Source organism: Promicromonospora alba (assembly GCF_042654905.1).
In the GTDB taxonomy this organism is placed as follows: Bacteria; Actinomycetota; Actinomycetes; order Actinomycetales; family Cellulomonadaceae; genus Promicromonospora; species Promicromonospora alba.
Genome location: NZ_JBHSFI010000005.1, coordinates 431,880 through 488,223, shown reverse-complemented (window position 1 = coordinate 488,223; position 56,344 = coordinate 431,880). Strand labels below are relative to the sequence as shown.

The following is a 56,344-nucleotide window of genomic DNA, read 5'->3' as shown; positions in this document are numbered from 1 at the left end:
TCGCTCCAGCACGCGATCGACGCGAGCCCGGTGCCGCGCATCCTCGACGGCGTCGAGCTGACGGTCGAGGCCGACGGCGACGACGTCGTCCTGACCACCGCCGAGCCGGACCCGCTCCTGTCGCACCGGCTCTCCAGCCCGCAGCTGGCGGTCCTCGACGCCGAGGCCTACACCGACAGCGGCGTCGACCCGACCGGCACGGGTACCGGGCCGTTCGAGCTGACGGCGATCGACGGCGTCGTCGGGGCGACGCTGGAGCGTTACGACGGCTACTGGGGCGAGCCCGCGCAGGCCGCGGGGATCGACGTGCGGTACGTGCCCGACGGCACGGCCCGCGCCGCTGCCCTGCGGACGGGCGAGGCGGACGTCGTCGAGGCGATCCCGGCCGGGCAGGCCGCGTCGATCGACGAGAACCTCATCACCGAGGTGCCCATGCCGCGGACCAACACGCTGTACCTGAACACCGAGTCCGGGCCGTTCGCGGACCCTGCCGTCCGCGCCGCCGCACGGGAGGCCGTCGACCGCGCTGCGATCATCGAGTCCGTCTACGAGGGCCGCGCCGACGTCGCGGAGGGCCTGCTCGGGCCGGCGCTGCCGTGGGCGGCCGCCTACCGTGCCGAGCCCGCCTACCAGGAGGCGCTCGAAGACCGTGCGACGCCGGCCGAGGTCGACGGCGTGAAGATCACGCTCGGCACCTTCACCGACCGGGCGGAGCTGCCCGAGGTCGCCGTCATCCTCGAGCAGCAGCTGGAGGCCGCGGGCTTCGAGGTCCAGCAGGACGTCCGCGAGTACCAGTTCATCGAGGCCGACGCGCTGGACGGCACGTTCGACGCGTTCATCCTCTCCCGCGCCACGGTGCTCGACTCCGGGGACCCCGTCGCCTACCTCGCCTCCGACTTCACCTGCGACGGCGGCTTCTCCATCGCCCAGCTGTGCAGCCCCGACGTCGACGAGGCCATCAGCCGCGCCGCGCAGACCGAGCCGGGCAAGGAGCGTCAGCGCGCGAGCATGGCCGCGGAGGCCCAGGTGCTCGCCGCCGACGCCGCGATCCCGCTCCTGCACGAGCGGGTCATCCAGGGCGAGTCGCAGCAGGTGGCGGACGCCGCCCGGGATCCCCGTGAGCGCATCCTCATCACCGCCGACACCCATCTCGATGCGGCACAGTAACGCCCTCGGGATCGCCTCCCGGCTGGTCAGCGGGGTCGCGCTGCTGCTCGTCGCCGGGGCGCTGCCCTGGCTCTCGCAGCGCGACCCCGCCGCCTCGGTGCTCCGCGCCCGCTACGCCGAGCTCGAGCCGACGCCGGAGGCACTCGCCGCCGTCCGTGCGGAGCTCGGGCTCGACGGCGGCCCGGTGGTCACCAGCATCCGCTGGTGGTCCGGCGTGCTCCGCGGCGACCTCGGCACCTCCTGGGTGAGCGGCGGCGAGATCGGGCCCGGGGTCTGGAACGCGCTCGGCGTCTCCATGACCCTCACCGCCTTCGCGGCGGTCGTCGCGCTCGTCATCGTGGCCGCCATCGTCACGCCCGCCGCGCTGCGGGTGCTCCGCGACCGCCCCCAGCGCGGCTCCGGACCCGTCGGGGTGGCGCTCACCGCGCTGCCCGAGTTCCTCCTCGCGAGCACCCTCCTCGTGGTGGTCGCCGTCCAGCTGCAGTGGCTGCCGCCCTACGGGTGGAGCGGGCTCGATACCGCGATCCTGCCCGCGCTCGCCCTGGGTATCCCAGCGGGCGGCCTTCTCGGCCGCCTGCTGGCCGACGCCGTCTCCGGCGTCACCGAGGAACGCTGGGTCGGCGTCTGGCTGCTCGCCGGCGCACGCCACCGTGTCATCCTCACGGGGGTCCTCCGCCGGGCCGCCGCCGCGGTCGTCGACCAGCTCGGGCTCGTGCTCATCGGCCTGCTCGGCGGCGCCGTCGCCGTCGAGCAGGTCTTCGCGATCCCAGGCCTCGGCCGCTACCTCCTCGGCGCCGCCAACGCGCAGGACCTGCCCGCCCTGCAGGCCGGCGTCCTGCTCATGGCGCTCGCGGCACTGGTCGTCGGCCTGCTCGCCGGCCTCGCCCGGCGCGCCCTGCGCGGCGGACCGCTGCCACCCGGCGCGCTCCCGCCGCCGCCCGAACGGCGGGGCGACGACCGGGCCGCGCGCTGGACCGTCGGCGTCGCACTCGGCCTCATGGGGCTCATGCTCGCCCTCGGCCTGCCCCGCGACCCGTACACGATCGCCCACCCGCGCCTCGCGCCGCCGAGCGCGGAGCTGCCGTTCGGGGCGGACGCCAGCGGGCGGGACCTCCTGGCGCGCGTCGCGCACGGGACGCTGGGCACCCTGCTGCCCTCGGTGGGGATCATCCTGGTCGCCATCGCCGTCGCGCTGCTCCTGGCCGTGCTCGGCGAGATCGCCCGCGGACCGGCCGAGATCGCCAACGCGACGCCACCGATCCTCGCCGGCGTCATCATCGCCGCGCTCCTCGGCCCCTCCGTCGGCGGCGCGGCGCTCGCCGTGCTGTGGGTCACCTGGCCACCGCTGACCGCCCACGCCACGGCGCTCATCGACGAGGCGAACGCCATGCCCCACATCAGATGGCTCCCGGTCGCGGGCGTCTCCCGCCCCGAGATCTGGGCGCGGCACGTGCTGCCCGCCACGGTAGGACCGCTGCTGCGGCACGGCATGCTCCGCCTGCCCGGGGTCGCGCTGGCGCTCGCGGCGCTGGGCTTCCTCGGCCTGGGCGCCCAGCCGCCGCTCCCCGAGTGGGGACTGCTGCTCGGCGAGGGCATCGACTATGTGGAACGCGCACCGTGGACCACGCTCGCGCCCGCCGCGGCGCTCGTCCTGACGTCGGTGTGCGCCGTCGCGCTCGCCGGACTCCGGAGCCGCCGGACAAAGCGCAGAAGTCGCTCCATGGCCCGGCAGGAACCCCTGGCCCGTGCAAATGTGGGTTGACGCCGGCGTAGGCGTCGAAGCCACTACGGAGGCCAGCACCATGAGCCAGACCGACATCCACGCAGAGCACACGACCACCGAGCACCAGCACGGCGAGAGCTGCGGTCACGCGACAGTGCAGCACGAGGGACACGTCGACTTCCTGCACGGCACGCACCGCCATGCGCTGCACGGCGACCACTACGACGAGCACGAGTCGGTCGCCGAGCACACCGCGACCGAGCACGCGCACGGTCCGGACTGCGGGCACGAGGCTGCTCCCCACGACGACCACACGGACTACGTCCACGACGGGCACAAGCACGCCGTCCACGGGGACCACTACGACGAGCACTGATCCGCGTCGGCGCGTCCTCCTGCGGCTTCAGCCGGTCATGCCGTAGGAGGACGTGATCACCCCCGCCACCTGAGATCCGTGTTCGGTCTTTCCTTGTCACCGTTGGTGCTGGAGGCGCACAGTGGGGCGCCGTCACCACAGCCGTGGGGCCGGCGTCAGCCCCCGGTGAGAACCAAGGTGACGGAGCGCGATGCGCGAGCTGGACACGTCGGACGCGGTGCGGGACTGCCTGGCCCCCCTCAGACCTGTGCACGCGGAGCTCTACGACCGTGCCGTGGGCTACGTGCTCGACGGCGCCGCACCGCACGTGCTGCATACCCTGGCCAACCAGCAGCCGCTTGACGTCGCTCTGGTCGCGCGGCCGGACGCCGTCGTCACCGGGGCGCGACTCGACGCGGTTGCCGCCGCGCACCCGGGCTGGACCCAGGACGGCGCACAGGCTGCCCGCCGCACGGTCTACCGGACGGCGCCGGCTCCGGTGCTCGCCCGGTTCGGACGGCTGCTGACGAGCGTGTCCCGGGACGACGGCGCTGACGTCACCGAACGGCTCGTCCGCCTTGTCGACGACGTCGGACGGCTCACCACGAGCGCCCGAGGGCGACAGGGGAGCGAAGGCGTCGAGGAGACGCTGGCCCGCTGGACGCCCGAGCTCATGTCCGAGGTGGTCCGCGAGTACGGGCTGCCCGACGATGCGGCGGTCGCCGTCGTGCTCCAGGTGCTGGTGCGCCGCGACCGGACGAGCGATCAGCGCCGCGCCCTGGTCCGGAACATGGCGGGTGACGCGTTCCTGGTGCGGCACGCGGGCATCCTGGCGCGTGTGGTGACCGCGCTCGACGCGGCGGGCAAACGGTCCTTCCTCGACCTCGCCGCGCGGAACCTGGAGGCGCACGCCGGGCTCGTCGCCACCCTGGTGGTCGACAAGGCCCCGGAGGTACGCGCGAGCGCGACAGCCCTGATCGCACGGCTGTCCGACGGCGCGCAGGTCCGTGCGCTGGCCCCGCACCTGACCGTCGCGGACCCGGACCGGCTCGATGCGGTCGTCGCCCACCTGGCTGCCGTCGACGGTGGCGTCGCGGCCCTGGGGGACGCGCTGGCTCGGCTGGCCTCGGGGAGGTTCGACGACGAGCGGGAGCAGGTGCTGAGGCGTGTGCTCGACGGTGAGCTGAACCCCTGACGTAGCCGCTGGTCGCCACCCACCCCGTTGGTCGGGCTTGTCGAGACCCGGCCGCCGAGGCGACAAGCCCGCAGGCCGTTCAGCCGATGCCGCCCAGCAGCGTGCCGGGCAGGCCGGGAACGGTGAACCCGCTCGCGTCCCGCTTGCCGTGATCCGAGCTCCGGCCGTTGCCCTTTCCGATGCCGCCGCGGTTCCCGTGGCCCTTGCCGTTCCCGCGGCCGTCGTCCTGACCGTCACCGCGCCCGTTGCCCTGCCCGTTCCCGTGACCGGCCCCGCGGCCGTTGCCGCGCCCGTTGCCGTTCCCTGGACCTTGGGTATCCCCGGGACCCTGGGCGTTGTACTTCGTGGGGCCTCGGCCGTTGGGATTGCCGGGATTTCCGGGCGGCCCGCCGGAATCGACAGCCGGCGGCGGGGTCGGCTTCGGCTCGGGTCTCGGCTCAGGGGCCGGTTCCGGAGCTGGTGCGGCGGGCTTGTCGGCGGGCGCCTGCGGCGCGGGCCGGTCCACGGCCGGCTCGATGTCCGGAGCGGACGGCGGGTCGTCCGCCGGCTCCGGCTCGGCCGCCTTCGGCTCGGGTGCCGGCGCCGGGACGGCGTCCTCCTTGGGCGTGGTCGCCGGGCGCGGCGCAGGGTCCGTGGGCGGGATGGTCGGGGGTAGCGCCTGCGCGGGTGGCTCCGGCAGACCCGGCAGGCTGGGTGGCTCACCCTCCTTGATGGCCTGGACCGGCAGCTCGTCGCCCTGGTTGGCGATCAGCGCCGCCGCACCCGCACCCACTGCCAGGACGGCGAGCACCCCGGCGGCCACGGCAGTCTCTTTCTTCCCGAACGAGCGCGGCTGCGCCTTGCTCGCACCACCTGCACCGATCGCGCCCACGCCGATCGCGCCGGTGCCGACCGCACCGGTGGCCCAGCCGCCGGTGAGAAGGTGCTGTCCGAGGTCGCGGAGCATCCAGGAGACTTCGCGGACGTCGACGAACGCCCTGGTGCACTCGGCGCACCCGTCCATGTGGACCTCGAGCCGCTGTTGGCGGCGGGGCAGGAGGCGTCCCTTGAGGTAGTCGTGCATGGCGGCGCGGGTAGTCCGGCACTCGGGTTCGTTGACGCCCTGGGCGTGGGCTGCGGCGAACGCACCGGCGAGGCGTTCCTCGGCCCGGCGCAACCGCATGGTCACGGCGTGGGGCCGCACCCCGAGGTTGGTGGCGATGTCGGCGACCGCACGGTCGTGGACGTGGCGTTCCAGGAGGATCTGGCGGTCGTCGTCGGCGAGGTCGGACAGCGCGGCCCGGAGCATGGTGACGTCGGCGTGGCGTTCGGCGTCGAGCTCTGCCCCGGCGACGGGTGGTGCGAGGCGGTCGAGGGTGTCGTCCTCGACCACGTGGGCGCGTCCCGCCTCGCGGGTCATCGAGATCGCTTCGTTGACCGCGGCGCGGCGCCAGTAGGGGGCTGGGTCCTCGATGGTCCTGCCCGTGGACACGATCCGGACCATTTTTTCGAGGGCGCGGCTGGCGGCTTCCTCGGCGTCGATGCCGGGTACGCGTGCGGCGACCGAGCGTACGACGTTGGGCCGGTGCACCACCCAGTCGACCCGGAGGTCACCAGTGGCGGTCACGCGACGCTCCCCACGTAAAGCTGCTCGTCATTGAAATGCCCGAATGGAAATGTCCGGAACAGGCAGGGTCGGCGGCGTCCGCCCAACACCACCGGCTCAAGCATACGGAAACGCCGTTCCGCGCTTGTGATCTCGAAGATTGGAAGGCGGCGGCAACCCGTGGTATCACCCACAGGGGCTTGCGGGTGGTGCTCGGCCTGTGAATCCATGGCGCCATGAAGTCACTTCCTGTTCCCGGAGATCAGTCCATCTGGTCAGTGGGCGACCTGGCCGTGCGGTTCGGCCTTGAGACACACGTGCTGCGCCACTGGGAGGCGATGGGTCTGCTGAGCCCGGCCCGCGACGGCGCCGGCCGACGCCGCTACGGCTCCGACGACGCCTTCCGCGTCGCCACGATCATCCGGAGCAAGGCGGCGGGCATGAGCCTGGAGCAGATCCGCGTGATGCTCGACGGCGGCGCCTACGACCGCCACGTGATCCTCGAGGAACACATCGCGGACCTCGAACGGCGGATGGCCGAGATGGAGCTGTCCCGCGAGATGACGCGTCACGCCCTCGAGTGCCGAGCACACGACATCACCTCGTGCCCGAACTTCCGTGCCCACGTCCGGGACATCGTCGACGGAAGGGTAGGTCACCGACAGTCCCTTGTCGGCCCCCTACGGCGAGCCCGCTGAGCGCATTCCGGTAAGGCCGCCGCTCCACCATGCGAAGAGAGCACTCTGCATTCCTCGTCCGTTCGTGGTGCACGGCGCGACTGGGCCCGGGGACCCAGTCGTTCTGGGCGCACAGTTGGGCCGCCGGGCCGTCGTGACCTGCGGGTCCGCTCTCTAGGTTGGGCGAGTGACCAGTGCCGAGCCCCCGAGCCGCCGCAGCACCGCGTCGCCGCGGGCCGGCCGGCCGCGCCGGGCCGGCAGCGCCCGCCCGCCGCACCCCGACCGCGAGGCCGGGCAGGCCATGCCCGAGTACATCGCGGTCGTCGGGTTCCTCCTCGTGCTCGTCGCGCTCCTGTTCGTCGCGGTGGCGCCCGTCGCGGCCGACGTCCGTGACCAGCTCGTGTGCGCGGTGAACTCGGTGGGCAAGGAACCGGGCACGGTCACCTGCACCAGCGCGACCGGTGACCCCGGGGGCGAGGAGTCGCCGGGAGACGGCTACGGCCCGCCGTCGGGCGACTGCCAGGACGACGTGACCTTCGACCTCGTGGACAACCCCGCAGCGGCGGAGGACACCGAGGTCGTGCAGATCAACTGTGTCTGGTATCCCAACCCGAAGAACTGCATGGAGGAGCACCAGCCCGCGGGACACCAGGACCGGCCGCGCGCGGACCGCGTCTACCTGGAGGAGGAGATCCAGGACTTCGCGGACTGCGTGATCAACGGCTGGGGGCCGCCGAAGGACGACCCGAACGACCCGAGCTGCGTCAACACGATGCCGACCAGCGGGGAGTTCGACGAGGACGCGCCGCCGAAGGTGCAGGTGGGCTGCCGCGAGCTGCCGGTGCCCAAGGGCTGCGAGAAGGAGTGGAAGGCCTACGAGGACGCGGCTCCCGGCAAGGACCGTGCGGCCCGCTCTGGCGAGCTGGCCAACTGCGTCACCACGAAGTACACCAGCATGGAGCCGCCGTGCGTGATCGAGGCCACGGGGCATGTCGAGAGCGAGAACGTCCAGTTCCTGTTCTTCCGCTGGGGCAACAGCAACGGCACGCTGATCGAGAAGCTGGGTGACGGCCGCATCCGCATCCACATCCTGACCGGCGTCGAGATGGGGGCCGGAGTCAGCGGGAGCGACGTGGGCGGCACGCCCGTGGCGTTCGACATCGCCGGTATCACGGGCTACTCGAAGGACAAGACCTACGAGTTCACCGACATGCGCAAGGCGCAGGACTGGATCGACTGGTACAAGAAGTACGACGAGGTCAACGGCAAGCAGGAGAGCTGCTCCGGCGCCATGCAGCAGTGGGCCGGCGGCTGCGGCAGGAACCCCTATGTCGAGCAGGCCGAGGAGCTGCGGGGTCAGGAGCCCGAGCACCACGAGCTGGCCGAGGCCGACAGCGACATCAAGAAGGTCAAGCTCAAGGGCGGCCTGAAGTGGGGCCCGCAGACCGGCGCGATCGCACTGAAGGGCACGGTCGAGGGCGGCTACGAGGGTGAGGTCCAGGTCGAGGACCGCCGGTGGTCCGACGGCAGCCGGCAGGCGACCTACACGTCGTCGGACATCGGCGGGTTCCTGATCGGTGCCGAGCTGTCGGGGAAGCAGCCGTTCACCAAGAACAGCAACGGCGCGGGCAAGGGCAAGGGGCAGCTCGGCGCCGAGTGGAAGGGCACCACCAGCACGTCGGTGGTGTGGAACAAGGACGGCAAGCTGTCCCGCCTCATCATCGCCATGGACGACCAGGTGCTGCGGACGCTCTACAAGGGGGGCATCGACGTCGACGTCGTGCTGCCGTACGGCTTCAAGGTCACCGGCGGATACAGCTCGCAAGGGGAGGAGGGCACGCTCTCCAAGCGCGAGCTGATCATCGACTTCGAGCAGTACCCGGAGCTGCGCGACACACTCGGCCCCAAGATCGACACGATCTTCCCCCGCGACCGCGAGGGCAACCTCATCAAGGGCGACGTCGAGATCAACGGGGAGGACGGGGAGGGCGGCGAGCTGTACGAGGCCGCCGAGGACTACGCCAACGTCCGCGAGCTGAAGTACGACATGGACCGGGTCACCGGGAGCGGCGGGTTCGGTCTCAAGTGGGAGGGCCTTGACCTGTTCAAGGTCGAGTTCACGACGGTCGACGACACCCGCACGCTGTCGGAGTCGTCGTTCGAGGTGACTGACGTGGACGGCAACCGGCAGACCACGTCCCCCGCGCCGCAGTGCCGGGCCAAGGACTTCAAGATGCCCGACGGCTACTACAGCAACGACTACTCCGACCCGCCCACCAGCCGCGTCGACTCCCGGCACGACCTCGGTGCGCAGTACGTGGACAACGAGTCGCCGATGTATACCGAGGGCACCTACCCCGGCACGAACTACGGCGGCGACGTGCCCGGCGACCGGGCCGACCGGGTCCGCTCCCTGGTGGACGAGTACTCCAAGGCCTTTCCCGACAAGAACATCCTGGTCGTCAAGGACTTCGAGAACTTCTCCTTCAGCAACCTGTTCGGGTTCGTGCACCTGGCCACCGTCGACGGCATGGACGTGATCGCCCTGAACTCCGGCACGGTCAAGAACAAGGGGGACGGCGGTTGGATCAACTGGGGCTTCACCGGTATCTACGACTACGACCCCGAGACCAAGGTCGTGAAGTTCAAGCAGCGGTGAGGTCGAGGGTCAGGCGGCTGTCCGGCCGCAGCCCCCAGCGGGCGAAGCTCCCGGCCGGGGCCTCGAGCACCTGGGTGACGCCGCGGCGCGGCCGGGTCATGCCCCAGGGGCGGAGCACCTGTGTGTGCAGCACCCGCAGATCGGCGGAGAGCAGTGCGACATCGAGCGGCACACGCATCCACGCGCCGTGCACCGAGGTGCACGGCCGCAACAGCAGCGCGTCGGGCAGCGCGCCGCGGAACAGCAGCCCGCGTGCCCTGGTCAGCACCGTGTCGGCGACCTCGACGTCGACGACGGTGTCGCCGTCCACCACGAGCCGGACCTGCTTCACCAGTGCGCTCCCGTCATCGAGCGTCGTGCTCCGTACCGCAGACCGCGCGACCTGCGCGGCACTGAGGAGAGGCTCGCGCATGTCGGTGAACACCCCACGAACTCTTGTCGAAATGGCAACCAATAAGGGGGATATGTCCCAATTGGATGTGAGGATGTCAATGTCTGCGGGGGCGGCACTGGTGGAGCACTTGACGAGGGGAAAGCCGTGCAGGTGATCGCGATCGGCGCGCCCGACGGCGTGCACCCGGCGGTCCATCGGGTCGGACGCACGCTGGGCGAGGTGCTCACCGCGGTGGCCGGCCTGCTCGCCGACGACGTGGTGGTCGCCACCCGCGACGACGACGCCCGCGACGTCGCCCGGTCGGCCCGGCTGGTCCTCGGCCCCGAGCGGATCGGCCTGCTGCACGTGGACGCCCCGGTCACCGCGTGGGCGGTGCTGCTGGCCGGGATCTCGACCGAAGGGCTCACGGCGTCGGCCGCGCAGGCGGTGGCCACCGAGGTGCTCTCCCGGACGGCCACCCGGGTACTCCTCTCCAGCGTCGCCGGCCTGGACCGGCCTGCGCCCACGTTCCGCCAGCACGCGGGCAGCTACCTGCCGCGGACGGCGTTCGTGGTCGACCCCGTCCGAGGCACCGTGGGCCGGTTCGGCGGACGTCTCGGGCTCCCGGACGGCGGCGACCTGCTCGTCGTGGCCCGCTCCGCCCGGCCCGTGGTGCCCGCCGACGGTGGCGACCTGCTCTCTCGAAGCCCTGACACAACGTTGAACGACGCACTGCCGGGCTGGCCCGCGGCGCGCTGGTTCGAGGCCTCGACCGTCGTCGGAGCCCTGAGCTCGGCGGTCGCCGCGGCCGTGTCCGCCTCGTACCGCTGGGGCGCCTGCGACGTCTGCGGGCGGGCCGTCGCAGGGGCCTGCATCTTCTGCGGCGTCACGGAGCGGCGTGCCCGGCTCCCGCGCGCGGATCTTCTCCGTCCCGACCAGCCCCGTCCGAACCTGCCCGACAACCTGGGAGCAATCAGTTGAACCCGCGCCAGCGCCGTGGAGTGTTCTTCCTCGTCGTCACCTCGATGCTCGCCGTCGCCGTGTTCGTCAGCGTCCTCTACTACGTGCGCACCGTGAGCACGCAGGTGGGACCCATGGTGACCGTGCTCCAGCTCAACCGGTCGGTGGATGCCCTGGAGCCCGTCGACGAGTCGATGCTGGACCTGGTCAGCGTCCCGGAGCGCTGGGCACCCGACACGGCGGTGCGGGACGTGGCGGACACCGCCGACCTCGTCGCGGCCACCGCCTACGAGGAGGGCTCGATGCTGCAGGCAGGGATGCTGGTCGAGCGGCCGGGCGTGCAGCCGGGGTTCCGCGAGGTCGCCATCCTCGTGGACGCCGAGACGGGCGTTGCGGGCAAGGTCGAGCCCGGTGACCACGTCGACATCATCGCCACCATGGGCGGCAGCGGGGACGTGCGGCCGGTCTCCCGGGTGTGGGTCTCGAACGTGCTGGTCCTCGAGGTCGGCCTCCCGCGGACCGTCGATGATCCTGACGACCTGTCCACCACGACCAGCGGCCTGCCGGTGACGTTCGCGCTGAGCACCCAGGACGCGCTGACGCTCGCCTACGTCGAGTCCTTCTCCGTCAAGCTGCGCCTCGCCCTGCGCGGCGCGGGCGACGAGGACCTGCTGCCGGCCGAGCAGCGGGTCTATGACGGCACGATCCCCGAGGGACGGGACTGACCATGGTGACCAAGGTGCTGCTGGCGACTCCGTCGCACGAGGTCCGGGACCATCTGGGCCACGTGTTCGCCGAGTCCGACGGTTTCGAGCTCGCTGCCGCGGTGTCCGACGGTGCCGGGGTGCTGACGGCGCTCGACCGGCAGCCGGACATCGGGATCGTCGTCGTCGACGAGGCGGCCGACGACGGGCACGGGCACGCGGTGGCCCGGACCGTCGGCCTGACCAGTCCGCTCACCGGCATCGTGATGGTCGTCGACGCCCACAGCCCGGCCGAGATGAGCCAGGCCATGGCCCTGGCGATGGAGGTCGGGGCACGGTCGGTGATCGCGCGGAACGCGGGCCTCGAGGAGGTGCTGACCCGGCTGGAGGCGGTGGCGTCGTGGTCGGCGACGGCCCGCGCCTCGATCGCCGCGGAACGCAACGGCGGCCGAAGCGGCCAGGTGGTGGCCGTGGCCGGGGCGAAGGGCGGCGTCGGGACGTCCGTGCTGGCGCTGCTGCTCGCCCGGGCGGGGCGGGCCAGGGACACCATCCTCGTCGACCTGGACCTCGGGGCGGGCGACCTGACCGCGTACACGGGAGTGCGCACCCGCCGGTCGGTGGTCGACCTCGCCGCCGTCGAGGGCGAGGTCACCGGGCGCATGCTCCGCGAGACCACGTACGAGGTGCCGGGCGGCGTCCGCCTGCTCCCGGCCCCGAGCGAGGGGGAGCGCGGCGAGGAGATGACGCCGGGCGCGGTCCGGTCGGTGGTGAACGCCCTCCGGTTCGAGTCCGGCCTGGCCGTGATCGACGTGGGCGCGCACCTCGACGAGCCGCGTGCCACGGCGCTGGAGTTCGCGGACCGCGTGCTCCTGGTCACCACCCCGGACCTCCCGGCCCTGCGCGCCGCTCGGCGCACCCTGGCGCAGTGGGACCGGCTGGCGGTCCGGCAGCCCGCGACGGTCGAGCTGGTGCTCAACCGTCGCACGTCACGCGACGAGGTGACGCCGGCGCTGGTGGAACGGATAGTGGAGCGCCCGGTCGCGTTCACGGTGCCGGACGGCGGGGCAGCGTTCTCCGGGGCCGTCAACACCGCCACGCTGCTGGAGACGCCCACCGCCGTGCACGCGGCCGTCGCCAAGGCCGGCGTCGCCGCGCTCCGGCGGGACGCCGGGGCCGCGCACGAGAGCACACCGGACGGGCCGACCGAGGTGGAGTCGCTGGTCGCCGGGTCGGTGCGGAGGGCAGGCGGGGCAGAAGGCGCCGGGCGGAGGCGAACGCGCCGCCGGCGGCCGGGCCGCTCGGACCCCGAGGCGGGCCAGTCCACGGTCGAGCTTCCCGTGGTCATCCTCATGGTGCTCATGGTGCTGGTGCTGTGCGTCCAGGGCATCGGGTGGGCCTCCGGCCTGCTGGCGGCGCGCGCCGCCGCGCAGGAGGGGGCACGCACGGTCGGCGTCCTCGGGTACTACGACGCGGGGGGCATACGCCGGGACGACGTGGTCGAGCAGGTCCGCGAGGACGTGCGGGAACGGCTGCCGGACGCGCTGCGGGCGACGGTCAGCGACTCGGACATCGAGGTCCTGGCCGACACGGTGAGCGTGCGGGTGACCGTCTCGACGCTCGTCCCGGGCGTGGACCTGTCCGCGTCGTCGTCGGCCGCCGTCTACCGGGAGGGCTGATGGGGCCCCGCCGCGAGCACGAACGGCGCCGCGAGCACGGATCGGCATGCGAACGTGGACAGGCGAGCGTCGAGCTCGTCGGCATCGTGTTCACGATCGTGCTCGTGGCGCTCCTGTCGATCCAGGGCATCACCGTGGCGCAGACGGCGTCGATCGCGCAGGAGGCAGCCCGCAACGGCGCCCGCGCCCTGAGCCTGGGCCAGGACTGGCAGGCGGTGGTGGAGCGCACCGTCCCCGAGGAGCTCGACCTGCGAGAGGTGAACCCAATCGTCGTCGACGGCGCCGCGCGCGTACGCGTGACCGTCGCGGCCCCGCTGGGGCTCGCCGGGATGGAGCTCGTCGACGTCTCGCTGACCAGGACCGCTGTGTTCCCGATCGAGGACTGAGGACCGACATGGCGCTACGTGACCGGCTCGCCGCCGACGAACGGCACGGCGAGGACCACGACCTCGCGAAGATGTACCGCGAGCGGCTGCTCGAGGAGATCGACGTCGACGAGCTCGCCCGGCTCTCGCCGTCCCAGCGGCGGGTGCGGCTCGAGCGGGTGCTGTCCCGGATCCTGTCCGTGGACGGGCCGGTGCTGTCGGCACGCGAGCGCAGCGCGCTGGTGCAGCGGATCACCGACGACGCTCTCGGGCTCGGCGTGCTGGAGCCGCTGCTGGCTGACGAGTCCATCACCGAGATCATGGTGAACGGCCCGCACGACGTGTTCATCGAGCGGTACGGGAAGGTGGAGCGGGTGCCCGCCCGATTCGCGTCGGTAGAGCAGCTCTACCAGACCATCGACCGGATCGTCTCGCAGGTGAACCGCCGCGTGGACGAGTCCTCGCCCATGGTGGACGCGCGCCTGCCCAGCGGCGAGCGCGTGAACGTGATCATCCCGCCGCTGGCGCTGGACGGGCCCACCCTGACGATCCGCCGGTTCCCGACGCCGTTCCGGATGGGCGAGCTCGTGGACCGCGGCACCCTGGACCTGAGCACGGCGAGCCTGCTGGGCGCGTGCGTGCGGGCGCGGCTGAACATCGTCGTCTCGGGTGGCACGGGCTCGGGAAAGACGACGTTCCTGAACGCGCTGTCCGGCCAGATCCCGGAGCACGAGCGGATCGTCACGATCGAGGACGCCGCCGAGCTGTCCCTGCAGCAGGGGCACGTGGTGCGGCTGGAGTCGCGTCCGGCGAACGTGGAGGGGCGAGGCGCCGTCGCCATCCGCGACCTGGTGCGCAACGCCCTGCGTATGCGGCCCGACCGGATCATCGTGGGCGAGGTCCGCGGCGGCGAGACCCTGGACATGCTGCAGGCGATGAACACCGGCCACGACGGCTCGGTGGCCACCGTGCACGCCAACACCGCGCGCGATGCGCTGGGCCGGCTGGAGACGCTCGCCTCGATGAGCGAGCTCGACCTGCCGGCCGCGACGCTGCGCGACCAGATCAACTCGGCGATCGACCTGGTGGTGCACCTGGAGCGGGCGCAGGACGGCTCCCGCCGCGTGATCGAGGTGCAGGCGGTCACCTCGCAGCGGCGCGAGGAGTACGCGCTGACGCCGCTGATGCGGTTCGTCGGGGACCCGATCGGTCCCGACCGCACGGTGAGCGGCGAGTTCGTCCGCTCCGCAGCTCCGTGGGAGCTGGTGGAGCGGCTGCAGCGCGCCGGCGAGACGCTGCCCCAGGTGGTGGAGCCCTCGGTGGCCGGGCCTGTCGAGGCCCCCGGCGGTGCCCGGTGACCGTCCTGTTCATCGCCCTGGGCCTGCTGGTCACGCTCCTGATGGCGGCCGCAACGGTGGCCACGCTCGTCAGCAACGCCGAGACCGAGCGGCGCATGGTCGAGACCGCCGACCTGGACCGGCTCGCCGGCGTCTCCGTGTTCGCCCGCCTCGACGAGCGGCTGACCCGGGCCCGGTGGGGCCAGCGCCTGGTGGCGCTGCTTGCCGGGGCGGGCCTGCCGACCTGGTCGCCGTCGCTGTTCCTCACCGCCGCGTGCACCGGGGCGGTCGTGGCGGGCCTGATCGTCCTGCCGCTGTTCGGCTGGGCGACGGCGGGGCTCGCGGTGGTGCTCGTCGCTGTCGGCGCCCGGCGCTGGCTGGACCGGCGGCGCGACCAGCGCGTGGACCGGTTCGTGGCGCAGCTCCCGGAGCTGGCCCGGCTGCTGGCGAACGGTGCGTCGGCCGGGCTGGCCGTACGCCGGTCGCTCGAGATGGCGGCGCAGGAGATGACCGAGCCCGCGGCGTCCGAGGTGGCGCAGGTCGGTGCCGAGATGGCGGTCGGCCGCTCGATGGGGGACGCCCTCGCGAGCCTGAGCGAGCGGCTGCCGTCCCGGGAGCTGTCGGTGCTCGTGCAGACGCTCACGATCCAGGGACGCTCGGGCGGCGAGCTGGTGACCGCCCTGGCGGGGATCGGGCAGACGCTGGAGGAGCGGCGGCGGCTGCGACGCGAGGTGGTGACCGCCACGATGGGCGCGCAGTTCTCCGGGTACACGGTGATCTTCCTGGCGTTCGGGGCAGTGGCGCTGATGAACGCGTTCAGCCCTGGCGTCGTGGACGTGATGATCACCAACCTGGCGGGCCAGGTGGTGCTGCTCGTGGCGACCGGGCTCTTCGTCGTCGGGTACCTGCTCGTCCGTCGTCTGGCGAAGGTGGAGGTGTGACGTGCCGGAGCTCCTGATCGCTGGGGCCGCCGCCCTGCTGGCGGTGTTCGGGATGGTCTCGGGCCGGCTGCTGACCAGCACCGGGCTGGAGGACGTCGAGGCCGAGTACGCGCCGGACGCGGAGCCGAGGCAGCGCGGTTTCGTCGCCGTGCTGGACCGTGTCGGAGCGCCCCTGCTCGCGCTGGCCGTGCGACTGCACGGGCGGCAGCGCCTGCAGCGGCTCGACACCGCGATCCGCCGGGCGGGCCGGCCGGAGGGCGTGACGCTGACCATGTTCGTGCGCCGCGAGGCGGCGCTCGTGCTGTTCGGCCTGCTGTTCGGGCTGTTCTTCACGCTCCAGGGGCTGTGGCTGGTCGGCGTGCCGCTGGTGGTGGCGCTGGGCGGCTGGATGAGGCTGTGGCTGGTCACGGAGGCGAACCGGCGCCGGCGGCAGATCGACGCCGAGCTGCCCGACTTCCTGGACGTGCTGAGCGTGACGGTGACCGCCGGCCTGGGCTTCCGGCAGGCCCTCGAGCGGGTGTGCGACCTGCACGGCGGCGCCCTGGCCGCCGAGATGCGCACCGCGCTGCAGGAGATGAACGTGGGCGCGTCCCGGCGGCAGACCTTCGTGGCCCTGCGGGAGCGCAACCGGTCCGCCACCGTCGGCACGTTCGTGACGGCGCTGCTGCAGGCCGAGGAGCTCGGGGTGCCGCTGGCGGACGCGCTCACGGACATCGCCTCCGACGTGCGCCGCGAGCACGCGGAGACCGTGCGCCAGCGCGCGGCCCGGGCCGCGCCGATGGTCTCGCTGGCCGTGACGATGACCATCCTGCCCGGGGCGCTGATCCTGATGGTGTCGGCCGTGCTCATCGCGAACGCGGGGGTCCTCGGTGACCTTTTCTGACCGGCTGAGCCCGCCGCACGCGATGGACGCGCTGACCCAGCGTGCCATCGGCCCCGCGGTGCGGCTGCTGTGCCAGATCCGGCTCGTGATCCTGGCGTTCGCCCTGGTGCTGGCCCTGCTCGACGGCGCGGGCTGGCTCGGTGTGTTCCTCGTGCTGCTCGCCGCCCCCTTCTCGTTCGTGCCCGCGCTGAACTGGGAGAGCCGCGGCCGCGTCTACGCCCGCAACGGGATCCTGCTGGCGGCGGACACCGCAGTTGCCGTCGTGGCCCTGCTGCCGCTGGCTGGTTCGCCGTTGATGGCGGTCTACGCCGCGGCGACCGCCGCGCTCTGGGGCCTCTTCGCCGGCCTGTCGCTGGCGCTGGTGATGGCCGCGCCCCTGTGCCTCTACCAGCTCACCGCGTACGACGACGGCTGGCGCGGGGTGGTCACCGGCGGCGCCGGTGCGGGCCTCACCATCATCATGGCCTGGACCGGGACCCAGCTCGGGCGGCGGATGCGACGTCAGGCGATCCTGTCCGCAGAGCTGGCGACATCGCGCGCGGACCAGGCGGCCCTGGCCGAACGGCTGCGCCTGGCCCGCGACCTGCACGACACGGTCGCGGGCGACCTCGCCGGGCTCGCCCTGACCGCGCACGGGCTGGCCGACCGGCTGGACCGGGAGGGCGCCGCGCCGGGCACCGTCGAGGTGGCGCGTGGGCTCAGCGGCGCCGTCCGGACCGTGCACGAGCACACCCGGCGGGCGCTCGGCGAGCTGCGTGACGACCACGACGGCGTGGCCGGGCTCCTGACCGAGATCGCCCGCCGCTGGACGGGACGGACCGGGATCCCGGCGGCGGTCGACGTCGGCCCCGGGGTGGACGGCGCGGCCGCCGAGCGCCGCGTGAGCCACGTCCGCGCGCTGGTGACCGAGCTGCTGGAGAACGTGCGCAAGCACGCGGACGCCTCGCGCGTCGAGATCGCCGTGACCGCGGCGGACGGCGTGGTGGAGCTCGTGGTCGCCGACGACGGGGTGGGGCTCGGCACCGGGGCGTCCGGCGACGGCCGGTACGGGATGCGCGGCGTCCGCGAACGGGCGGAGCTGTGCGGCGGCGACGCCACCTGGGCGCCTGGGCCGGACGGCGGGACCGTCGCCCGCGTCGTGCTGCCCAGGGAACCCGCCGGCGTGGGTCCCCGGCCCGTGGCGGAGGTGGCCTGATGCGCATCCTCGCCGTGGACGACAACCCGATCATCCGGATGGGCCTGCGGACGCTGCTGGACGGCGCGCCCGGGGTCACGTCGGTGCTCGACACGGGCGACCCCGACGAGGCAGTGGCGCACGTGCACGCCGGCCGGGTCGACGTCGTGCTGCTGGACGTGCGGATGCCCCGGACGAGCGGGCTGGAGCTGCTGCCCCGACTGACCGGCGCGACGGTCGTGATGCTGACGCACACCGACGACCCGGCGACGGTGTCCGAGGCGCTCGCCGCGGGGGCAGCCGGGTACCTGGTGCACGGCGCGCTGGAGCCCGAGGCGATGGTGGACGCGATCCGGCTGTGCCGGAACGGGAGCCAGGTGGTCTCCGGGGTGGCGCCCGCACCGGCCGCCCCCGCCCAGGGCCCGGCCGTGCGGGACCTGCTGTCCCGGCGGGAGGCCGAGGTGATGGACCTGGTCGCCGACGGCCTGTCGAACGGAGAGGTCGCGGCCCGCCTGTTCATCTCCCAGAAGACCGTGAAGAACCACGTGAACAGCCTGTTTGCCAAGCTCGGCGTGACCACGCGGAGCCAGGCCATCGTGCGGTGGCTCCAGCGGGACCCGGACCACGGTAGGGCCAAGGGCCCAGGCAGAACGGGCCCCCGGGTGGGGCCGCGCACCCTGGGCGCGCGACCCGCCGCTCCGTAACTTTGCTGGCATGGCCGCGGTCCCGGACCAGCGGTCGGCAACCGGAAGACCCTACGTGGAGGACACCATGAACACGCTGACCGAGAAGGCAGTCGCCGCACAGGTGACGCTCAAGGCCTACGCCGCGCGCGTGGCGCGGCAGGCCCGCGACGACGAGCGCGGACAGGGCTCCGTGGAGTACGTCGGCATCATCCTGGTCGTCGTGGCGATCGTCGGCGCCGTCGTGGCCGGCGCCACACCCGTCGGCACCGCGATCCTGACCCAGCTCACGACCGCCGTGAACAACATCGGTGGCGGCGCCCCCGCCCCCTGATCCACCCGAGACAACGGAGGTGTCGATGCGCCGGGCCCTGGTCACACTGCTCGCCGTCGGTCTGGTGAGCCTGTCGGCAGGTTGCGGGCTCCTCGGCACGGACAGGCCCGGCCCGGTCGTCGAGTCCTCGCCCGGCGCATCGGCGTCGCCCACCTCGCCCGGAGGCTCCCCGCCTCCGGGCGAGGTCGTGTCTGTCGACCGGGACTGGCACGGCGCACGCGTGCGCTTCGACGTGCGTCCCGTCGAGGCCGACGGCGAGCTGGCGGTCCTGCGGTACGCGTTCGGAGCGACGGCGGCCGACCCGTCGGACCCGCCCTCGTTCTCGACCGTCGTGCTCAACCTGGGCGGGCTCGGCAGCGCGGGCACCGACGGCAGGGGCGTCCGCCTCGTCGACACAGGTGCGGGCCTCGTCCACCCCGTGGCGTACGCACCCGGCGGGTCCCCGGCGGCCGCGATCGAGTGGGTCGAGGACGGCGCCCTGACGGGTACTGCCGTCGCCGTCTTCGCGGCTCCTGGGAGTGACGCGGTGGACGTGCTGCTTCCCGGCTTCGGCGCAGTGACGGTACCCGTCGTCCCCGCGGGAGACGGCTTCCAGGACGCCGTCGACCAGGTGGGCGGCGTCGGCGAGGCCGAGACCAAGAAGCTCCGCGCTTTCACCCGTGCCTACGACGCCGGGTCCGCGACGTCCGCCGAGGACGACGACGTCACCGTCACGCTGGCCTCGGACGTGCTCTTCGACTCCGACCAGCACGTGCTCTCGCGGCAGGCACGCGGCGTGGTGGATCGCGCCGCGACATCCATCCGGGAGCAGGCGGACGACGGCGACGTACACGTGGTGGGACACACCGACGACGTCGACACCGACGCCTACAACCAGACGCTGTCGGAACGGCGCGCCGAGTCCGTCGCTCAGCGGCTGCGCGCGAGGCTCGGCGACGGCTTCGTGGTGACCGAGGAGGGACGGGGCGAGGACGAGCCGGTCGCCGAGGGCACGAGCCCCGCCGCCCGCGCCACGAACCGCCGCGTCGAGATCGAGTTCCAGGGCCACCTCGTCGTTGAGGCGGGCCAGGGGACCGACGTGCCGGACGCCGACGTGCCGACGGCGGAGAACGGCGCCGTCACCATCGCCACGAGCGGCGGCGAGTACACGGTCGCGGTCGAGTCGATGGTGCGTCGGCCCGGCGCGATCGTCGGTACGCTCGTCGCCGAGCGCACCGAGGGCTCGACCATCGATGTCGCGTGGTTCCTGCCCTCCTACCTGGAGCAGATCGGCGACCGAAGGTTCGGGGTCCTGGGCGACCTCGCCGGCCCGCACAACCTCTCGCTGCTCGGCGCGCAGGAGCGGGTGCTGCCGTTCGACTACGTCGAGGAGGAGCGGTCCGGCGGGTTCGTGCTGCGCCGGCTGCTCGGCGACGAGGAGATCAAGCCGCTGGACCAGGGCGGGTCGACGACGATCACCGTCGTCTGGCCCGACACCGGCCAGGACGCAGTGACCGTCGATGCCCCGGACCGGTTCCGGATCACCGACGTGCCGGTGACCACCTCGCCCACGGGAGACTGACCATGGCACGCACCACGCCGGAGGACCGCGAGCGCGGATCCATGCACGTCATGACCATCCCCGTCGCCGTCGGCATGCTGACGGCCGCGGTGCTGGTCATCACCATGGTGGGCTCGGCGACGAACGACCGCCGCGAGGCCGGCACCGCCGCCGACGCCGCGGCGCTCGCCGCCACCCAGGAGTGGGACGAGCACCTGGGCCTGCTGCACGGCCTGCACCTCGGGGTCTCGGAGCCCGAGGCGTTCTGGGAGCTCGCCGAGGAGGCCCTGCTGGGCCCGGAGCTCGAGGAGGAGATGCGCGAGGCGGCCGAGGCGTACGCGGAGAACAACGGCGCCGAGCTGGTCGGGCCGCCCCACATCGACCCGGCGAGGCTCACGGTGACCGTCGAGGTGCGGCACATGGACGCGGTCCCGGGTACCGACCTCCGCTCGACGGCGTCCGCGACCGCGGGCATCACGCTGCGCGGCGGTCTGTGCGTGGGTGACGACGGCCTGGGCTGGCTGATCGACGGGCTGTGCCTGACAGAGCCGGAGGACGACGGGGAGGAAGAGCCGGACGAGGGTGACGACGAGGAGGACTGGACCCCGCCGGAGGTGGAGGGTTACTCCAGCGCCGTGGTGCTCGTGGGCTGAGCCGCATCGGCTTGCGCACAGCGAATCCCTTGGGCAGAGACACTGACAACGCGCTCAGGGGGTTCCCTGGCTTGTCCCTGGAACCTCTCGCGAACCCTTGGTTCGCAGGTCAGCGCCGTGAAATAACCTCCACATGAAGACACCCAGACTCATCCCGTCCGCACTCGTCGCGACGGCCCTCGTGGCCTGCACGGCGGTCGTCGCACCCAGCGCGGTGGCCAGCTCGGCGGTGGCCACCGCGACGTCGTCTGACGAAACCCCGGCCCTCTCCCTGCCCGCACCGACGGGGCAGTACCCCGTCGGCATGACGCCGGTCCACCTCGTCGACGAGGACCGCGCCGACCCGTGGCGGCCCGAGCGGCGCCGAGAGCTCATGGTGTCCGTCTGGTACCCGGCGGTGCCGTACGGCGAGCCCACGCCGTACACGACCGACGCGGTCTCGGCGGCGATCGTCGCGACCGCGAACCTGCCGGTGCCGTCGGACATCCTGACGACCGTCGAGACCCACTCCTACGACCGGGCCCCGGCGTTGCCGGGCCGGCGGTCGCTCGTGGTGCTGTCGCCGGGCGCCGGCCTCAGCCGGGAGTCGCTGACCTCGCTCGCCGAGGACCTCGCGTCCCGCGGGTACGTCGTGGCCGGCGTCGACCACACGTACGAGGCCCGCGCCATCGAGTTTCCCGACGGCAGGGTCGCTCCCTGCTTGCTCTGCGAGCGGGAGAACAGCGCGGAGGTCGGCGCGTGGGTCACGCGAGGCCGTGCCCTCGACATCGACTTCGTCCTGGACGAGCTGACGAACGGCCGGCTCTGGCGGCACGGACCGACCGTCGACGCGCGGCACATCGCCGTCGTCGGGCACTCGATCGGTGGCGCGTCCGCCGCGGCGGCGATCGTCGACGACCGGCGCGTGGACGCCGGGGTCAACATGGACGGCACCTTCCAGGTGGACTTTCCCGAGTCCGGGATGGACCGGCCGTTCCTCATGCTGGGCAGCGCCTCGCACGAGCCGGGCGCCAGCGACGGGACGGACTGGCCGGACAACCGGGCTCGCCTGGGCGCGACGGGCCTGTGGCTGCAGGTCCCGACGGCCAACCACGGATCGTTCACCGACCAGCTGATGTTCCTCGACCAGCTCGGCGTGCCGGTGCCGGGCGGGTTCGTCGGTGGCGCCCGCGGCGTCGAGATCACCAACGCCTACGTGGGCGCGTTCCTGGACCGCCACCTGCGCGGCCGGGCCGCACCGCTGCTGGACGGCCCGGTGGCCGAGTACCCGGAGGTGGAGTTCCGGGACGGGCAGTGAGCCGTGCGGCCGTGAATTCCGCCTGACGCGTGGCATGCCGGTCCCTAGGATCTGGCGTATGTCGAACCCAGCAACCCACCCCGCCGTCGAGAAGGTCACCGCTGCGCTCGCCGAGGCCGGCGCCACCGGCCAGGTCCGCTGGCTGGACGACGCCGCGACCACTGCGGCCCTCGCCGCCGAGCACCTCGGCATCGCGGTGGGCCAGATCGCGAACTCACTGGTGTTCCTCTTCGACGGCGTGCCCACCCTCGTGCTGACCTCCGGTGCGCACCGCGTGGACACGGCGTGGCTCGGGGAGCAGGCGGGCGCGACGATCACCCGCGCATCCAAGGAGCAGGTCAAGGAGTCGACCGGGCAGGTGATCGGCGGTGTCGCGCCCGTCGGCCACCCGGCTCCCGTGCCGACCTACGTCGACACGGCGCTCGCCGCCTACACCGAGGTGTGGGCAGCCGCGGGCCACGCCAAGACGGTGTTCCCCACGACGTTCGACGAGCTGGTCCGGATCACGGGCGGGACGCCGACGGCGGTGGAGCCGGCCTGAGGGCTTGCCCCTCAGGGCCCGAGAGCCTAAAGTCATCTGTGACATCTGAAGCAGTTGTGACATTTGAACGGGAGGTGTGGTGATGGCTCTCGAGACGGCGAACATCCCCGCTGCCGAACTTGACGCACTCGAAGAGTTCGCGCGCACCAGCGCCGGCCCCGAGCTGCGCGACGTGTTACTGACGCTGAGTCGTGCTGCGCGCGATGGCTCACAACTCTCGGTCATCGACGCCGACGCCGTCCTGTCGCCGAATCAGGCTGCTGAGCGCCTCGGCATGAGTCGCACGCACCTCTACAAGCTCCTGGACGGAGGCGAGATCGTGTTCCATCGCGTGGGTCGTGACCGTCGCATCAGAGTGAGGGACCTGATCGCCTTCGAGGCGCGTCGTCAGCGTGGCCGCCGGGAGCTCGCCGAGCGTTTTGCCAGCCAAGACCGCACACGTGCGAACGCGATCGACGAGGTCGCAGATAGTCTTTGACTAACCCGAGCGTGTTTGGCAAAGCACATCTATGGTTATTTGGTGCACAGTCGACGAGCTCGCCCCACACTCCACCTGCTGTCGGAGCATCTGACTTCCGGATGGACTTCTCCGCTGCCCGGGAGGGCGCTCGCTGAGGGCGACCTCAGCCAGCTGCATCCGTTGCCGGAATTGCCGCATCCAATCATCCGGAAGGCTGCGGCATCGTTCGCTCACACGGCAGATGCCGACAACTTCGTTGGCACGATCACGAGCAGTACCGAGTTGCGGCTCTTCGAGATCAAAGCTGGTCAGTGGCGTGGCGGTGTGTGGCGAGATACTGAGACCAACGTGAACTGGTTGGTCGTTGCTGGGCTTGCCAAGGGCGAACATCAGGATCACGACGACTTCTACATGCGCGTGAAGAGGGCCAACGAGGGTGGAGCAACCGATCAGTGGCTGCCGACCGAGGCGGACTGGCGCCTGCTCAAGCAGGAGACAGCAGCCCGATTGATCACCGAGTGGGAACTGGCCTTGCAGTCGCAGATGTTGGACTCCATGCGCGTGGTCCAGCGCGGTGGGACGACGGGCGGTGCTATTCGTCACGTGTCCACCGAGAGGCCTCCCATCGGACGGTTCAAGGTGAGCGTCACCCAGGTCCGCGACGATGACTATGAGGCCGACGAACTCGAGCTCGAACTCTTCCCGGAGCCTGCGTTCGCTGGAAGCAACCTCCTCTGGCAGGCGACGATCCGCTCACTGATCTCGCTCAACCCACCTGAGCAGGGGTGGGACCGCGACAGGAACTCGTACATGACGATCGCAGAGCCTGGGGCCCTCTCGATTCGAGTCCGCGAGCTCGAACGGCTTGTGGAAGGGAATGAGCTGGGCGAGTCAGTGCCTGGCACCCACAGCTATTACGCACATCGCATCCACCTCGCGGGACAGACCGTGGCGGGCAGAGCCGCGCGTGCCCTTTGCGGCGTCTTCTTCGTGCCGACCCAGGATCCCGAGGGCTTGGCGGTCTGCCCCAACTGCGAGCAGCGGTACAACGAGATGCCCGGCTGAGGGTGCCGCAGCCGCGCCCCGCGCCTGGGCGCCGCGGCCTACCGGAGCCCCGTCACCGTCACCCGGATCGACAGCAGCATGTGCGTCGCTGTCACGAACAGCATGTTGCGCTTCGGTCCGCCGAACGTCAGGTTCGAGCAGACCTCGGGCAGCAGCAGCTTCCCGAGCAGGGTGCCGTCCGGGTCGAAGCAGTGCAGGCCGTCGGCGGCCGCGCCCCAGAGGCGGCCGGCGTCGTCGACCCGGATGCCGTCGAAGCCACCGGCGTCGCAGACGGCGAACACGTCGCCGCCGGTCAGGGTGAGGTCCGGCCCCACGTCGAAGCGACGCAGGTGCCTGCGCTCGGTGTCGGTGACATAGAGGGTCCGCTCGTCCGCCGAGAACGTCAGGCCGTTGGGACGGGAGAAGTCGTCGGTGACCCGCGTGACCGAACCGTCCAGGTCGCGGCGGTAGACGTGACAGCCGTCGATCTCCGGCGTGGCCTGAAAGCCCTCGTAGTCGCTGTCGATGCCGTACGCCGGGTCGGTGAACCAGACGCTGCCGCCGCTGTGCTCGACCAGGTCGTTGGGGCTGTTGAACCGCTTGCCCTCCCAGCGGTCCGCGAGCACGGTCACGGTGCCGTCCGGCTCGGTGCGGGTCACCGAGCGGGATCCGTGCTCGCACTGGAGCATCCGACCCGCACGGTCGATCGTGCGGCCGTTGGCATACCCGCCCGGACTGCGCCAGACGCCGACGGCGCCGGTCACCTCGTCCCAGGACAGGACTCGGTCGCTCGGGATGTCGCTGAAGAGCACGGTGCGCCAGGCCGCCGAGTAGGCGGGACCCTCGAGCCAGCTGCCGCCGTCGTACAGCACCTCGACGAACCGGTCCCCGCGGACGGGGGAGAACCGCTCGTCGTGGCGCTCCCACTGGGCACGGATCCTGGTCACGGTCACGGCTGACTCCCTGTCGGTCGGTCTTGTCGGTCTTGTCCGGTAGGTCGCTCGCGGCCGCGAGCGAGAACATCATCGCGCGTGGATCCGTGAACGGAGTGTGTGGGCTTCCGTCCCCACACAACCAATGGTGGGTCGAGAGGCGTCAACATGACGTGAAGCAAAACGTCGGTACGGAAGTGGAAGCGGGGCGGCCCTGTAGACGCGCGTGCCGATCCGCCTGGCTCGGCGCACGACCGTGACGGCGACGGCCGGAGCCAGGTCTCCCCGGCTCGTGGGCATCGATGCCGCACGCGGGCTCGCCCTCGTCGGGATGATCGTCGTCAACGTCGGGCCGGTGGGCTCGCAGTCCCTCCTCCAGCGCCTCTACCTGCTGCCGTACGGACGGGCCTCCGTGCTCTTCGTCGTCGTGGCCGGCATCGGCATGGGGTACCTGCTGAACCGGCGGCCGGAGCGGGAAGGGTGGTCGACGGTCACCTGGCGTGCGGCGCTCCTCTTCGGGGGAGGTGCCGCGCTCCAGGAGCTGACGGACCAGGTCAACGTCATCCTGCCCACCTACGCGGTCCTCTTCCTGCTGGCGCCGCTGCTGTGGCGGCTGCCCGACCGCGCACTGCTCGGCGTCGGCGTCGTGCTCGCGCTCGCCGGACCGGCCGTCATCGTCGCGCACGAGACGATCTGGCCGAGCTCACAGCCGGTCGACCCGGTCACCCTCGGCACGCCGCCGTGGGAAGCGGTGTACTCGCTCCTGCTGACCGGCCGGTACCCGCTGCTGAGCTGGACGGTGCCGTTCGTCGCGGGTCTGTGCGTGGCTCGGCTCGACCTCACCGACACGGCAGTGCTCCGCCGGCTGGCCGCCGGTGGCGCCGCCGTCGCGGCGGTCGCGGTCGCGATCGCCCAGCTCGCGTACCTGCTCATCGGACCGGACGCGGACCGTGGCCCCTGGCGCCTGCTGACCGGCGCCGCACACGGCCAGATGCCGCTGTGGCTGGCCAGCAGCATCGGCGGAGCGGTAGCCGTCGTCGCGGCGTGCTCGCTGGTTCTGCGCCGGTTCGAGCGGTCGCAGGTTCTCGGCTGGCTGGTCGCGTGCGGCCGGCTCTCGCTGACCCTCTACGTCCTGCACTTCGTCGTGCTCGCGGTGATCAAGCCCGCACAGGGGTTCTCGTTCGGGCAGGGCGTCCTGATCAGCTCGGCGCTCGTCGTCGCCGTGATCGTGGCGGCCGTCCTCTGGGCACGGACGGGCCGGCCCGGGCCGATCGAACAGCTCCTGCGCCGGTCGTGGCTCCTGCCGCCGACGACGCGGGTACGCACCCCCACGCAGACGCACCGAACCGAAGAAAGGGCAACACAACAGTGATTGACCAGAAGAAGCGGCCGGGTATCGCGGCGGCGTTCGTGACAGCCGCGGTCATGGTGGGGCTCGGCGCCTGTACGGCGGCGCCGCCCGCCCCCGGGGCCGGCCGGTCGCCGTCCGCGTCGGCCTCGCCGTCCGGACCGCCACCCTCGCCCACGCCCACGCCTGCACCGCAGCCGGAGCTGGGCGCCCACGGCGTCAGCGCCGGACATCCGCTGGCCGCCGAGGCCGGCGCGCAGATGCTGGAGCGTGGCGGCACCGCCGTGGACGCCGCGGTCGCCGCGGCGTTCGCGGACGCCGTCCTGCAGCCGGCCAGCTCGGGCATCGGGGGCGGAGGCGCCGCGATAGTCCTCGCCGACGGGGAGGCGGCGAACTACGAGTACCGCGAGGTGGTCAACCAGGTCGGCGAGATCCCGGACAGCGGCGCGGGGATCCCGGGCTTCGTCGCGGGGATGGACCGGCTGCACCGCGACCACGGGAGCCTGCCCTGGGCCGACCTGCTGCAGCCCGCCATCGAGCTCGCCCGGTCCGGCGAGCCGGTCTCGCGGTACCTCGCGTCCCAGATCGCCGGCGCCCCGGGCCCGGAGGTCACCGCGTCGCTGCCGCACTTCCGGCGTGACGACGGTTCGCTCCTCCGACGGGGCGACGTGCTGGTCCAGGAGGAGCTGGCCACCACCATGCGCACCCTCGCCGAGGACGGCGCGGACTCCTTCTACACCGGCAGCCTCGCCCGGACGCTGGCCGAGACCCCGGGAATCGACAGGGGGTCGCTCGCCGCCTACGAGGTCGACGTCTCCGAGCCCGCGGCCGGTCCGGTGGGCGAGTTCACCATGCTCTCCGGAGCGCCGGCGCTGCCCGGCGCCGCCATCATCCAGCTGCTGCAGATCGCCGAGGCCGCTGGCATCGCCGACGTCGACCCCGACTCGCCCGAGTACGTCGACATCCTGTCGCGTGCCTGGCAGGTCGCCGACACCTCCGTGCAGGAGCACTTCGGGGACCCGCGCTTCGTGGACGTCCCCGTGGAGTCGCTCACCGATCCGGAGCGGAACGCCCAGCTCGCGGCGACCCTGCCGGGCGCCGCCGAGACGAGCCGCAGCTCGGCCGCGCTCGCGAGCTACGAGGGCGCACCCAACACGACCCATATCTCGGTGGTCGACGCCGACGGCAGGGCCGTGTCGATGACCAACACCATCACGAACTACTGGGGCAGCGGGCAGTACGTCGCGGGGTTCTTCGTCAACAACCAGCTCTCGCGGTTCGGCGACGTCGGCATCGACGGGGCGAACCAGCCGGAACCGGGACGCCGCTCCGTGACCTGGAGCTCGCCGTCCATGCTGCTCGACGAGCGGCAACGCCCCGTGCTCGTGCTCGGTACCCCGGGCGGCCAGCAGATCCCGAGCACCATCGCCAACGTCGTCGCCCGCTGGGCCCTGCACGGCCAGCCGCTGGAGACCGCCGTCCGCTCCGGCCGGTTCTACCTGACCGGCGGCGAGCTGCGCCTGGAGACCCCGCAGCTCGCCGGCGCGATGCGGGGGATGGGCTACGACGTCGTCGTGACCGACGAGGCGGCCCGGCCCAGCTACGGCTCGGTGCAGGCGCTCGTGATCAGGTGGGGCAAGGGCAGGGTGGGCAGCTTCGCCGACGAGCGCCGTTCGGCGGGCTACGTGGTGGGTCGCGGCTAGCCGGGCTGAACCCCGGCCAGCACGGCCTGCGCGGTCGTGACCTCGATCAGCGGCGCGTAGAGCCGCATGATGTCCAGCGCGCGCTCGTGGTTCTCCGGCGTCGAGCCGGCGCAGGCGTCGGCGACCACGAGCACGCGGCGGCCCGCGTCGGCGGCGGCGAGCGCCGTCGAGATCACGCAGCAGTCGGTCGCGACGCCGGCGAGCACGAGCGTGCCGGCGTCGTGCGTGGCGGCGGCTAGCTCCGGGCCCCACTTGCCGAACGTGGGGAGCGTGACGACGGGCGCCCCGGCGTCCACGATGTCGGTCAGGTCGGTGATCTCGTAGAGCGGGTCGTCCTCGGGCACGAGCGCGAACGGCCACTGCTCGAAGTAGGCGCGCCAGGCGCCGTCCGGCACCGTGGGGGCGATGTACCTGGTGAGGACCGTGCGACCCGCGAAGGCGGGGAGCAGGCGGCGGGTGCCTGCGAGCGCGGTGGGGTAGTCGGGGGAGGCCCACGGGCTGGGCGGGCGGGCGAAGACGTCCTGCATGTCGATGATGACCAGGGCCGAGTCGGGCCCGGGCGGCGCGACGGCGGCCGCTCCGTCGTCGCTCATCGCTCCTCCTGGCGGCGGACGGTGCGGGCGGTGAGCAGGAGCGTGCCGAAGAAGCCCAGGGCCAGGGCGACGAGCACGCCCAGGTTGGCGAACGCCCAGCTCCCGTCGACACCGCCGAGCGGGCCGAGCAGGTAGCCCTGCCAGGCGAGCCACGGGGCGTAGGTGTTGGTCACGAGGCCCCAGCCGATGGCGGTGCCGCCCAGCACCAGCGCCACGGCGGACCAGTTCACGGACCCGTACCGGCCTGCGGCGTCGTACAGGTCGGCGTCGGTGTAGTCGCGGCGGCGCAGCAGGATGTCGGCGAGCAGAACGCCGCACCAGGCGGCGACGGGTACGCCCAGCGTGATGAGGAAGCCCTGGAAGGGGCCGATGAACGAGTCCGCGACGAACACGACGTAGATCGCGCCGATCACCATGAGCCCGCCGTCGATGGCGGCGGCGACCCAGCGCGGGGCGGGCAGGCCCAGGGAGAGCAGCGCGAGCCCCGAGGAGTAGATGTCGAGTGCCGCGCCGCCGATCAGCCCGGCCAGGGCGACCACGACGAACGGGATGAGGAACCACGTCGGCAGGAGCGTGGACAGGGCGCCGATCGGGTCGGCGCCGATCGCCGCGTTCAGGTCGGGGTCCGAGCCGGCGAGCAGCAGGCCGAAGACGAGCAGCACCACGGGGGCGAGTGAGGCGCCCAGCGTGGTCCAGCCGACGATCCGGGGGCCGGAGGCGGAGCGGGGCAGGTAGCGCGAGTAGTCGGCGGCCATGTTGACCCAGCCCAGGCCGAACCCGGTCATCATGAACACGAGACCGCCGATCACCTGCGGTGCGCCGCCCGCGGGGATCGCGGCGACCGCCGCCCAGTCGACGTGGTCGGCCACCAGGATGATGTAGACGACGGTGAGCACGGCGGTCAGCACGGTGATGATCACCTGCAGCCGCATCACGAGGTCGAACCCGAAGACGCCGGCGGCGACCACGATGCTCGCCACGACCACGAGGGCCACGACCTTGGTCACTGTTCCGCCGCCCCAGCCGAGCGCCCCGAGCACTGTCGAGGTCGCGAGCGTGGCCAGGGACACGAGCACCGTCTCCCAGCCGACGGTGAGGATCCACGACAGCAGGGACGGCAGCTTGTTGCCGCGCACCCCGAACGCCGCGCGGGACAGCACCATCGTGGGCGCCGAGCCGCGCTTGCCGGCCAGGGAGATGAACCCGCAGAAGAGGAACGACGCCACGATGCCGATCGCGCCGATCACCGTCGCCTGCCAGAACGAGACACCGAACCCGAGCAGGTAGGAGCCGTAACCGAGACCGAGCACGGACACGTTGGCCCCGAACCAGGGCCAGAACAGGCTGCGGGGCGAGCCGCGCCGCTCGGACTCGTCGATGGTGTTGAGGGCGTTGGTCTCGACCGCCGTGGGGACGCTCATGGTGGCGATCCTGCCACCTGCCGGTGACACGCACGAGGACCCGCACCGTGTCGGTGCGGGTCCTCGTGGTCAGGCGGGTGGCGCGAGGCTGCGGCTCAGACTCTGTCCATCAGCCGACGCGGATGAAGGTCGGGCTGTTCTGCCAGATCTGCGACTCGTGCACGCTCTGGCCGGGAACCGGCGCCTCGATCTGCATGCCGTTGCCCACGTAGATGGCGATGTGGCCGGGTGACCAGATGAGGTCGCCGGGCTGCGCCTCGGCCTGGGACACCACGGTGCCCGCGTAGCGCTGCTCCGAGGAGGTGCGCGGCAGGTCGATGCCGACCTGGGCGTAGACGTACGAGGTGAACCCGGAGCAGTCGAAGCCCGCGGGCGTCGAGCCTGCCCAGACATAGGGCACGCCGATGTACTGCCTGGCGATGGAGACGATGTCGTTGGCGGCGGCCGGGACGGCCGTCTCGACGGCTGCGGCGGTCTCGACGACCTCCTCGACGACCGGCTCCGGCTCCGGCTCCGGCTCGGGGGCGGGGGTCACCTCGATGGTGCCCGTCTCCAGCGTGAACTTGCTGTCGGCCGCTACCTGCACGGCGGGCGCGGTGTTCACGGCCTCGACCACCACGGCCTCGGCGACCGAGCCCTGCGACGTCTTGTTCAGGATGTCGAGCTCGGCGGTGGACGGGCTGTTGTCGGCCACCGGCGCGGCGTCCGCGGGAACGCTGAGCAAGGAGACGGCCAGGCCGGAACCGGCGACGACGAGTGCGCCGCGGCGGGCGGCACCTGAGATGCCCCGGGCCGCGGCACGGGAGAGGGGAGTCAGCGGGGTGATCGGTCTGCGGGCAGCACGGTGGCGCCCAGGCGTGCGAGTAGTCAAGAGCTTCTCCTGACGCCTACGAGGTGAGCTGTCGGATTCGGATCGGAGAATGACCCGGCCGCGTACTACCTGTGCGGCTTCACCCCAAGGACACCGTCTCGGTGCCCGCTTACGTGGTTCCCCCGTCCCTGTCCTTGTCTTTGCAGTCTCGAGGCGGTGACAGGGCTCGGCGCCCACCTCGAGTGCCCGCGGACTTCCCGCGAACCGGAGCGACGCTAACCCCGTCCGGCCGCAAAGTCACAATCGCATCACGGCTGACGGGGTAGTTCGCGTCCTACTTGACCCGAATTGTCCCTATGAGGTAGGTCACTCCGCGGCGGGCGGAACGTTGTGATTCCGGGCGAACAGGTTGCTCGGGTCGTATTTCCGCTTCGCCGCGGCAAGTCGCTCGTAGGTTCCCGCCGGATAGACCGCCGCGACGTCGTCCGCGGTGGTCGTCCCGAGGAAGTTCGAGTACGCGCCGTTGACGTGCGGCGCGAGCCTCGCCCAGATCGCCGCGAGGCCGGGACGGGCAGCCTCGATCACCGGCTTCGGGCCGCCGGCCACCGTCGCGACCAGCAGCTCCGCACTGCGGTGCGCGTACGCCGTCGCGTCGTCGGGCACCCGCGACACCGCGCCGCCGACGCTGCGGATCGCTATCGACGGCGAACCCGCCGACGTACCGACCTCGGCGACGATCCGCAGCACGTCGGACACCGACTCCCGCTCGACGAAGCCGCTGTGGCCCAGCAGCTCGAGACCCGGCGGCAGCGCCGCGCCCTCCACGAGGGTGTCGGCGTAGGCGTGCGGCGCGACGTCGTCCTCCAGCACCGTCCCGAGCCGGCGGATCGGGTCGAGCGCCCTGGCCGCGAGCTCCGGGTCGTCGCCGTCGAACGCCACGTGGATCTCGAGCGGTGCCTCCGGGCCGCCCGCGAACGGGTTGGCCAGGTTCGCGATCGAGGTGAGCTCCTCGGGTGCCGTGCGGAGGTGGTCCGCCCAGCCCTGGAGCACGACGGCGGTCTCCGAGGCGGGGAACGTGATCTTGCCGAAGAAGACCTCGGTCGTCGGGTGGGCCACGAACTCGAAGGAGGTCACGATGCCGAGGTTGCCGCCGCCCCCGCGGATCGCCCAGAACAGCTCGGGGTTCTCGTCGGCGCTCGCGGGCACGACCGCGCCGTCGGCGGTGACGAGCTGCGCGGCCACCAGGTGGTCGAGCGTCAGGCCGTGCCTGCGGACCTTCCAGCCGATGCCGCCGCTCAGCGTCAGCCCGCCGACTCCGACGCTCTTGGTGTCGCCGGAGGAGATCGCGAGGCCGTGCGGCGTCAGCGCCTCCGCGACCTGGCCCCAGGTCGCGCCACCGCCTACCCGGACGAGACGGCGGTCCTCGTCGATCACCTCGACGTCGGCGAGCCCGCTCAGGTCGATCACGATGCCGCCGTCGTTGGTGCCGAAGCCGGGAAAGCTGTGGCCGCCGCCGCGCACGGAGAGGGTAAGGCCTGATCGGACGGCGAACCGGACCGCCGTCTGCACGTCACCGACCGTCTTGGGGCGCAGGACGAAGGCCGGGCTGCCCGCGACCAGCTTCGCGCGGCTCACCGCCTCGTACTCGGCCGCGCCCGGCTCGACGACGTCGCCGCCGAAGTCGCGGCGGAGGTTCTCGATGGCTGAGGTCATGGGATTCCTTCCACAGGGGGCGCGTGGTGCACCCGATGTGGAAGAGACTCCCCAGCTCCGACAGATGTGACCGAGAGCGGTGTGACGGCAGTCACAGCTCGCCCATGAGGTCGAAGTCGAAGCCCTCGGCCCGCGCGAGGTAGAGACGGTGCTGGGCATGGTTGCCCTGGAACCGCATGGGGCCGCGGGGCCCTTCGTACACGACGCCGTCCACGGACCGGTCGGTCGCCGCGACGGCCGCGCTCCCGGCCCGCTCGACGATGGTGCGGAGCGCGAAGATGCCTTCGTAGCACGCCTCCGCCGCCGCGCCGACGGCGGGGGCGTGCACGCCGTGGTGGGCCGTGTAGCGGCCGATGAGGTCGAGCGCCTCGCCCGTCGCCAGGCTCCGGAACCAGCCCCCGGTCGAGTACAGGTTGGCCGTGCCGCCCACGCCGCTGCCCATGAGCATGTTCTCCTCCATGAGCGTGCTCAGGCGGACCACTCGCTCGTGCAGGCCCTGCCGGGCGAACGCCCTGTTGAACCGGACGGCGTTCTGGCCGACCATCAGCATCAGCACGCCGTCGGCCCGCGAGGCCTCGATGTCGTTCACGACGCCGCCGAGCTCCGCGCGGCTCGCTCCCTGCTCGGCCAGGAACCGGGTGCCGGCGAACTCGACGCCGAGTGTCGTGGCCTGGGCGGAGAGCACCTGGAACGTGCGCCGTGGCCAGGCGTAGTCGTCACCGACGACGTACCAGCTCCGCACTCCGAGCTCGGCGCGGAGCCGGGAGATCGCGGGGAAGAGCTGCGCCGACGGGACCTCGCCCGTGACGTAGAGGCCCGGCCGGGTCTCGGAGCCCTCGTACGCGGCCGGGTAGACGTACGGCACGCGGCGCTGCACCAGCGGCACGACGGCGTTCCGCACCGCCGAGGTGTGCCAGCCGGTGAGCGCGTGGATGCTGCCGACGGTCAGCACCCTGGCCACCTGACGTCGCAGGGCCGGGAGCGGCTGACCTGCGTCGAGGAACTCGGCACGCACCGGCCGGCTGAGGATCCCGCCCGTCGCGTTCAGCTCCGCCACGGCCAGCTCCGTCACGGCCTGGCACGACGGGCCGTAGATCCCCCCGGGACCCTGGAAATGCAGGAGCGCACCGACGACGAAGTCCGACATGACGCCCCGTCCCGGTGATGGGCCCTGAGAGGTTCCGCCGGCGGAACCTCCTTCTGGGCTCGGCCTGTGTTGGCGGGTAGTGTACGAGCACACAGGAAGGGCACGCGCTCATGCGGACTGCTGATGAGACGGTCACGGCTACGCCCCACGGCGACGTGGCTGACGCGATGTCCGCGACCGTGCTGCGCGAGTCTGTGCTCGCCGCTCGCCGCGCCGCCCGGAACGCCGCCGAGGTGCTCGGCCCGGAGGGTTACACGCTCGACGAGTGGCTGGTGCTCGACGTCCTGGGCGCGGACGACGGCCTGACGATGTCCCAGCTGCGCGAGGCGGTGCTCGCCGACAAGGCGACGCTCGGCCGCCGGGTCGACGACCTGCTGACCAAGGCCCTGGTCTACCGCGAGGTCGACGGGTTCGACCGCCGCGTGATCCGGGTCTACCTCTCGTCCCGCGGCCGCGACGTGCTCGCCCGGCTGACGACGCGGCTCGCGCAGGGCTGAGGGCCTACGCCGTCGGCCGGCTGTTTCGCCGAGGGGAGGTGAGGTAGGCGCCCACGCCCCAGGTCAGCAACAGCACCACCGTGAGCACGACGCCGTACGGCTCGAGGCTCACCGAGGCTCCCGGGACCCAGCCGAGCCACGGCGCGTGCTCGACGGCGACCTGCACCAGCGTGACGGCGCCGATCCCCAGCGCGGCCAGCGCCGAGATGCCGGTGACGACGACGTCGTAGCGCACCCGGGTGCGCGCTGCACCTCCCGTGGCGGTGCCTGCTCCGCTTCCGCCCGCCGCCGCCCCGCTGCTGCCCGCAGCCGCCTCGCCGTCGCCCGCGTGGGTATAGACGCGCCGGGCCACGGCGCCCTGAGCGGAGTCCAGGAGCGACATGCCCGCGGCGAACAACACCGCGAGCGGCAGCACGGAGTACCACGCGACCTGGCCGACGGCGGCGGACGCCGTGATCGCCAGCAGGCCGATCTCGGTGGCCGTGTCGAACCCGAGCCCGAACACCAGCCCGACGACGTACATCCGGCCCGGCTTGTCCGTCGACCACTCGAACCGGCGCAGCGCCCAGGTGACGGGACCGCCGGCGTGGTGCGTGTGGCCTTCCGCGGCGGTGCTCCCAGGGGCGGCGTTCGCAGGGGCGCCCGCCGGGGCAGCGCCGGTCCGCCCACGCAGCGCGCGGCGCAGCATCGCGATGTTGACGGCGGCGATGGCCAGGAGGAACGTCCCCGAGACGAGCGGGCCCCAGACGCCGGTCGCCCGGCGCAGGGGTGACGACTCGTCGCCGAGCATGGGCGCCAGGGCGTGCACGCCGACGGCCAGGAGGAGGGCGGCGCCGAGGACCACCGTCGAGTGCCCCAGCGAGAACCATAGCCCGACCCCGCGCGCGTCGCGGTCCGCGCGGACCAGCCTGCGGGTCGTGTTGTCGATGGTGGCGATGTGGTCGGCGTCGAACGCGTGGCGCAGCCCCAAGGCGTATGCCGCCAGCCCCATGGCGAGCGTGATCGCGCCGGTGTCGCCGTCGGCGAGCAGGGCCGCGGCCAGTCCGCCGATCCCGACGACGTGGAGCGCGACGATGACGGGGACCGTCACGCCGCGGCGTGTGCGGTGTTCGGCGGGCGTGCTGGTGGTCATCTGTCCTCCGAGGGGTTGGTCGGGTTGGTGTTCCTGACGGTTCTCATCGGCCTGACTCATCGGCCTGACTCATCGGCCTGCGGAACCGCCGCCGAGATCCAGGGGGCTGAGGTGTGTGGCCGGGCCGAGCCACCGGGTGAGGGTTCCGCCGCGGTCCAGCCGGAGCGTGACCGCGCCGCCAGCGGTAGCGGGAGGGGCAGGAACAGGGGCGTCAGGGCTCGTGCCCGGGCCGCCCTCCACCGTGGTGACGGTGTCCATCACGGTGTGCTCGCCCAGGACGCCGGGGACCGGGTGGTCGCCGACGGCGGTCAGCTCCTCGACGAGGACGGGGCCGACGTCGTCAGTGATCTCGGTCCGCAGCACCATGCGGCCGCCGCGTTCGCCGGACCGCCCCAGCACCACGGTCTCCCGCAGGGTGAGGGCCGCACCGGCGCCGAGCCGCGCCGTCGTGGTGCGCCGTACGTCCGCTCCGGCGGCCACGATGAACGGCAGGCCGGCCCAGGTCAGGCTGGCCCCGGCGCCCAGGCTCAGGTCGGCGTCCCACCGGCACCCCCGTCCCTCCCCGTCGTAGGCGACGGTGCCGCCGACGTCGGTCAGGGTGAGGGCGCACCCGGGGGCCACGCGGATGCTGACGACGACCTGGTCACCGCCGAGCAGCATGGCGCCGCCCGCGACCAGCGCGACCTCCGCATGCGACCCGTCGCGGGCGACGACCCGCGCCGCCAGCAGACCGTCCGAGGTGCGGACGCGTACGGGCGCGCCGAACCCTGTCGGCGGCTCGACCGACACCCGGGTCACCCGTGCGGCGGGCGACGACGCGGGCCGGGCCGACGGCTCCCGGGCCGACGACGACGTCGACGGCGGGTCTGTACTCAGCACCGGCAGGTCAGTGCGCGTGGGCGTGGTCGTGCGCCTGGTCCTCGTCGTCGTGGCTGTGCACGTAGCCGCCGTCCTCGTCGGCGTGGAAGTGGGGCGCCATGGGGCCCGGGTCCTGGGCGACGTGCGCGCCCGCGCGGAAGCTGGCCAGCACGCCGAGCACCCAGGCACGCAGCTCGGCGACCGACGTCTCGTCGCTGCGGGAGAGCGCGACGACGGCGCGGTTCTCCCGTGCGGCGGACGCGTCGGCGACCATCTGCTCGACATCGACGCCCACGTACGGGGCGAGGTCGGTCTTGTTGACGACGAGCAGGTCGGCCCGGCCGATCCCGGGACCGCCCTTGCGGGCGACGTCGCCGCCGCCGGCGACGTCGAGCACGAAGATCTGGGCGTCGACGAGCGCGGGGGAGAAGGTGGCCGTGAGGTTGTCGCCGCCCGACTCGATGATCACGAGGTCCAGCGGGTCGAAGTCGCGCTCCAGGTCCTCGGTGGCCAGGAGGTTCGCCGTGACGTCGTCGCGGATGGCGGTGTGCGGGCAGGCACCGGTCTCCACGGCGCGGATGCGTTCGGGCTCGAGCACGCCGGCGGAGCGCAGGAAGCGGGCGTCCTCGTCGGTGTAGATGTCGTTGGTGATGACGCCGATGCGCAGCTCGGCGCCGAGCGCTCGGCACACCGTGGCGATCAGGGACGACTTGCCGACGCCGACCGGCCCGGCGACCCCGAGACGCAGGGCGCGATGAGCGGCAGATGTGTCAGACACACGGGTCACCCGAGTGACCTGTGCGTCTGACACGTCGAGGGCGGGGGAAGGGGCGGGGACGGGCAGGGAATCAGGCACGGAACAACCTTTGGCTCAGGAGGGAGTGGGCCTGCGCCCAGCCCTCGGTCTGCGGGGAACCGGAGGCCGGGATGTCCTCCGGGGTGGTGCACGCCGCGACGCGGAGCACGTGCTCCTCCGCCGCAGCGCAGGCTTCGAGGACCCAGCGCGCGGGCGTGACCGGGTCCAGCGGTTCGAGCTTGAGCAGGGCCGACGCCGCCGTCTGGGCGTCGTCGTAGACGGTGAGCCGGACGGTGTCGGCGGCGGGCAGGCCGGTCGCCGCGGCGACCGCCCCCAGCACGACCGCGCGGGGAAGCGGCCCGTGGCCGGCGTCGTGCGCGACCAGGGTTTGCACAGCCGGAGAATCCGCCCACAGGGTCCGCGCGAGGCGAAGGTAGCCACGGCCGAGCAGGCGGGCGGCGTCGCGCAGGGCGGGCGCGGGCGTCCGGGCGGCCCAGGCGCGGACGACGTCGGCGAGGCCGAAGCCGCCGGCGCCCCGCACGCCGCCGGCCGACGCCCCGGTCTCGTCGGAGAGCCCGAAGCCGCCGTCCGCCCGCGCGAGCAGCCGCGCCGTCACGACGGCCGTCCCGGCCTCCACGAGGCTCACCGTCGTCGCCCGCCCGACGATCCAGGCGGGTACCTCGCCGGTGGGCATGCCGCCCAGCAGCGCGGGCTCGAGGCTCGCCGAGTGCGCGTGCCCGCCGCTGGGCAGGCGGGCGTCCGCGAGCAGCAGCGCCACCGAGAGGGCGTGGGGTGAGGTCACGGGTCGCTCAGAACATCGAGTAGAGCTGCGCGAGCGGCAGCCGGACGGCGGGCGCGGGCTCGACGAGGTCGCCGTCCACCCGGATCTCGAACGTGTCCGGCCGGATGTCGATGCGGGGCAGGACGTCGTTGTTGCGCATGTCCGCCTTGCCGACGTCGCGGGTCGGGGCCACGGCGGCCAGCTCGCGCCGCAGCCCGAGCCGGTCCGCCAGCCCGTCCTCGATCGCGGCCGGGGCGACGAACGCGAGCGACAGGTCGGCGGCTATCGCGTCGCCGAACGCCGGGCGCTGCAGCACGGGCTGCGGCGTCGGGATGGAGGCGTTCGGGTCGCCGAGCGCGGCCCACGCGATCACCCCGCCCTTGAGCACGACGTCGGGACGGACGCCGAAGAACCGCGGGTCCCACAGGACGAGGTCCGCGAGCTTGCCGGGCTCCACCGAGCCGACGTGGGCGTCGATGCCGTGGCCGATCGCGGGGTTGATCGTGTACTTGGCGACGTAGCGGCGGGCGCGCTCGTTGTCGGCGGGCTCCGAGCTGCCGAGCGGTCCGCGGCGGTGCTTCATGACGTGCGCGACCTGCCACGTGCGGGTGATGACCTCGCCGATGCGGCCCATCGCCTGCGCGTCGGACGACGTGACCGACAGCGCCCCCATGTCGTGCAGCACGTCCTCCGCGGCGATCGTCGTGGCGCGGATGCGGGACTCCGCGAACGCCAGGTCCTCCGGGACCGCCGGGCTCAGGTGGTGGCAGACCATCAGCATGTCGAGGTGCTCGGCCACGGTGTTGACCGTGTGCGGGAGGGTCGGGTTCGTGGACCCCGGGATGACGTGCGGCAGGCCCGCGATCGTCAGGATGTCGGGGGCGTGGCCGCCGCCCGCGCCCTCGACGTGGAAGGCGTGGATCGAGCGGCCGCCGATGGCGTCGACCGTCGACTGCACGAACCCGGCCTCGTTGAGCGAGTCCGAGTGCAGGGCGACCTGCAGACCCCACTCCCCGGCGGCGCGCAGCGCGGCGTCGAGCGCGGCCGGGGTCGCGCCCCAGTCCTCGTGGATCTTGTAGCCGCCCGCGCCGGCCAGGGCCTGCTCCGCCAGGGCGTCCGCGCTGACGGTGTTGCCCTTGCCGAGCAGCAGCACGTTGACCGGGACCGGATCGAGCGCGCGCAGGATGTGGCGCAGGTGCCCCGCCCCGGTGACCGTCGTCGCCTTGGACCCCTCGGACGGGCCGGTGCCGCCGCCCGCGACCGTCGTGATCCCCGTCGCGAGCGCCTCGTGCAGCTGCGACGGCGACAGCAGGTGCACGTGCGCGTCGAACGCCCCGGCCGTGAGGATCCGGCCCTCGCCGGAGATGACGTCGGTAGACGGCCCGATGACCAGGTCGGGGTGGACGCCGTCCGCGACGTCCGGGTTGCCGGACCGCCCCAGGGCGACGATCCGCCCGTCCCGCAGCCCGACGTCGGCCCGGACCACGCCCCACCAGTCCAGGACGATCGCGTTCGTGATCACCGTGTCCAGCGCGCCCTGCGCGCGGGTGCGGGTCGACTGCGCCATCGACTCGCGGATCGACTTGCCGCCGCCGAACACCGCCTCCTCGCCGCCGGCCGTGCGGTCCTCGGTGACCTCGATCCACAGGTCGGTGTCGCCGAGGCGCACCTGGTCGCCGACCGTCGGGCCGTACAGCGCGGCGTAGCGCTCGCGGTCCACCCAGGCCATCAGCGGTTCTCCGGCTCGTCGTCGGCCGCGGGCGACGCGGGCGACGACGGCTCGGTGACCGGCCCCAGCGCGCCGCCGTCGGCCTTGCCCCGCTGGATGCCCGGGACCTGCCGCGCTCCGCGGATCGTCACGGCGTCGACCAGGCGGCTCGCCCCGGGCTCGAACCGCTGGGACGTGCCGGAGGGCACGTCGAGCCGGAAACCGTGCGCTGCCGCGCGGTCGAACTCCAGCGCGCTGTTGGCGTCGGGCAGGTGCAGGTGGGAGCCGATCTGGACGGGCCGGTCGCCGGTGTTCAGGACGACGAGGCGCAGGCGTTCGTGCGGCGCGCGGTCGGCGTTGATCTCGATGCGGCCGGGGGCCACGCGGATCGCACCGGGGCCGGTGGACGTATGAGCTGACATGAGGGCCTTTCTGTTGGACCGGCTACCAGACCGGCTACTGGACCGGGTGGTGCAGGGTGACGAGCTTGCGACCGTCGGGGAACGTGGCCTCGACCTGGACGTCGGTGAGCATCTCCGGGACGCCGTCCATGACCTGCTCGCGGACCAGGACCTCGCGGCCGGTGTCCATGAGCGTCGCGACGTCGGCGCCCTCGCGGGCGCGCTCGATCACCCAGCAGGACAGCAGCGCCACGGACTCCGGGTAGTTGAGCCGCACACCGCGCGCGAGCCGGTCGCGCGCGACCATCCCGGCGGTGGCCAGCAGCAGCTTCTCGACGTCGGCGGGGCTCAGGTGCATGGCTCCTCCAGCCGGCGGGCGGTCACAGGGCGAGCGCCGTTCGGGCTGCCTGGGCCGCGGCCGGGCCGCCGCCCTGGCCACGGTGGGCGACCCGGCCGGAGGCGAGCACCGCGAACTCGGCGGCGTGCTCCACGGCGTAGCCGATGTGCTGCTCGACGAGCAGCACCGACAGGTCTCCGGCCGTGGTCAGCGCCGAGATCGCGTCGTAGATCTCGCTGACGACGTTGGGCTGGATGCCCTCGACCGGCTCGTCCAGCACGAGCAGCCGCGGTCCCGTGACCAGGGCCCGGGCGATCGCGAGCTGCTGCCGCTGCCCACCGGACAGCAGCCCGGCCTGGCGCCCCAGCAGGTCGCGCAGCGCGGGGAACAGGTCGAGCGCGTCGAGCGTCCGGCGTCGGGCGGCACGTCCGTGGGCGTCCGCGACCACCTGCAGGTTCTCGCGCGCGCTCAGCAGCCCGAAGGACTGCTGGCCCTGCGGCACGTAGGCGATGCCGCGCCGCACCCGCTGGTGCGGCGCGAGCCGGGTGACGTCCTCGCCCGCGAGCCGCACCGTCCCGGCCCGCACGGGCAGCAGGCCGAGCACCGCCCGCAGCAGGGTCGTCTTGCCCGCGCCGTTGTGGCCCAGCACGGCGGTCAGCCCGCCGTCGGGCACGGTCAGGTCGACGTCGTGCACCACTGTGGTGCGCCCGTAGCCCGTGGTCACGCCGCTCAGCTCCAGCATCACGCGATGTCTCCTTCACTCGGGGCGGACGCCGGCGCCGTGGCCGGGGTCGTCGCCGGGGCGCCGAGGTAGACCTCGACGACCGCCGGGTCGTTCTGCACCTCGTGCACGGTGCCCTCCGCGAGCACCCGCCCCTGGTGCATCACGGTGACCGAGTCGGCGAAGGACCGGAGGAACTCCATGTCGTGCTCGACCACGACCACCACCCGCTGCGACCCGATACGGCGCAGCAGCTGCCCGGTCTCCTCGCGCTCGGCCTGGGTCATGCCCGCCACGGGCTCGTCGAGCAGCAGCAGGTGGGCGTCCTGGACGAGCAGCATCCCGATCTCCAGCCACTGCTTCTGGCCGTGCGCGAGCACGCCGGCGGGCACGTCGCGCAGCGCCGTCAGGCCTACCGTCTCCAGCGCGTGCTCTACGGCCTCCGGCACGCCCGGCCGACGCCGCAGCAGGGTCAGCGCCCCACGCCGCGCGCCGGCCGCGATGTCGAGGTTCTGCAGCACGGTCAGCTCCTCGAACACGCTGGCCGTCTGGAACGTTCGCCCGACGCCGGCGCGGGCGATGCGGTGGGTGCTGCGTCCGAGCAGCTCGGTCCGGCCGAAGGCGGCCGAGCCGGTGGCCCGGACCAGGCCCGTGACGGCGTCGATGAGCGTCGTCTTGCCCGCGCCGTTCGGGCCGATGAGGAACCGCAGGTCGCCCTGCGTGACCGTGAGGTCGACGTCGCGCACGGCGACGAAGCCGTCGAACTCGACCCGCAGGCCGCGCACCTCCAGGTAGTCGTGGCGGAACCGGGCGGTGTCCGTGCCGAGCAGCGCCTCGGCCGCGGCCAGGTCGATCTCGGTCCCGGGCTGCTCCGCGGCCGGTGACATGTCGTTCATGCGGGGCTCCTTTCCGCGGCCGGCCCGTCCGTGGCCGGCTCGTCCGTGGCCGGCTCGTCGTCGACGGGCTCGGCGGCACGACGCCGCCGCAGCGTCCCGACGACCGACGCGAGACCGCCGGGCAGGAACGCGATGACCAGCACGAACAGGGCGCCCTGGAAGTAGATCCAGCCCGACGGGAACTGCTCGGAGATCGACGTCTGCGCCCAGCTCACCGCTATCGAGCCGAGCACCGGGCCGAGCAGGGTCGCGCGCCCGCCGATCGCCACGCCGATGAGGAAGCCGATGGACGGCACCACGCCGACGTCGGCCGGAGAGATGATGCCGACGATCGGCACGAACAGCGCGCCGCCGACCGCCGCCATGACCGCGGCGACGACGTAGGCGACGACCTTGATCGCCGCCGGGTCGTAGCCGAGGAACCGGACGCGGTCCTCCTGGTCCCGCACCGCGATCAGCAGCTCGCCGAACCGGGAGACGGTGAGCTGTCGCACCACGGCGACCATCCCGAGCAGCACGCCCGCCGCGATCAGGTAGAGCATCTGCTTGTTGACCGGGTCGGCCAGGTCGTATCCGAAGAACGCCCGGAACCCGTTGAGCCCGTTGGTCCCGCCGGTGGTCTGCTGCTGGCCGATGAGCAGGATGGCGAAGGCCGCCGCCAGCGCCTGGGACAGGATCGCGAAGTATGCGCCCCGCACCCGTCGGGTGAACACCGCCCAGCCGAGCAGCGCGGCCAGCCCCGCCGGGATGAGCACGACCAGCAGGATCGCCGAGACGGGGGAGCGCAGCGGCTCCCACCAGGTAGGCACCTGCCCCGTGCCGTACAGCAGCATGAAGTCCGGGACGCCGCCCGGACCGGCGTCGGCCAGCTTGAGGTGCATGGCCATCAGGTAGGCGCCGAGGCCGAAGTAGACGCCCTGGCCCAGGGTGAGCAGCCCACCGCGACCCCACGCCAGGCCGATCCCGACCGCGACCATGGCGAGGCAGAGGAACTTGGCGAGCAGGTCGAGGCGGAACGGGCTCAGCACGACGGGCGCGAGCAGCAGGAGGGCCGCCGCGAGGCCGAACGCCACGAGGGTGCGGGTGCGTCCGGGGCGGACGAGTGCGGTCAGGACGGTCATGCGAGGCTCCTCGTCCGGACCGAGACCAGGCCCTGGGGTCGTAGCTGCAGGAAGGCCACGATGGCGACGAACACGAGCACCTTGGCGAGGGAGGCCGTCGTCGAGTACTCGAAGAACGACTGCATCAGGCCCAGCGCCGTCGCCGCGATCACCGTGCCCTTGATCTGGCCGATGCCGCCGGCCACGACCACGAGGAACGCGTCGACGATGTAGCTGGTCCCGAGCGTCGGCCCGACCGAGCCGAGCAGCGTGAGCGCGACGCCCGCGATGCCGGCGAGCCCCGACCCGATGAAGAACGTGACCCGGTCGGTCGCCCGCGACGAGATGCCGGACGCCTCGGCCAGGTCCCGGTTCTGCACGACGGCGCGGATGCGCCGGCCGAGCGGGGTCGCACGCAGCGCCACCGCGAGGGCGACGACGCACACCAGGGCGAGCGCCAGGATGAACAGGCGCGTCCGGGGCAGCGCGAGCCCGCCGACCTGGACCGCGCCCGACAGCCAGGCGGGCGCGGCGACGTCCACGTTGGGTGCGCCGAACACGTCCCGCGCGACCTGCTGGAGCACGAGCGCGACACCCCAGGTGACCAGCAGCGTGTCCAGCGGCCGCCGGTACATGCGGTGGATGAGCGTCGCCTCCAGGAGCAGGCCGAGCAGGCCGCCGACGAGGAAGCCGAGGGGCAGCGCGACGAGCAGGCTCACGCCGGCGTCGCCGATCACGCTCTGGACGACGAACGCGGTGTAGGCGCCGGCCATCATGAACTCGCCGTGGGCCATGTTGATGACGCCCATCTGGCCGAAGGTCAGGGAGAGCCCGAGGGCGGCGAGGAGGAGGACGGAGCCGAGGCTCAGTCCGGCGAAGAGCTGCGCGAGGATGTCCATGCGGGTCCCGTTTCTTCCCGGGGCCCGGTCAGGACAGCCCGTCGGCCCAGTCGTAGCCCTCGAGGAACGGGTCGGGCTCGATCGGCTCCTCCGAGCTCCACTCGGTGTGGATCAGGCCGTCCGCGCCGATCTTGCCGATGAGGGCGGTCTTGGCGATGTGGTGGTTGTCGCCGTTGACGACGACCTCGCCCTCGGGGGCGTCGAAGGTGACGCCGTCCGCGGCCGCGGTCACGTCGTCGACGGCGAACGACTCGGCCTTCTCGACCATCGCCTTCCAGAGGTAGAGGGAGGTGTAGGCGGCCTCCATCGGGTCGGACGTGGGGCGGTCCTCGCCGTACTCGGCCTTGAAGGCCTCGACGAACGCGGTGTTCGTGGGGCTGTCCACGGTCTGGTAGTAGTTCCAGGCGGTGAGCTGGCCCTCGACGTTGTCGATGCCGATGCCGCCGACCTCCTCCTCGGCGATGGACACCGAGACGACGGGCATCTCGTCGGCGGACATGCCGACGTTGTTGTACTCCTTGAAGAATGCGACGTTGGAGTCGCCGTTGAGGGTGTTGAACACGGCGTCGGCGCCGGCGGACTTGACCTTGTTGACGATCGTCGAGAAGTCGGTGTGGCCGAGCGGCGCGTACTCCTCGCCGACGATCTCGATGTCGTGGGCCGCGGCGTAGGCGTTGATGATCTTGTTCGCCGTGCGCGGGAAGACGTAGTCCGAGCCCACCAGGAACAGGGACTTCGTGCCCTGCTCGGCGAGGTAGTCCAGCGCCGGCACGATCTGCTGGTTGGTCGTGGCACCGGTGTAGAAGATGTTGGGGGAGGACTCCAGGCCCTCGTACTGCACCGGGTAGAACAGCAGGGAGTCCTGGGCCTCGAACACGGGCAGCATCGCCTTGCGGGACGCCGAGGTCCAGCCCCCGAACACCGCCGCGACGCAGTCGCTGGTGATGAGCTTGCCGGCCTTCTCGGCGAAGATCGTGGGCTCGGACTGGCCGTCCTCCGAGACGATCTCGAGCTGCTTGCCGAGCACGCCGCCGTCGGCGTTGATCTCCTGGGCGGCGAGCTGCAGGGAGTCGTGGACCGTCTGCTCCGAGATCGCCATCGTGCCCGACAGCGAGTTGAGGAAGCCGATCTTGACGGTGTCGCCGGACGTGTCGACGCAGCTCTCGGCGGAGCTGGACGCGCCGGGGCTGCCGGCGTCGACCCGCGCACCGCAGGCGCTCAGGGCGATGACGCACAGGGCGGCGAGCGAGACGGTGCTCAGACGCGTCGCGCGGTGGGGCGACGGGGACCGAAGACGCATGGGGGATGCTCCGTTTCATGGCCGACGGCCCGGGATGGGCCGACCGTTTAGGTTCAAATGAACCTAAGTGGACGGAGATGTCGCTCCAGCTCTTCGGCGGTAACTTTCGTGTTTCCCTGCGGGCGCTTGTGTTTCGGCTGTGTACAGGGCCGTGACCTGCGCCGCCGGAGCTGTGCGCGGCGTAGCGATTCGCGCCGACCTCGGGTCAGCGCCCGCCCGCCAGCACCGCCTCGGCCACGACCAGGTCCTCCCACGACATCCCGGTGCTCTTGAAGACCAGCGGCCGGGCCGGGTCGGGGCGGACGGCGCCCGTGACGACGTCGCGCATCGGGACCAGGTCCTCCGCACGGAGCGCGCCGTCCGCTATCGCCAGCACGACGTCGCCCGCCTCGCGCAGGGCCGCGGCACGATCCTCGACGACGACGGTGGCCCGGCCGAGCAGCCCGGCGGGCAGCTCCCGCGCGTCCGGCTCGTGCGAGCCCACCGCGACGACCACCGCCGTGCCGGCGATCAGGTCGGCATCGAACAAGGGCTCGCGCGCCGACGTCGCACAGACGACGACGTCGGCGGCGCGCAGGGCGTCGTCCGACTCCGTGGTGCCGAGCCGGACGAGGCGCGCGCCGTCGATCGGGCCGGACCCCGCTGGTCGAGCGTGTCGAGACCCGGGTCCCGACACGCTCGACCAGCGAGCGGGATCCCGGACGAGCTGGTCCACAGAGGCGAGCTCCCGGTGTCCAGCCAGGGCACCGGCGAGCGTGGCGACGTGGCCGTGGGCCTGCGGTCCCGAGCCGAGGACGGCCACGCGCAGCGGCGTCGGCCCCGCGAGGAGCCGGCGCAGCACCGCCGCGACGGACACCGCCGGCGTGCGGAGCGTGGTCAGGGCGATGCCGTCGAGCACGGCGACGACGCCGAGCGTCGCGGCGTCGAGCAGGAGGTACGAACCCTGGACGCGGGGCAGGCCCCGTTCCGGGTTGCCGGGTGCGACCGTGGCGACCTTGATACCCGCGTGCTTGAGGCCGCCTCCGCCGTCCGACGGCATGAGCAGGAGCTGACCGGCCTCCAGCGGGACCGCCTGGCGGGGGAGGTCGACGGCGGGGTCCAGCCCGCCGTCCAGCGCGGCGGTGATCGCGGCGACGGCGTCGGCGGGCGGGCAGGCGGCGGCGACTGCCGCGGCGTCCAGGACGAGGGGCGCGCTCATCCGCCCGAGCCTATCCAGGGAACTGACCATGCACTTGCTGCCAGAACCGGCCGCCTTGCTCCGGCAGCAAGTGCATGGTCATCGACCTCGGGCGGAGCCCGACTCCACCAAAGGTCGTAAGCCAGGTGCATGCTCGCGGGCGATGTGCCGCCGCTGCCCGCCCGACAGGCTTGGGGTGTCCGGAAGAAAGCCTCCGGACCAGCCCGAACACCCGCCGAGCGCGAGGAGCGCGACGATGTTCCCGACCTATGAGCTACCCACCGAGCGGCCCCGCCGCGTGCGCACCCTGGCGGCGCTCGCCGCCCTGGGGGCGCTCGCGATGACCGTCGCCGCCGGCGTCCCGGCGTCCGCCGCGACCGCCTCCGAGCCGACACCGCCCCCGCCCGTCTCCGCCCCCGCGGGCGAGCACGCCCTCGAGCAGTCGGACGTCGACGCCTGGCTCGACGGACTGCTGCCCTCCGCGCTGGAGAGCGCCGGCATCGCCGGCGGCGTCGTCACGGTGGTCGACGACGGCAAGGTCGTCACCACCCGCGGCTACGGCTACGCCGACACGGGCACGACGGGCGGCGAGGCGGTACCGGTCGACCCGGAGAGCACGCTGTTCCGCCCGGGTTCCGTGTCCAAGCTGTTCACCGCCACCGCCGCCATGCAGCTGGTCGAGAGCGGCGACGTCGACCTGGACACCGACATCGCGGAGTACCTCGACTTCGACGTCCCGCGGTCGTTCGACGGGCCGATCACCATGCGCCACCTGCTCACGCACACCGCGGGCTTCGAGGAGCGGCTCGGCGGCCTCATCGGTTCGGGCGACGTGTCGCCGGTGCTCCGGGACGAGCTGGCGGAGGACCCGCCGGAGCAGGTCTACGAGCCCGGCACGGTCCCCGCCTACTCGAACTACGGCAACTCGCTGGCCGGGTACATCGTCGAGCACGTGAGCGGCGTGCCGTTCGAGCAGTACGTCGAGCAGAACATCCTCGCGCCGGCCGGCATGACGTCGTCGACCTTCGAGCAGCCGCTGCCCGAAGCGCTCCGCGACCGGATGTCCAAGGGCTACGCGACGTCGGCGGACGCCCCCGGCCCGTTCGAGATCGTCGGGACGCCGCCCGCCGGCGCCCTGACCGCCTCGGCACCCGACATGGCGCGCTTCATGCTGGCCCAGCTCGGCGAACCCGGCACGGGTTCGATCCTGGAGCCCGGGACGCTCGACCTGATGCATGCGCCCGCGCTGGACGACAGCTCGCTGGGCAACCTCGCGGCGTCCCCGCGGATGACGCTCGGGTTCTTCGACGAGAGCCGCAACGGGCGCTGGATCATCGGCCACGGCGGCGACACCAACTACTTCCACTCCCACCTGCAGCTCTACCCGGAGGAGCGCACCGGCATCTTCGTCTCCTTCAACAGCACGGGTGACAGCGGCCTCGCGACCCTCGAGCTGCGCGACGCGGTGCTGCACGGCTTCACCGACCGCTACTTCCCGGCGGAGTCCGCCCCCGCAACCGGCACCGTCGACGAAGCGACCGCCAAGGAGCACGCCGCGATCGCCGAGGGCAGCTACGTCGCCTCGCGCGGCATGCAGAGCACGTTCCTGGCCTCGCTGGAGGCGTTCAGCACCACGCAGCTCACCGCTCGGGCCGACGGCCGCCTCCTGATCACGCCGGGTCCACTCAGCGACTCGCCCGCCCTGTACGAGGAGATCGAGCCGTGGGTCTGGCGTGAGGTCGACGGCCAGCGCGTCATCGCCATGCGCGTCGCCGGCGACAAGGTCGAGGCGATAGGGATCGAGGGTGCCTTCACCCTGCTGCCCGCCCAGCCGGAGCGTGCCCAGGCAGTTGCGCTCCCCGTGCTCGGCGTGTCCGCGCTGATCCTGCTCGTGGCGGCCGTCGCGTGGCCGGCCGGTGCGATCACGCGGCGGGTCCGGCGGCGGTCGGTTCCCGGGTCAGGGTCCGGCTCCGAGCGGGCCGTGCGTCTCCACCAGGGGCGCACCGGCCGGGTCGCCAGGCTGCTCACCAACATCGCGACGGTCTGCGCGGTGCTGGCCCTCGGTGGCTGGACCGCAACGGTGCTCACGGTGATGAGCCTGGAGGACGTCTCCGAGTTCTCCCTGCGCCAGCTGCAGGTGGTCCAGGGCCTCGGCGTGCTGGGCATCGTGCCCGCTGCGTTCCAGGTGGTCGGCGCGATCCGCGACCGCCACGGCTGGCGCAGGATCCTCGGCACCGTGCTCGTGCTGCTCGCCCTGGCCGGAATCGCCTGGTTCGCCGTCGAGTTCCGCCTGCTGGCGCCGTCTGTATCGTACTGATGATGCTCACGACGGACGGCCCAGCGGTGTTCGACGGCGTTCCGGTCCCGCCGCGCCTCGGCAGGCTCGACAGCCTGCTGACCCGGCTCGGCGTGACCACGCGGCCGGCACAGGACGCGCTGCTGGCCGCGGTCGTCGCCCTGATGACCGCGGGCCTGCTGGTCGTGCTCTTCCAGTACGTGCTGGAGGCGGAGGACCTGACGGTCGGTCCGGCGCAGGGCGTCCTGCTCGCGGTCGCCACGTGCGCCCAGGCGCTGCCGCTGGTCCTGCGCCGGACCCGTCCGGTCCTCTGCCTGGGCCTCGTCGTGGCCGTTCAGGTGCTCGTCATCGCCGCGTCGCCCCCGGACCTGTCGGTCGGCGGCATACCGCAGGTCATCGCCGGATACACGGTAGGCACGCTGCTGCCGGCCCGCCGGGCCCTGATGGTGACGGGCGCGGCGGTGCCGGTCGGGGTCCTGGCGGCGGCGGTGACCGCCCTCGTGTCGGGCAACGGCCTGCTGATGCCGGCCGCGAACCATCTCGCGGCGGGGATCGGCACCTATGTGGTCAGCGCCCTGGTCGGCGGGGCGGTGGCGACCCGCCGCCGCTACGTCGAGCTGCTCCACCTCCGGGCCGAAGAGCTGATGCGGACGCAGCGGGCGACCACCCAGGCGGCGATCTTCGCCGAACGGTCCCGCATGGCCCGCGAGCTGCACGACGTCGCGGCGCACCACCTCTCCGGCCTCGTGGTCCAGGCCGCCGCCGTGGCGCGGCAGATCGACAGCGACCCCGAGGCCGCCAAGGCCGGCACCGCCTGGATCCGGGGTCAGGGCAAGGAGACGCTGGACAGCCTCCGCCTGATCGTCGGGGTCCTCCGGGAACGGCCGAGCGTCGACGACGACGGGCACGACGCGCCCCCGCCCGGGCTCGATGCGCTCGACGGGCTGGTGCGGACGGCGCGCACCCTGGGGGACACCGTGGAGCTGGTCCGCGAGGGCCGGCCCCGCGACCTGGCGCCCATCGCGGACGCGGCGTTCTACCGCGTGGCGCAGGAGTCGCTGTCGAACGCCCGCCAGCACGCACCCGGCGCGCCCGTGCGGATGGCCGTGCGGTTCGCGGAGCGGGAGGTCTCGCTCGAGGTCGTCAACACCCCTGCCGCCGGGCGTACCCCGACGGTCTCGACGCGGCAGGGGATGGGCCTCATCGGTATGAGGGAGCGCGCGCACCTCGTCGGGGCGACACTGACGACCGGTCCCACGCCGTCCGGCGGGTGGCGCGTGCTGCTGACGCTGCCGCTGCACCACGAGCCCACGAACACCGGAGGACAGGAATGATCAGGGTCTTGCTCGTCGACGACCAGGCGGTGGTCCGGGCGGGGTTCCGGTTCCTCCTGGAGCAGGCCGACGACATCGAGGTGGTCGCCGAGGCCTCGAACGGTCCCGTGGCGGTCGAGCTCGCCCGCCGGCACAGCCCCGACGTCGTCTGCATGGACGTGCGCATGCCGGGCGGTGACGGCCTCGCGGCGACCCGCGAGATCGTGGCCGACGCCGCCTCCGGCGGGACCGCACCCGCGGTGCTCGTCGTGACCACCTTCGACCTCGACGAGTACGTGTTCGGCGCTCTGGAGGCCGGGGCTGGCGGGTTCATCCTCAAGGACTGCGAGCCCGAAGAACTGATCGACGCCGTCCGCCGGCTCGCCGACGGCCACGGCCTCATCGACCAGGCGGTGACCCGCCGGGTGATCACCGAGTTCGCGCGTCGCAAGGCCCCGCCTGAGTCGGCCTCGGACGTCGCGGCGCAGCTCACGGCACGCGAGGCCGAGATCGTGCGGCAGCTCGCCCGCGGGCTGTCGAACGCGGAGATCGCGCGCGAGCTGGTCGTGGAGACGAGCACCGTGAAGTCACACCTCGGCCGCGCCATGGCCAAGATCGGCACACGCGACCGCCTACAGACCGTGGTCTGGGCCTACCAGAACGGGCTCGCGCCGGGCTGAGGCGCTGGCGCGCCGAGTGATCGGCAGAATGTCAGGTGATCGGCATTCCGAGCTACCGATCACCTGACATTCTGCCGATCATCTGCACCCGGCCCCGGAACGGGGCCGGGTCGAAGACGCCGAACCGTTCGCGGTACTCCGCCGCCCGGCCGGGCCACAGGAGCGTGAGCCGCCCCGAGCGTTCGTCCACGTACCAGCTGCGGCAGCCGCCGCGGAGCCACACCGTCCCGGCGGCGCGCTCGTCGATCTCGCGTGTGTAGGCCTCCTCGGCCGCCGCCGACACCTCGAGCGGCCCGCCCGCCTGGTCCTGGTGGTCGAGCGCGCCGAGCACGTAGTCGATCTGCGCCTCGATCACCTCGAGGGCGGAGTGGTGGCCGAGCCCCGCGTTGGGGCCGTCCAGCACGAAGAGGTTAGGGAAGCCGTGCACGGCCGTGGAGGCGTGGCTCGTCATGCCGTCGGACCAGTGCTCGGCGAGCGTCTGTCCGCCGCGACCGGTGATCAGGTCGGCGAACGGCGGCCTGGTCGTCTCGAACCCTGTGGCCAGCACGAGCACGTCGACCTCGTACCGCGCGCCGGACGCCGCGACCAGCGTCGATCCCTCGACCGCTACCGGGGGACCCGGCTCCAGCGTGACGTGCGGCTGCTGGAGCGCCGGGTACCAGTCGTCGCTGAAGAGCGCGCGCTTGCAGCCCACCGCGTAGTCGGGCGTGAGGAGCGCGCGCAGCGCGGGATCCGGCACCTGGGTGCGCAGGTGGGTCTCCGCGCGCTCCCGCAGCGCGGCCTCCGCCGTCGTGCCGGCGATCCGGGCCTCGAAGAGCCGGTCGGCCTCCTCCGCGAGCGCCGCACGTTCCGGCCGGGCCTCGCCGGGCGCGTAGGCCCGGTCGCCGCGCGGGAGTACCCAGGGCGGGGTGCGCTGCAGCACGACGACGGACTCCGCCCGGCGGGCCAGCTCCGGCACGAGCTGGATGGCGCTCGCGCCGGTGCCGACGACCCCGACCCGGAGCCCGGCGGGCAGGTCGCGGTCCCAGCGGGCGGAGTGGAACACGCGGCCGGGGAACGTGCCGAGCCCGGGGAGGTCGGGCACGCGGGGCTCGCTGAGCCGGCCGACCGCCGTCACCAGGACCCGGGCGGTCAGGGGGCCCCGCGACGTCGTCAGGTGCCATGCGGCCTCGCCCTCGTGCCAGCGCGCGTCCGTGAGCTCGGTGCCGAGGCGCAGGTGCGGGGTCACTCCTTCGGAGCGTGCGACGTCCCGGACGTACTCGTGGATCTCGGCGCCCGGGGCGAACACCCGTGACCAGGCGGGCTGGGGCAGGAACGAGTAGGAGTAGAGCGCGCTCGGGATGTCGCACGCGACGCCCGGGTAGACGTTGTCGCGCCAGGTCCCGCCGACGTCGTCGGCCCGCTCCAGGATCGCGAAGCCCGTGCGCCCGGCACGACGCAGCCGGGCGCCGAGGCCCACGCCGGCGAGCCCCGCGCCCACTACCGCGACGTCCACCTCGGTGGCCGCTCCGGCTGAAGGGTTCGTGCCGGTCACCCCACCTGCTCGTACGTGGTCGTGCGCTGGCGTACGGACCGGCCCAGCTCGGTGGCGAGCCGCGTCACGTCCGCGACCGTCAGCTCGCGCCCCTGCTCGGGGCCGGCGCCGGGGTCCAGCACGCCGTCGAGCAGCACGCCGCCGAGGTCGTCGGCGCCGCCCGCGAGCATGTGCTGTGCGCCGCGCATGCCGAGCTTGGTCCATGCGGCCTGCACGTGGTCGATCCGCCCGTCGAGCATCAGTCGCGCCACCGCGTGCAGGGCGCGGCTCTCGCGCAGGGTCGCCGCCCGTGCGCCGGCGACCGGCACCGGCGACTCCGCGGCCAGCCAGGGCATCGGGATCAGCTCGGTGAACCCGCCGGTCGCGTCCTGTACGCGGGCCAGCGCGCGCAGGTGGCGCACCTGGTCCCGCGCCGACTCGACGTGCCCGTAGACGATGGTCGCCGTGGACCGCAGGCCCGCGGTGTGCGCGGCGGTGACGAGCTCCAGCCAGCGCTCGGCCGGGATGTCGGTGCCGCCGGTGAGCAGGGCCCGGATCCGGTCGTCGAGGATGCGGGCGCCCGTGCCCGGCACGGTGTCGACACCGGCCTCGCGGAGCGCCGTCAGCCAGTCGGGCAGGGAGAGCCCGGCGCGGGCGGCGCCGTCGGCGAGCTCGGCCGGGCGGAAGGCGTGCAGGTGCAGGTCGGGCCCGCCCCGCTTCACGGCGCGGGCCAGGTCGAGGTAGCCGTCCGCGCCCGCCGACGTCGGCGGCACGCCCTGCGCGCACACCTCCGTGGCGCCGAGCGCTACGGCCTCCTTGGCCAGCCCCTCGATCTGCTCGGGGGCCAGGCCCAGCGACGCGTCGATGTTCCGGTTCACCGCGTAGGTGACGGCGTCGCCGACGCGCGCACGCCGCACCTGGTCGGCGAGCGCGGCGAGCTCCTCCAGGTCGGAGCCGCGCGCCCCCAGCAGCTCGACCCAGCCCGCGTCGTCGACCCCAGCAGGATCGCCGGCAACGTCGCCGATCAGCCGCCCCAGCCTCCCGGCTCCGTTGAGTGCGGGCTTTTTGTGCTCTGAAGGGTCGAAATCGCGCAAATATCCAGCACTCAACGGGGTGGAGGCGGGGAAGGCGCCCAGAAGGGCGTCCTGGCGGGCCAGACCGTAGTCGTCCGACAGGGCCAGGACGCGGGGGCGGAGGCGGTCGTCCAGCCAGTCCGCGCCGTCCCGGGCCTCGCGCAGGTAGTGCGGGTGCGCCGTGAGGCGTTCGCGCAGCGTGTACCCGCCCTCGGCCGTCAGCCGCGCCAGGTCCTCGATGTGCGGCCAGGGCCGCTCGGGGTTCACGTGGTCGGGGGTCAGCGGGCTGACGCCGCCCCAGTCGTCGATGCCGGCGCGCACCAGGAGCTGGAGCTCGGCGGCGTCGGTCAGGTTGGGTGGCGCCTGCACGCGCATGCCCGGGCCGAGCAGCACCCTGGTCACGGCGACGGCGGCCGCGTACTCCTGGGTCTCCAGGTCCTCCGCGCCCATCATCGCGGTGGCCGACTTGGCGCGGAAGTTCTGCACGATCACCTCCTGCAGGTGACCGTGGCGGGCGTGCGCGTCGCGCAGGGCCAGGATCGAGTCCACGCGTTCGGCGTAGTTCTCGCCGATGCCGAGCAGCACGCCGGTCGTGAACGGGATGCGGGACCGGCCGGCGTCGTCGATCACGCGCAGCCGCAGGGCCGGGTCCTTGTCGGGGGAGCCGAAGTGCGCCTCGCCCTTCTCGGTCCACAGCCGCGACGACGTGGTCTCCAGCATCATGCCCATCGACGGGCCCACCGGCTTGAGCCGCTGCATCTCCGCCCACGACATGACGCCGGGATTGAGGTGCGGGAGCAGTCCGGTCTCGTCCAGGATCAGCTGGGCCATGTGGCCCACGTACTCGAGCGTCGAGGCGTACCCGTGGCTGTCCAGCCACTGCCGGGCGACCGGCCAGCGGTTCTCCGGCCGGTCGCCGAGCGTCAGCAGGGCCTCCTTGCAGCCCAGCTCCGCACCCTGCCGGGCGACCTCCAGGACGGCGTCGGCCTCCATGTAGGGCGAGATGCCGGCCTTGGCGAGCTTGCCGGGCGACTGGACGAAGATGCAGTAGTGGCACCGGTCCTGGCAGAGGTGCGTCAGCGGGACGAACACCTTGCGCGAGTACGTGATGACGCCGGGCCGGCCGGCCTCCTGCAGTCCGGTGTCGCGCATCGTGCTCGCGACCGCGAGCAGCCGGTCCAGGTCAGCGCCGCGGGCGTGCAGGAGCACCTCGGCGTCCGCACGGTCGGGCGTGCTGCCACCGCCGTCCTCCAGCCGGTCGAGCGCCGCTTCCAGGACCGGACGGTCCGGGGCCTGCGGCTGGTCAGCGGCGCGCGAAGGCATGCGCAGGGTCAGGGGAACAGTCATGGGCCCACCTCGGGTGCGGGAACCGGATCGGGATGGTCCGGAGGGGACGGGCCGACACTATGTCATCGGGCGATGTCGTCTCACCGTGATCCCGCAGTGCGCCATGTCACGTCACTCGCCGTCGGCGACAGTTCCCTCCTCCGTGCTGACCAGTGTGTCGAGCGTCGCGAAGAACGCCTCGATCCCCGGCAGGTTCGCGCCCTTGGCGCGGGATGCGGCGAAGTCCTCCTGGAACGTACGGGTCGCGCGGTCGGGTTCACCGTAAGACCTGACCGACGCCGGGCGTGAAACGGTGTGGAAATCCCCGATATCACCCGACGACCCGCCTTGCTAGCGTCTGGGCGACCAGCAGGCCGGCAGCGTAGCCGCGACCTGCTCCGGATCAACAGACGAACTGAGGTGGTCCCATCATGGTCTCCCGCCGCGCCCCGATCGTCGTCGCAGTTGCCACTGCCGCGATGCTGGCGCTAGGAACGGCGCTCGTCCCCCTTCTGCCCGCCACAGCCGTCACCGCCGCCACGAGCGAGTGCTCCGCACCGACCTGGGCGGAGGGCACCAGCTACCGCGCAGGACAGCAGGTCACCTACGAGGGCCGCTCCTACACCGCCACGCAGGCGCACACCGCCCACCCGGGTGCGGGCTGGGACCCGGCGTCGACGCCGACGCTCTGGACCCTCAGCGGTACGTGCGACGGCGGCCCGGATCCCGAGCCGACACCGACCGACCCGGCTCCGGAGGCCGGAACGCCGGTCGCGGCCAACGGCCAGCTCAGCGTGTGCGGCGTGGGCCTGTGCAACGCGCAGGGCAAGCGGATCCAGCTGCGCGGGATGAGCACGCACGGCACCCAGTGGTACTCCCAGTGCATCACTGACGGTTCGCTCGACACCCTCGCGCACGACTGGAACGCCGACGTGGTGCGGATCTCCACCTACGTGCAGGAGGACGGCTACGAGACCGACCCCGCGCGCTTCACGGCGCTGGTGAACCGCTACATCGACATGCTCACGGCGCGCGGCATGTACGCGATCGTCGACTGGCACATGCTCGACCCGGGCGACCCGAACTTCAACCTGCAGCGCGCCAAGACGTTCTTCACGGCCATCGCGGAGCGGAACAACGGCAAGAACAACATCATCTACGAGGTCGCGAACGAGCCCAACGGCGTGTCCTGGCAGACCATCAAGGGCTACCACGAGCAGATCATCCCGGTGGTCCGCGCGAAGGACCCCGACGCCGTGATCCTGCTGGGCACGCGGGCATGGTCGTCGCTGGGCGTCTCCGACGGCTCCAACGAGTCCGAGGTGGTGAACAACCCGGTCAACGCCTCGAACGTGATGTACACGTTCCACTTCTACGCCGCGTCGCACGGGCAGGACTACCTGAACGCGCTCTCCCGCGCCGCGGACCGGATCCCGATGTTCATCACCGAGTTCGGCACCCAGGACTACGCAGGTGAGGGCGCCAACGACTTCGCCATGTCGCAGCGCTACCTCGACCTGGCGGCGTCGAAGAAGATCAGCTGGGT

At 72.7% G+C, this 56,344-nt stretch carries 52 protein-coding genes and 1 riboswitch (2 of these 53 only partly in view); of the genes, 29 read left to right on the top strand and 23 right to left on the bottom strand.

Going from position 1 to position 56,344, the window contains the following annotated elements; all coding sequences use genetic code 11:
- The 4 genes from ACFO6V_RS17200 to ACFO6V_RS17185 all read left to right on the top strand — a co-directional run.
- Nucleotides 1–1,167: the 3' portion of an ABC transporter substrate-binding protein gene (locus ACFO6V_RS17200; RefSeq protein WP_377137277.1), read on the top strand. Its footprint begins 372 nt before the window's first position; 1,167 of the gene's 1,539 nt are visible here — the last part of the coding sequence; its start codon lies off the left edge, out of view; it ends in the stop codon at nt 1,165–1,167.
- The gene (locus ACFO6V_RS17195; protein ID WP_377137275.1) at nt 1,154–2,929 is read left to right on the top strand and encodes an ABC transporter permease subunit; all 1,776 of its coding nucleotides are present in this window, start codon (nt 1,154–1,156) and stop codon (nt 2,927–2,929) included. The genes ACFO6V_RS17200 and ACFO6V_RS17195 overlap by 14 nt, the downstream gene beginning before the upstream one ends.
- A 40-nt stretch (nt 2,930–2,969) precedes the next feature.
- Nucleotides 2,970–3,266, top strand: coding sequence for a hypothetical protein (locus ACFO6V_RS17190; protein ID WP_377137273.1), 297 nt, complete (start codon nt 2,970–2,972; stop codon nt 3,264–3,266).
- A gap of 190 nt (nt 3,267–3,456) precedes the next feature.
- Nucleotides 3,457–4,440, top strand: a complete 984-nt coding sequence (locus tag ACFO6V_RS17185; RefSeq protein ID WP_377137271.1) for a hypothetical protein — start codon at nt 3,457–3,459, stop codon at nt 4,438–4,440.
- Between the two features lie 79 nt (nt 4,441–4,519).
- On the opposite strand, the gene ACFO6V_RS17180 is transcribed toward ACFO6V_RS17185, so the two are convergent.
- Complete coding sequence (locus ACFO6V_RS17180; RefSeq protein ID WP_377137269.1) at nt 4,520–6,046, bottom strand: sigma factor-like helix-turn-helix DNA-binding protein; 1,527 nt, start codon at nt 6,044–6,046, stop codon at nt 4,520–4,522.
- A gap of 215 nt (nt 6,047–6,261) precedes the next feature.
- On the opposite strand from ACFO6V_RS17180, the gene ACFO6V_RS17175 reads away from it, so the two are divergent.
- Both ACFO6V_RS17175 and ACFO6V_RS17170 read left to right on the top strand, forming a co-directional pair.
- Nucleotides 6,262–6,723: a MerR family transcriptional regulator gene (locus ACFO6V_RS17175; protein WP_377137267.1), complete on the top strand. Its 462-nt coding sequence runs from the start codon at nt 6,262–6,264 to the stop codon at nt 6,721–6,723.
- Nucleotides 6,724–6,889: 166 nt separating this feature from the next.
- A complete protein-coding gene (locus ACFO6V_RS17170; RefSeq protein ID WP_377137265.1) occupies nt 6,890–9,361 on the top strand; it encodes a hypothetical protein in 2,472 nt (823 codons plus the stop codon).
- Here the strand turns inward: ACFO6V_RS17170 and ACFO6V_RS17165 are convergent.
- On the bottom strand, nt 9,348–9,773 hold the full coding sequence (locus ACFO6V_RS17165; RefSeq protein WP_377137263.1) for a DUF192 domain-containing protein: 426 nt from the start codon (nt 9,771–9,773) through the stop codon (nt 9,348–9,350). The genes ACFO6V_RS17170 and ACFO6V_RS17165 overlap by 14 nt on opposite strands.
- Before the next feature lie 126 nt (nt 9,774–9,899).
- Between ACFO6V_RS17165 and ACFO6V_RS17160 the strand changes: the two genes are divergently transcribed.
- The 16 genes from ACFO6V_RS17160 (at nt 9,900) to ACFO6V_RS17085 (ending at nt 24,347) form a co-directional block, all read left to right on the top strand.
- Nucleotides 9,900–10,715, top strand: coding sequence for a hypothetical protein (locus ACFO6V_RS17160; RefSeq protein WP_377137261.1), 816 nt, complete (start codon nt 9,900–9,902; stop codon nt 10,713–10,715).
- Complete coding sequence (cpaB, locus tag ACFO6V_RS17155) at nt 10,712–11,419, top strand: Flp pilus assembly protein CpaB (RefSeq protein WP_377137259.1); 708 nt, start codon at nt 10,712–10,714, stop codon at nt 11,417–11,419. The genes ACFO6V_RS17160 and cpaB overlap by 4 nt, the downstream gene beginning before the upstream one ends.
- Before the next feature lie 2 nt (nt 11,420–11,421).
- Nucleotides 11,422–13,074, top strand: a complete 1,653-nt coding sequence (locus ACFO6V_RS17150; protein ID WP_377137257.1) for a hypothetical protein — start codon at nt 11,422–11,424, stop codon at nt 13,072–13,074.
- A complete protein-coding gene (locus tag ACFO6V_RS17145) occupies nt 13,074–13,460 on the top strand; it encodes a TadE/TadG family type IV pilus assembly protein (RefSeq protein ID WP_377137255.1) in 387 nt (128 codons plus the stop codon). Before ACFO6V_RS17150 ends, ACFO6V_RS17145 begins: the two co-directional genes overlap by 1 nt.
- Before the next feature lie 8 nt (nt 13,461–13,468).
- On the top strand, nt 13,469–14,797 hold the full coding sequence (locus ACFO6V_RS17140; protein WP_377137253.1) for a CpaF family protein: 1,329 nt from the start codon (nt 13,469–13,471) through the stop codon (nt 14,795–14,797).
- On the top strand, nt 14,794–15,717 hold the full coding sequence (locus tag ACFO6V_RS17135) for a type II secretion system F family protein (RefSeq protein WP_377137251.1): 924 nt from the start codon (nt 14,794–14,796) through the stop codon (nt 15,715–15,717). Before ACFO6V_RS17140 ends, ACFO6V_RS17135 begins: the two co-directional genes overlap by 4 nt.
- Nucleotide 15,718: 1 nt before the next feature.
- Nucleotides 15,719–16,600 (top strand): type II secretion system F family protein, encoded by an 882-nt coding sequence (locus ACFO6V_RS17130; RefSeq protein ID WP_377137249.1) that lies wholly within the window; start codon nt 15,719–15,721, stop codon nt 16,598–16,600.
- Entirely contained in the window at nt 16,587–17,795 is a 1,209-nt protein-coding gene (locus tag ACFO6V_RS17125) for a sensor histidine kinase (RefSeq protein ID WP_377137247.1), read from the top strand. Before ACFO6V_RS17130 ends, ACFO6V_RS17125 begins: the two co-directional genes overlap by 14 nt.
- On the top strand, nt 17,795–18,478 hold the full coding sequence (locus ACFO6V_RS17120; RefSeq protein ID WP_377137245.1) for a response regulator transcription factor: 684 nt from the start codon (nt 17,795–17,797) through the stop codon (nt 18,476–18,478). Before ACFO6V_RS17125 ends, ACFO6V_RS17120 begins: the two co-directional genes overlap by 1 nt.
- Nucleotides 18,479–18,545: 67 nt before the next feature.
- Nucleotides 18,546–18,791 (top strand): hypothetical protein, encoded by a 246-nt coding sequence (locus ACFO6V_RS17115; protein WP_357510642.1) that lies wholly within the window; start codon nt 18,546–18,548, stop codon nt 18,789–18,791.
- Between the two features lie 25 nt (nt 18,792–18,816).
- A complete protein-coding gene (locus ACFO6V_RS17110; RefSeq protein ID WP_377137243.1) occupies nt 18,817–20,352 on the top strand; it encodes an OmpA family protein in 1,536 nt (511 codons plus the stop codon).
- Nucleotides 20,353–20,354: 2 nt separating this feature from the next.
- A complete protein-coding gene (locus tag ACFO6V_RS17105; RefSeq protein WP_377137241.1) occupies nt 20,355–20,984 on the top strand; it encodes a pilus assembly protein TadG-related protein in 630 nt (209 codons plus the stop codon).
- Between the two features lie 133 nt (nt 20,985–21,117).
- Nucleotides 21,118–22,281: an alpha/beta hydrolase family protein gene (locus ACFO6V_RS17100; RefSeq protein ID WP_377137239.1), complete on the top strand. Its 1,164-nt coding sequence runs from the start codon at nt 21,118–21,120 to the stop codon at nt 22,279–22,281.
- Between the two features lie 58 nt (nt 22,282–22,339).
- Nucleotides 22,340–22,822, top strand: a complete 483-nt coding sequence (locus ACFO6V_RS17095) for a YbaK/EbsC family protein (RefSeq protein WP_377137237.1) — start codon at nt 22,340–22,342, stop codon at nt 22,820–22,822.
- An 82-nt stretch (nt 22,823–22,904) separates the two neighbouring features.
- Entirely contained in the window at nt 22,905–23,300 is a 396-nt protein-coding gene (locus tag ACFO6V_RS17090; RefSeq protein ID WP_377137235.1) for a helix-turn-helix domain-containing protein, read from the top strand.
- 42 nt (nt 23,301–23,342) lie between these two features.
- The gene (locus tag ACFO6V_RS17085) at nt 23,343–24,347 is read left to right on the top strand and encodes a DUF3039 domain-containing protein (protein ID WP_377137233.1); all 1,005 of its coding nucleotides are present in this window, start codon (nt 23,343–23,345) and stop codon (nt 24,345–24,347) included.
- 38 nt (nt 24,348–24,385) lie between these two features.
- Here ACFO6V_RS17085 and ACFO6V_RS17080 read toward each other — a convergent pair whose 3' ends face one another.
- Nucleotides 24,386–25,279 carry an SMP-30/gluconolactonase/LRE family protein gene (locus ACFO6V_RS17080; RefSeq protein WP_377137231.1) on the bottom strand — a complete coding sequence of 298 codons (894 nt, stop codon included), beginning with the start codon at nt 25,277–25,279 and terminating at the stop codon, nt 24,386–24,388.
- Between the two features lie 205 nt (nt 25,280–25,484).
- Between ACFO6V_RS17080 and ACFO6V_RS17075 the strand changes: the two genes are divergently transcribed.
- Together ACFO6V_RS17075 and ACFO6V_RS17070 are read left to right on the top strand one after the other, a co-directional pair.
- Nucleotides 25,485–26,630, top strand: coding sequence for an acyltransferase family protein (locus tag ACFO6V_RS17075; protein ID WP_377137229.1), 1,146 nt, complete (start codon nt 25,485–25,487; stop codon nt 26,628–26,630).
- The gene (locus ACFO6V_RS17070; RefSeq protein WP_377137227.1) at nt 26,627–28,309 is read left to right on the top strand and encodes a gamma-glutamyltransferase; all 1,683 of its coding nucleotides are present in this window, start codon (nt 26,627–26,629) and stop codon (nt 28,307–28,309) included. Before ACFO6V_RS17075 ends, ACFO6V_RS17070 begins: the two co-directional genes overlap by 4 nt.
- Here the strand turns inward: ACFO6V_RS17070 and ACFO6V_RS17065 are convergent.
- From ACFO6V_RS17065 to ACFO6V_RS17045, 5 genes are all read right to left on the bottom strand, one after another.
- A complete protein-coding gene (locus ACFO6V_RS17065) occupies nt 28,306–28,902 on the bottom strand; it encodes a cysteine hydrolase family protein (RefSeq protein ID WP_377137225.1) in 597 nt (198 codons plus the stop codon). The two genes, ACFO6V_RS17070 and ACFO6V_RS17065, sit on opposite strands and share 4 nt — an antisense overlap.
- Nucleotides 28,899–30,323, bottom strand: a complete 1,425-nt coding sequence (locus ACFO6V_RS17060) for a purine-cytosine permease family protein (protein ID WP_377137223.1) — start codon at nt 30,321–30,323, stop codon at nt 28,899–28,901. The genes ACFO6V_RS17065 and ACFO6V_RS17060 overlap by 4 nt, the downstream gene beginning before the upstream one ends.
- A 109-nt stretch (nt 30,324–30,432) precedes the next feature.
- A complete protein-coding gene (locus ACFO6V_RS17055; protein WP_377137221.1) occupies nt 30,433–31,194 on the bottom strand; it encodes a C40 family peptidase in 762 nt (253 codons plus the stop codon).
- A riboswitch (cyclic di-AMP (ydaO/yuaA leader) is annotated at nt 31,194–31,360 on the bottom strand. (Overlaps the previous gene by 1 nt.)
- A gap of 140 nt (nt 31,361–31,500) precedes the next feature.
- Nucleotides 31,501–32,847 carry an FAD-binding oxidoreductase gene (locus tag ACFO6V_RS17050; RefSeq protein ID WP_377137219.1) on the bottom strand — a complete coding sequence of 449 codons (1,347 nt, stop codon included), beginning with the start codon at nt 32,845–32,847 and terminating at the stop codon, nt 31,501–31,503.
- 91 nt (nt 32,848–32,938) lie between these two features.
- Nucleotides 32,939–33,994: a substrate-binding domain-containing protein gene (locus ACFO6V_RS17045; RefSeq protein ID WP_377137217.1), complete on the bottom strand. Its 1,056-nt coding sequence runs from the start codon at nt 33,992–33,994 to the stop codon at nt 32,939–32,941.
- A gap of 110 nt (nt 33,995–34,104) precedes the next feature.
- On the opposite strand from ACFO6V_RS17045, the gene ACFO6V_RS17040 reads away from it, so the two are divergent.
- A complete protein-coding gene (locus tag ACFO6V_RS17040) occupies nt 34,105–34,491 on the top strand; it encodes a MarR family transcriptional regulator (RefSeq protein WP_377137215.1) in 387 nt (128 codons plus the stop codon).
- A 4-nt stretch (nt 34,492–34,495) separates the two neighbouring features.
- On the opposite strand, the gene ACFO6V_RS17035 is transcribed toward ACFO6V_RS17040, so the two are convergent.
- From ACFO6V_RS17035 to ACFO6V_RS16975, 13 genes are all read right to left on the bottom strand, one after another.
- Nucleotides 34,496–35,623, bottom strand: a complete 1,128-nt coding sequence (locus tag ACFO6V_RS17035) for a HoxN/HupN/NixA family nickel/cobalt transporter (protein ID WP_377137213.1) — start codon at nt 35,621–35,623, stop codon at nt 34,496–34,498.
- A gap of 69 nt (nt 35,624–35,692) precedes the next feature.
- Nucleotides 35,693–36,502: an urease accessory protein UreD gene (locus ACFO6V_RS17030; protein ID WP_377137211.1), complete on the bottom strand. Its 810-nt coding sequence runs from the start codon at nt 36,500–36,502 to the stop codon at nt 35,693–35,695.
- Between the two features lie 7 nt (nt 36,503–36,509).
- On the bottom strand, nt 36,510–37,259 hold the full coding sequence (ureG, locus tag ACFO6V_RS17025; RefSeq protein WP_377137209.1) for an urease accessory protein UreG: 750 nt from the start codon (nt 37,257–37,259) through the stop codon (nt 36,510–36,512).
- Between the two features lie 70 nt (nt 37,260–37,329).
- On the bottom strand, nt 37,330–38,079 hold the full coding sequence (locus ACFO6V_RS17020; protein WP_377137207.1) for an urease accessory protein UreF: 750 nt from the start codon (nt 38,077–38,079) through the stop codon (nt 37,330–37,332).
- Between the two features lie 7 nt (nt 38,080–38,086).
- Complete coding sequence (locus ACFO6V_RS17015) at nt 38,087–39,787, bottom strand: urease subunit alpha (protein WP_377137205.1); 1,701 nt, start codon at nt 39,785–39,787, stop codon at nt 38,087–38,089.
- Entirely contained in the window at nt 39,787–40,188 is a 402-nt protein-coding gene (ureB, locus tag ACFO6V_RS17010) for an urease subunit beta (RefSeq protein WP_377137203.1), read from the bottom strand. The genes ACFO6V_RS17015 and ureB overlap by 1 nt, the downstream gene beginning before the upstream one ends.
- A 34-nt stretch (nt 40,189–40,222) precedes the next feature.
- On the bottom strand, nt 40,223–40,525 hold the full coding sequence (locus tag ACFO6V_RS17005) for an urease subunit gamma (RefSeq protein WP_377137201.1): 303 nt from the start codon (nt 40,523–40,525) through the stop codon (nt 40,223–40,225).
- 22 nt (nt 40,526–40,547) lie between these two features.
- Nucleotides 40,548–41,246, bottom strand: coding sequence for an ATP-binding cassette domain-containing protein (locus ACFO6V_RS17000; RefSeq protein WP_377138157.1), 699 nt, complete (start codon nt 41,244–41,246; stop codon nt 40,548–40,550).
- Nucleotides 41,246–42,121: an urea ABC transporter ATP-binding protein UrtD gene (urtD, locus tag ACFO6V_RS16995; protein ID WP_377137199.1), complete on the bottom strand. Its 876-nt coding sequence runs from the start codon at nt 42,119–42,121 to the stop codon at nt 41,246–41,248. Before urtD ends, ACFO6V_RS17000 begins: the two co-directional genes overlap by 1 nt.
- The gene (gene urtC / locus ACFO6V_RS16990; RefSeq protein ID WP_377137197.1) at nt 42,118–43,242 is read right to left on the bottom strand and encodes an urea ABC transporter permease subunit UrtC; all 1,125 of its coding nucleotides are present in this window, start codon (nt 43,240–43,242) and stop codon (nt 42,118–42,120) included. Before urtC ends, urtD begins: the two co-directional genes overlap by 4 nt.
- Nucleotides 43,239–44,120: an urea ABC transporter permease subunit UrtB gene (urtB, locus tag ACFO6V_RS16985; RefSeq protein WP_377137195.1), complete on the bottom strand. Its 882-nt coding sequence runs from the start codon at nt 44,118–44,120 to the stop codon at nt 43,239–43,241. The genes urtC and urtB overlap by 4 nt, the downstream gene beginning before the upstream one ends.
- Nucleotides 44,121–44,148: 28 nt before the next feature.
- Entirely contained in the window at nt 44,149–45,420 is a 1,272-nt protein-coding gene (gene urtA, locus ACFO6V_RS16980) for an urea ABC transporter substrate-binding protein (RefSeq protein ID WP_377137193.1), read from the bottom strand.
- 205 nt (nt 45,421–45,625) lie between these two features.
- A complete protein-coding gene (locus ACFO6V_RS16975) occupies nt 45,626–46,618 on the bottom strand; it encodes an ornithine cyclodeaminase family protein (protein ID WP_377137191.1) in 993 nt (330 codons plus the stop codon).
- Between the two features lie 235 nt (nt 46,619–46,853).
- On the opposite strand from ACFO6V_RS16975, the gene ACFO6V_RS16970 reads away from it, so the two are divergent.
- From ACFO6V_RS16970 to ACFO6V_RS16960, 3 genes are read left to right on the top strand one after another with little or no spacing between them, the layout of a single operon-like run.
- Entirely contained in the window at nt 46,854–48,914 is a 2,061-nt protein-coding gene (locus ACFO6V_RS16970) for a serine hydrolase (RefSeq protein ID WP_377137189.1), read from the top strand.
- A gap of 2 nt (nt 48,915–48,916) precedes the next feature.
- Entirely contained in the window at nt 48,917–50,227 is a 1,311-nt protein-coding gene (locus ACFO6V_RS16965) for a sensor histidine kinase (protein ID WP_377137187.1), read from the top strand.
- Nucleotides 50,224–50,886 (top strand): response regulator, encoded by a 663-nt coding sequence (locus ACFO6V_RS16960; protein ID WP_377137185.1) that lies wholly within the window; start codon nt 50,224–50,226, stop codon nt 50,884–50,886. The genes ACFO6V_RS16965 and ACFO6V_RS16960 overlap by 4 nt, the downstream gene beginning before the upstream one ends.
- A gap of 52 nt (nt 50,887–50,938) precedes the next feature.
- On the opposite strand, the gene ACFO6V_RS16955 is transcribed toward ACFO6V_RS16960, so the two are convergent.
- On the bottom strand, nt 50,939–52,420 hold the full coding sequence (locus ACFO6V_RS16955) for a flavin-containing monooxygenase (RefSeq protein ID WP_377137183.1): 1,482 nt from the start codon (nt 52,418–52,420) through the stop codon (nt 50,939–50,941).
- Nucleotides 52,417–54,819 (bottom strand): 7,8-didemethyl-8-hydroxy-5-deazariboflavin synthase CofG, encoded by a 2,403-nt coding sequence (gene cofG, locus ACFO6V_RS16950; RefSeq protein WP_377137181.1) that lies wholly within the window; start codon nt 54,817–54,819, stop codon nt 52,417–52,419. Before cofG ends, ACFO6V_RS16955 begins: the two co-directional genes overlap by 4 nt.
- 410 nt (nt 54,820–55,229) lie before the next feature.
- Between cofG and ACFO6V_RS16945 the strand changes: the two genes are divergently transcribed.
- Nucleotides 55,230–56,344 carry the 5' portion of a cellulase family glycosylhydrolase gene (locus ACFO6V_RS16945; RefSeq protein ID WP_377137179.1) on the top strand. 142 nt of this gene lie beyond the right edge of the window, so the window shows 1,115 of its 1,257 coding nt (coding positions 1–1,115); its start codon is at nt 55,230–55,232; its stop codon lies beyond the right edge, outside the window.

Bases quoted from the DNA above. Each gene is read 5' to 3' on its own strand.
- ACFO6V_RS17195 (WP_377137275.1), top strand. From the start codon at position 1,154: ATGCGGCACAGTAACGCCCTCGGGATCGCCTCCCGGCTGGTCAGCGGG.
- ACFO6V_RS17190 (WP_377137273.1), top strand. From the start codon at position 2,970: ATGAGCCAGACCGACATCCACGCAGAGCACACGACCACCGAGCACCAG.
- ACFO6V_RS17185 (WP_377137271.1), top strand. From the start codon at position 3,457: ATGCGCGAGCTGGACACGTCGGACGCGGTGCGGGACTGCCTGGCCCCC.
- ACFO6V_RS17175 (WP_377137267.1), top strand. From the start codon at position 6,262: ATGAAGTCACTTCCTGTTCCCGGAGATCAGTCCATCTGGTCAGTGGGC.
- ACFO6V_RS17165 (WP_377137263.1), bottom strand. From the start codon at position 9,773: ATGCGCGAGCCTCTCCTCAGTGCCGCGCAGGTCGCGCGGTCTGCGGTA.
- ACFO6V_RS17150 (WP_377137257.1), top strand. From the start codon at position 11,422: ATGGTGACCAAGGTGCTGCTGGCGACTCCGTCGCACGAGGTCCGGGAC.
- ACFO6V_RS17145 (WP_377137255.1), top strand. From the start codon at position 13,074: ATGGGGCCCCGCCGCGAGCACGAACGGCGCCGCGAGCACGGATCGGCA.
- ACFO6V_RS17140 (WP_377137253.1), top strand. From the start codon at position 13,469: ATGGCGCTACGTGACCGGCTCGCCGCCGACGAACGGCACGGCGAGGAC.
- ACFO6V_RS17120 (WP_377137245.1), top strand. From the start codon at position 17,795: ATGCGCATCCTCGCCGTGGACGACAACCCGATCATCCGGATGGGCCTG.
- ACFO6V_RS17115 (WP_357510642.1), top strand. From the start codon at position 18,546: ATGAACACGCTGACCGAGAAGGCAGTCGCCGCACAGGTGACGCTCAAG.
- ACFO6V_RS17110 (WP_377137243.1), top strand. From the start codon at position 18,817: ATGCGCCGGGCCCTGGTCACACTGCTCGCCGTCGGTCTGGTGAGCCTG.
- ACFO6V_RS17105 (WP_377137241.1), top strand. From the start codon at position 20,355: ATGGCACGCACCACGCCGGAGGACCGCGAGCGCGGATCCATGCACGTC.
- ACFO6V_RS17100 (WP_377137239.1), top strand. From the start codon at position 21,118: ATGAAGACACCCAGACTCATCCCGTCCGCACTCGTCGCGACGGCCCTC.
- ACFO6V_RS17095 (WP_377137237.1), top strand. From the start codon at position 22,340: ATGTCGAACCCAGCAACCCACCCCGCCGTCGAGAAGGTCACCGCTGCG.
- ACFO6V_RS17090 (WP_377137235.1), top strand. From the start codon at position 22,905: ATGGCTCTCGAGACGGCGAACATCCCCGCTGCCGAACTTGACGCACTC.
- ACFO6V_RS17065 (WP_377137225.1), bottom strand. From the start codon at position 28,902: ATGAGCGACGACGGAGCGGCCGCCGTCGCGCCGCCCGGGCCCGACTCG.
- ACFO6V_RS17060 (WP_377137223.1), bottom strand. From the start codon at position 30,323: ATGAGCGTCCCCACGGCGGTCGAGACCAACGCCCTCAACACCATCGAC.
- ACFO6V_RS17050 (WP_377137219.1), bottom strand. From the start codon at position 32,847: ATGACCTCAGCCATCGAGAACCTCCGCCGCGACTTCGGCGGCGACGTC.
- ACFO6V_RS17045 (WP_377137217.1), bottom strand. From the start codon at position 33,994: ATGTCGGACTTCGTCGTCGGTGCGCTCCTGCATTTCCAGGGTCCCGGG.
- ACFO6V_RS17040 (WP_377137215.1), top strand. From the start codon at position 34,105: ATGCGGACTGCTGATGAGACGGTCACGGCTACGCCCCACGGCGACGTG.
- ACFO6V_RS17035 (WP_377137213.1), bottom strand. From the start codon at position 35,623: ATGACCACCAGCACGCCCGCCGAACACCGCACACGCCGCGGCGTGACG.
- ACFO6V_RS17015 (WP_377137205.1), bottom strand. From the start codon at position 39,787: ATGGCCTGGGTGGACCGCGAGCGCTACGCCGCGCTGTACGGCCCGACG.
- ureB (WP_377137203.1), bottom strand. From the start codon at position 40,188: ATGTCAGCTCATACGTCCACCGGCCCCGGTGCGATCCGCGTGGCCCCC.
- ACFO6V_RS17005 (WP_377137201.1), bottom strand. From the start codon at position 40,525: ATGCACCTGAGCCCCGCCGACGTCGAGAAGCTGCTGCTGGCCACCGCC.
- ACFO6V_RS17000 (WP_377138157.1), bottom strand. From the start codon at position 41,246: ATGCTGGAGCTGAGCGGCGTGACCACGGGCTACGGGCGCACCACAGTG.
- urtD (WP_377137199.1), bottom strand. From the start codon at position 42,121: ATGAACGACATGTCACCGGCCGCGGAGCAGCCCGGGACCGAGATCGAC.
- urtC (WP_377137197.1), bottom strand. From the start codon at position 43,242: ATGACCGTCCTGACCGCACTCGTCCGCCCCGGACGCACCCGCACCCTC.
- urtB (WP_377137195.1), bottom strand. From the start codon at position 44,120: ATGGACATCCTCGCGCAGCTCTTCGCCGGACTGAGCCTCGGCTCCGTC.
- urtA (WP_377137193.1), bottom strand. From the start codon at position 45,420: ATGCGTCTTCGGTCCCCGTCGCCCCACCGCGCGACGCGTCTGAGCACC.
- ACFO6V_RS16975 (WP_377137191.1), bottom strand. From the start codon at position 46,618: ATGAGCGCGCCCCTCGTCCTGGACGCCGCGGCAGTCGCCGCCGCCTGC.
- ACFO6V_RS16970 (WP_377137189.1), top strand. From the start codon at position 46,854: ATGTTCCCGACCTATGAGCTACCCACCGAGCGGCCCCGCCGCGTGCGC.
- ACFO6V_RS16965 (WP_377137187.1), top strand. From the start codon at position 48,917: ATGCTCACGACGGACGGCCCAGCGGTGTTCGACGGCGTTCCGGTCCCG.
- ACFO6V_RS16960 (WP_377137185.1), top strand. From the start codon at position 50,224: ATGATCAGGGTCTTGCTCGTCGACGACCAGGCGGTGGTCCGGGCGGGG.
- cofG (WP_377137181.1), bottom strand. From the start codon at position 54,819: ATGACTGTTCCCCTGACCCTGCGCATGCCTTCGCGCGCCGCTGACCAG.